Below are 57,671 nucleotides of genomic sequence, written 5' to 3'. Positions count from 1 at the left end.
CACCATCACGGCCCGCGTGTTCTCGCGCCAGAAATCATCGGCAAGTTCGGCGGTCAGCTGCCAGCCACTCTCGGCATTGACGGGCACCACATCCAGCTGGGCATCCACCAGGCCCATGAAGTGGCGATTGCAGGGGTAGGTCGGGTCGGCCATCAACACGCTGTCGCCACGTTCGGCGCACAGCAATGTGGCCAGCAGCAAGGCACCGGAGGCGCCGGGCGTGATGATGATACGGGAGGGAGACACCGTGACGCCGTGGCGGCGCTGATAGTCTGCCGCGATGGCCTCGCGCAGGGCCGGCAGGCCGCAGGCAGGGGTGTAGCGCGTCTGACCGGCCGCCAGCGCCGCCTGCCCGGCGGCGATCACCGGCGCGGGGGTCGGGAAGTCGGGCTCGCCCACTTCCAGATGAATGACGTCATGGCCCGCGGCCTCGCGCGCCTGGGCGGCTTCCAGCAGCGTCATCACGCGAAAGGCAGCGACGGATTCAAGACGGCGGGCAAACGGCATGACAACACTCCTCAGGATGGGAGCTTCATTCTAGGCGCCTGCCAAGGCCCATTCCCAGCCCCTTCGTGCAGGAAAATCGGTGTTTTCCGGTACATGCGGGACCACTGCTCGCTACAAACTATCGTCGGAGATCGGTTGCAAACTTGTCATTTTTACGCTAAATAAGCTGATCTTCTCGCGAGGGCAGCAGTCAGGACAGCCCCCTCGCCGTGGCCAAGGAGGCAGTGCAACAGACTGTCGACGGCCCAAGTCACCTTGCGGAATGAGGCGGTCCCATGCCCTTAGCTGAAACCAAGCCGGAAGCGCTTAAGAAATTCACCCCGTATGAGCCGGCAGCGGGTGAAGAGTACATGAACGAGAAGCAGCTAGCGCACTTCCGTCAGATCCTGCTGGACTGGAAACAGGAGCTGATGGAAGAGGTCGATCGCACCGTGCGTCACTTGCAGGAAGATGCCAACAACTACGCGGACCCTGCAGACCGTGCCACTCAGGAAGAAGGCTTCAGCCTCGAACTGAGAACACGTGATCGCGAGCGCAAGCTGCTGAAGAAGATCAACGAGACCATCGAGAACATCGATGAAGACGACTACGGCTTCTGCGAAGCCTGCGGCGTCGAGATCGGCATTCGCCGTCTGGAAGCACGTCCGACCGCTACCCAGTGTGTCGACTGCAAGACGCTGGCCGAGTTGAAGGAAAAGCAGCTGGGCCGCTAAGCCCTGCTGTCGATGAAGCGACGTCAGGCCGTCGCCCTCATCCCCCATACGGGCACCCTCCTCGGAGCGGTGCCCGTATGCGTTCAGGCCCTGCTGCCTGCGAATTCCCCACCACGAAGGATGACGGAGCCCACATGCCTACCGCCTACCGTGGCCGCTTTGCCCCTACCCCTTCCGGTCCGCTGCATGCGGGCTCGCTGCTGGCCGCTGTCGCCAGCTATCTCGATGCCCGCCATCACGGCGGCGAGTGGCTGGTGCGTATCGAGGATATCGACCCACCACGCTGCCCCACCGGGAGCGCCGATACCATCCTGCGCCAGCTGGATGCCTTCGGCCTGCAGCGCGATGGCGAGCTCCGCTATCAGAGCCAGCGTCACGCCGCCTACGCCGAGGCGCTGGAGCAACTGAAGGCCAGTGGTATCGCCTACCCGTGTGACTGCTCGCGCAAGCAGTGGCGCGAGCACGCCATCTACCCCGGCTGGTGCCGTGAGCGAGCCGAACCGCCCGAGGGCGAGCATGCCTGGCGGCTGGATGTGCGTGCGGTAGAGCGCTTCGGCGGCGCCTGGGCCATCGCTGGCTGGCAGGACCGCCTGCAAGGCGCGGTCCAGCTGGATCTCGCCACGCTCGGCGATGTGGTGCTCAAGCGACGCGATGGCCTGTGGGCCTATCAGCTGGCCGTGGTGGTGGATGATGCCGAGCAGGGCATCACCGATGTCGTGCGCGGGCTCGATCTGCTCGACAACAGCCCCTGGCAACGTTTGCTGCAGGCCGCGCTCGACCTGCCGATGCCCCGCTTGACGCACCTGCCGCTGATCACGGCCGCCAATGGCCAGAAGCTCTCCAAGCAGAATCTGGCGCCGGCCCTGCCGGAAGACACTAGCGCGATTCGAACACTGCTGCACCATACCCTGACGCTGCTCGGTCAGGCGCCGCCGCCCGAACTGGCGACCGCCAGCCCCGCTGAGCAACTCGCCCACGCCACTCCTCGCTGGTCACTCGCGGCGGTCGGCACCGCGCCGTCACTCAGTGCGGCCACTGCTCCAATGGCAAGGACCGCTGAGGGCAGTTGAGGGAAGCTGAGACCAGACACGCCATGCACTCGGGACGCCTGACAACAGCCACGATTGTCGGATTGCCTCCCCTGTGGGAACAGGACAGACTCGAACGACAGTCATTCCCTCATGCACACCCTCAGGCGAGCGACATCACCCCATGGCCCGGATTCTGATCGTCGAAAAGGAAGGTGCTTCGCGCAACACGCTGCAGCATCTGCTGGAGCGCGAGGGTCACGACGTGGTGCAGGCCAGCGGCCTGGAGGATGCCCGTCTGCAGCACCCCGCCGACTTCGCGCTGGTGATCTGTGACAGCGAACTGGCCGGAGAGCATGCCGACCCGATCCTGAGCGCCAGCCGGCCAACTCCGGTGCTGCTGCTGGCCGACAACCCCAGCCTGCACGCCGCCATCGGCTGCCTGAAGGCGGGGGCAGCCGACTATCTGCCCAAGCCGTTCGATCAGCAGGCCTTCGCGCGCAGCGTGCGCGATGCGCTGTCGCTGCCACGCCAGGGGGCGCCGAGCGCCGCGCCCCCTCCGCCCCAGGCGCATGCTGGCACGGCCAACAAGCCGGTGGAGATGATTGGCCACTGTCGCGCCATGCAACAGGTCTATACCCGCATCCGCAAGGTTGCGCCTGCCGATGTCACCGTGCTGGTGCTCGGTGAGTCCGGCACCGGCAAGGAGCTGGTCGCGCGCGCCATTCACCGCCAGAGCGAACGCCATCAGGCGCCGCTGATCTGCGTCAACTGCGCCGCCATTCCCGAGACATTGATCGAGTCCGAGCTGTTCGGCCATGAAAAAGGCGCCTTCACCGGTGCCACCAGCTCACGCACCGGTCTGATCGAAGCCGCCGACGGCGGCACGCTGTTCCTGGATGAGATCGGCGAACTGCCGCTGGATGCTCAGGCGCGCCTGCTGCGAGTGCTGCAGGAGGGCGAGATTCGCCGCGTAGGGGCGATCGAGACCCGCTACGTCGACATCCGCCTCATCGCCGCGACCCACCGCAACCTGCATCAGCTCTCGGCCAGCGGCGAGTTCCGCCTTGATCTCTACTACCGCTTGAATGTGATGGAGATCGACCTGCCGCCCCTGCGTGAGCGTGGCGATGACGTGCTGGAACTGGCCGAGTACCTGCTGGCCGGCATCGCCCGCAAGCATGGTCGAGACGGCATGCGACTCTCTCAGCGGGCGCGTCAGGAAATCCATCACTACGCCTGGCCCGGCAATGTCCGTGAGCTGGAAAACGCCCTCGAGCGTGGCGTCATCCTGGCGGAGCGCCGCATCATCGCCCCGGAAGACCTCGGCCTGCGCACGCCCTCAGGGCAGCCGCTTCAGGCAACGCCCGCCGCAACGGCCGACCCGGCGGCACCCTCCACTGCTCAGACGCCGAAGACAGCGGGCAAAGGGGCGGCGAAAGGAGCGATGAAAGGCACAGTGAAAAGCGCCGCCAGGGACGCAAGTCCCGAGACGGCCTCAGCGCCTGCCACAGGTCAGCCCGCGACCAGCCAACAGGACAAGGGCCAGCCACCGCCTGCGGACACCCCACGCAGCGGCCTCTCGGTGGTCGGCGATGCCGGTGAAGAGGAAGACCTCTCGCTGGAGGACTACTTCCAGCACTTCGTACTCGAGCATCAGGACCACATGAGCGAGACCGAGCTCGCACGCCGCCTCGGCATCAGCCGCAAGAACCTCTGGGAGCGACGTCAGCGCCTGGGCATTCCACGTCGCAAGGGCCGCCGCAGCTCTCCCGCAAACTGACGTCGGCGCAATGAAGCTGGAGCGACGCCGGAGCACTGACACTGGCGCACAGAAGTCACTGCGCTGAAGTCACTGCGCTCAAGTCACTGCGCTCAAGTCACTGCACCATGCAGGTGCCCTCCCGAGCGAGCAACCCGCCTGCGGCGCCACCTTGCCTGCCACAGATCCCCGCATCATCGAGGGCATCGCTAGACTTTAGTGTCGAAAGACTCGCAAAAAACCCAGCTCAATCATTAGCTTGCAAGGCACTTCGTTAGACCTTCGCACCAATTGTTACCATCGACCCCAAATCATGACCCCATCCAGCGCACCAATGGGCACGTCAGGTAACACCTCGCACCTCTCTACACCTCACGTCTCAGCGACCTATGTCTAAATGACTGAATTGCTGGTTTTTTTTAAGCTGTGGCACATCCGATGCAATAACACGGTCAAGAAAAAGAACAACCGGAAATACGAAGCGCGCCCAACAACAACAAGAACGCGCAATGCTTCGAAAACCCTCGACACCAACAAGAACAATACCCGTCGAGCGCGTGACATTGATGATGAACCGCATGCCTCACTACATGAGTGGTGACAGGCAAGAGCCAAAACAAGAACAAACGGCCGCAGTTCATCATCCGCCGATCCAACAACAACAAGATATCGGCAGTCCGGAATCTACTGACCAGGACGCGACGAATCCGGCCTCGAGCACCAACAAGAACAACAGGCTCGACCCCGGATCACCCCCGAAACAACAACAACTCGCGGGGGGAGGCTACTCAGCCGTCGGTGAATGGAAGATTGTTTTGAATACGAGATGGTCACCGAACAGACAGCCAGACAACAACAACATGATCTGCAACACGAAGGATCTGTCTGCATTGATTTGTGACTGTGGTGCGTATTCAGGGCGATGCGCCATCACGAAAAAGAACATCCGCTCAAGGATGCGTGTACCCTACCTGCAAGGGAGACCGAGTGATCGGTCTCCCTTTTTCCTTGTCTGAGAGGTGAATTTCGCCTCGTCAGACGCCTTGAAGTGCAGAGTCGGCCCCTGGATGGCAGACCGGCGCTTTGCCAAGGTATCTGCCCTCGGCTACACTGGGCGGCCTGCCACGCACGAGTCGAATCGCTGCATGCTCAAAGGATTTACCCGCTTTCTACAACGCCCCGGTGACCGCTTGAAGACGCTTTTCAATGCAACTGACGCGCCCGCGGCCCCATTGCCCAGCCTGCGTGTGATACCGCGGGATGAGCATCCCGTGTCCCGCCGCCAGCTCAGCGAGAATGCGCTGAAGGTACTCTATCGCCTGCAAAGCGGTGGATATCAGGCCTATCTGGTCGGTGGCTGTATCCGTGATGCCCTGCTCGGACAACGCCCCAAGGACTTCGACGTGGCCACCAACGCCACGCCGGAACAGGTCCGCGAGCTGTTCCGCAATGCCCGCATCATTGGCCGTCGTTTCCGTATCGTGCACGTGCGCTTCGGTCGTGAGGTGATCGAGGTCACCACCTTCCGCGGCAAGCCGGCCGATAGCACGCCCAGCCAGCATACCCAGCAGTCGGAAGACGGCATGCTGCTGCGTGACAACGTCTTCGGCTCCATCGAGGAGGACGCGCTGCGCCGCGACTTCACGATCAATGCCCTCTATTACGACGTGTCCGACTTCACGATCCATGACTGGGCCAATGGTGTACGCGATATCGAAGCGCGCATGATTCGCCTGATCGGTGACCCGGAAACACGCTATCGCGAAGACCCGGTGCGCATGCTGCGTGCCGTCCGCTTCGCCGGCAAGCTGGACTTCGACATCGAGGAGGCCACGGCCGAACCGATGTACGAACTGGCCCCGCTGCTGCTGCAGATTCCGCCGGCGCGCATGTTCGAGGAAGTGCTCAAGCTGTTCATGTCCGGCTATGCACTGGAAACCTTCCATCTCCTGCGTGAGTTTGGTCTGTTCCAGATGCTGTTCCCCGAGACGGAAGAGAGCTTCGCGCATTATCACTGGTCCATGCCGCTGATCGAGAAGGCGCTGGCCAGCACGGACGACCGCATCCGCGAAGACAAGCCGGTCACGCCGGCCTTCCTGTATGCCGCCCTGCTGTGGCCGGGCGTCAAGGCGCGTACCGACCAGCTGATCGCCAGTGGCATGCCCGATATTCCGGCAGCCCACCAGGCGGCCCAGCAGGCGATCGCTCGCCAGCTCAACCACACCTCGATCCCGAAGCGCTTCAGCATTCCGATGCGCGAGATCTGGGACATGCAGGCCAAGTTGCCGCGCCGTCGTGGCAAGCGCGCCTTCCAGACCCGCGAGCATCCGCGCTTCCGCGCCGCCTACGACTTCCTGCTGCTGCGCGAATTCGCCGGCGAAGTGAAGCCGGGGCTGGGCAAGTGGTGGACCGACTTCCAGGAAGTCGATGCTCGCACCCAGGTCACGATGATCGAAGGTGTCTCCGATGAAGGCCCCGCCGGCAGCAAGCCGGTCGGCACCAAGCGTCGCGGCAAGCGTCGGCGCAATGGTCGCGGCCAGGGCTGAGCAGTGGCTCGTCTGAGCCACTGCCGTCTCCACGCAGGAACTCCGCATGATTTCGACAGCCTTGATTGGCCTCGGTGCCAATCTTGACGATCCGCGCGCTCAACTGGAGCGCGCGCTTGAGGCTCTCGACCGGCTGCCGCTGACCCGCTGCACGCGACATTCTCGCCTGTATGCCAGCAAGCCGGTCGGCCCGCAGGACCAGCCCGACTTCGTCAATGCCGTCGCCGAGCTATCGACCCGCCTGTCTCCCCTCGCCCTGCTCGATCAACTGCAAGCACTGGAACAGCAGCATCGCCGCGTGCGGCTGCGTCACTGGGGCCCCCGCACGCTGGATCTGGACCTGCTGCTCTTCAATGACAGCAGGATCTCGACGCCGCGTCTCGTCGTGCCCCATCGCGAAATGCTCAAACGAGGTTTCGTGATGCGTCCGTTGGCTGACCTGCTGGGCCCGCAGCGCCTCAGCGTGCTGGGCGAGGAGAATCTCGAAATACTGGCGTCTCGAGTTGAGGGCGATGACTTGCTCCCCCTCGGACCTCAGGAGTAGAGTTTCGCCATCTTGTTACCGTCGTGCCCACTTTGGCCTGTGCGGTAACACTTTCTGGTAACACCGGCCCGTGTCGCCCGCAGTCCGCCCTCGGCGGCCTTCTCGCGATCGCGGCTGCTCGACGCCACGGGCAGCCGCGTCATACGCGCCGCAACGAGTAAGCGTCCCGATGAAAAACGTCACCCTGAGCACCCTGCGCCGCCTCAAGGCCGATGGTGAGACGTTCAGTTGCCTCACCGCCTACGATGCCACCTTTGCTCATCTTGCCAGCGATGCCGGCATTGAAGTGCTGCTGGTCGGCGACTCTCTCGGCATGGTCCTGCAGGGCCATACCAGCACCCTGCCCGTCACCATCGATGACATCTGCTACCACACCGCCGCCGTGGCACGTGGCAAGCAAGGCAGCCTGCTGATGGCCGACCTGCCCTTCATGAGCAATGCCAGCACCGACATCCTGCTCGATCATGCGGCGCGCCTGATGCGTGCCGGTGCCGAGATGGTCAAGGTCGAAGGCGAAGCCTGGCTGGCCGATGCCGTCACCGCGCTCGTCCAGCGTGGCGTGCCGGTCTGCGTGCACATGGGCCTGACGCCACAGCACGTGCATGCCTTCGGCGGCTACAAGGTGCAGGGTCGCGACGAGGCACGCGCCGAGCAGATCATCGCCGATGCGCGCACGCTGGAAGCCGCAGGCGCCGCGATCATCCTGCTCGAATGCGTGCCATCCGAGCTGGCCGCGCGCATTCGTGATGCCGTCGAGGTGCCGGTGATCGGCATCGGTGCCGGCGTGGACGTCGATGGCCAGATTCTGGTCATGCACGACATGCTCGACCTGACGCCCGGCCGCAAGCCGCGCTTCGTCAAGAATTTCATGAGCGATGCCGGCAGCGTGCAGGAGGCCTTCGCCGCCTACCACCAGGCGGTCAAGACGCGCAGCTTCCCGGCGCCGGAGCACGGCTTCTGATGAAAACCGTCTCCCAGATCAACGCCCTGCGCGAGCAACTCGCCCAGGCGCGCCGCGATGGCCTGCGTATCGCGCTGGTGCCGACCATGGGCAACCTGCATGCCGGCCACCTGTCGCTGGTCCGTGAAGCGCGCCGCCATGCCGACATGGTCGTCGCGAGCATCTTCGTCAACCCGCTGCAGTTCGGCCCCGGCGAAGACCTCGACAGCTATCCGCGCACCCTCGAGGCCGACCAGAATGCGCTGGCCGCAGAAGGATGTGACCTGTTGTTCGCCCCCTCGACGGCGGAACTCTACCCCACGGGCCGCGACGGACTGTGCAACGTGCAGGTGCCGGGCGTTTCCGAAGGCCTGTGCGGCGGCAACCGTCCGGGTCACTTCGATGGCGTCGCCACCGTCGTCAGCATCCTGTTCAATTTGGTGCGCCCTGAAGTCGCCTGTTTCGGCGAGAAGGACTTCCAGCAGCTGGCCGTGATCCGCAAGCTCAACCGCGACCTGCACTTCGGCATCGAGATCATCGGTGTGCCCATCGTGCGTGCCGAGGATGGGCTGGCGCTGTCATCACGCAACGGCTACCTGAGTGAGCAGGAGCGCGTCATCGCGCCGCGTCTCAAGCAGTGCCTCGACGCCCTGAAGGCTCGCCTTGAGCAGGGCGTGGCGCGTGATGTGGCGCTGCGCGAGGCACTGGCCGCCATCAGCGAGAGCGGCTTCAAGCCGGACTACCTCGAGCTGCGCCGCGCGGCTGACCTGGGGCCGGTCGAGGATGACACGCGCGAGGCGGTGATTCTGGTCGCCGCACACCTGGGCCGTACGCGCCTGCTCGATAACCTGAAGGTCGCCTTGCCGGTGGCCTGATGCCTGATTAGACTGCGCCGCCTTGCACCCTGGCGTGGCACTGTCCGCCACGTCAGACGCGCCATGGCCCTGGTCCCAGGGCCTTGATCTGCGCCCGGTGGCGCTCAACCGGAGACATCCTGATGCAAGCCATCATGCTCAAGGCCAAGCTGCACATGGCCCGCGTGACTCACGCCGTCCTCAACTACGAGGGCTCCTGCGCCATCGATGGCGACCTGCTCGACATGGCAGGCATTCGTGAGTACGAACAGATCCAGATCTACAACGTGGACAACGGCAAGCGCTTCACCACCTATGCCATTCGCGGCGAAGAAGGCTCGAAGATCATCTCGGTGAACGGCGCCGCAGCCCACCAGGCCGATGTCGGCGACCGCGTGATCATCTGCGCCTTCGCCCACTACGCCGAGAGCGAACTGGACGCGCACAAGCCCTCCATGGTCTATCTGATGGAAGGCAACGAGGTCAGCCATACGGCCAACGCCATCCCGGTCCAGATGGCCTGAGAACCCCTTGCTGCCTGCCGCTCCACGCCCTGAGGGCTGATGCTTTCAGGCCTCGAGCCTGCCGCGAGCGCTCCAACACGACGCCAGCCCTGCCTGCCAGAGCGCTGGCGTCGTGCCGTCTGGAGAGGCGATACGTATGGCTAAAGGCTGACACTGGAGATGCCCTTTGGCGATTGCCGCACCGCACAAAACTGCCTTATGCTGGAATCTCACCTCAGCAGGACTGCGCCTCGCCCGCTTGATGGCATGGCCATAGTCGCAGCCAATTGACTCAGACAGTCTCGCAAGAGAACAGGAGCGTTCAGATGCAGGATGTGGTGATCGTAGCAGCCCGTCGTACCGCCGTAGGCGCCTTCGGTGGCAGCTTGGCTGGCATTTCCGCCGCGGATCTCGGCGCACATGTCATCAAGGATATCCTCGCCAGCACGGGTGTCAGTGGCGATCAGGTCGATGAAGTGCTTCTGGGCCAGGTACTGACAGCAGGATGCGGTCAGAACCCGGCACGTCAGGCGGTCATCAAGGCAGGCTTGCCGGAAGGCGTGCCCGCCATGACCATCAACAAGGTCTGCGGGTCTGGCCTCAAGGCGCTGCACCTGGCCACCCAGGCCATCCGTTGCGGCGATGCCGAGCTGATTCTGGCCGGCGGTCAGGAAAACATGTCCCTGTCTCCGCACGTGCTGCCCAACTCGCGTGACGGCAAGCGCATGGGCGACTGGAAGGCGATCGACTCCATGGTCCACGACGGGCTGTGGGATGCCTTCAATGACATCCACATGGGCATCACCGCCGAGAATCTGGCCGAGAAATACGAGATCACCCGTGAAGCCCAGGACGCCTTCGCGGCCGCCTCTCAGCAGAAGGCCTGCGCAGCCATCGAAGCTGGCCGCTTCAAGGGCCAGATCGTCCCGGTCGAGATCCCGCAGCGCAAGGGCGACCCGATCGTCTTCGATACCGACGAGAACCCGCGCGCCGGCACCACGGCCGAGAAGCTCGGCGGCATGCGCCCGGCCTTCAAGAAGGATGGCACCGTCACCGCCGGCAATGCCTCGGCGCTCAACGATGGCGCTGCCGTGGTCATGCTGTGCTCCGCCGACAAGGCCCGCGAGCTGGGCCTGACGCCGCTAGCGACTATCAAGGCCTACTCCAACGCGGGTGTTGATCCGAAGATCATGGGCATCGGCCCGGCGCCGGCGACTCGCCTGTGCCTCAAGAAGGCCGGCTGGAGCCTGGAAGACCTCGACCTGATCGAAGCCAACGAAGCCTTCGCCGCCCAGGCCCTGTCGGTCAACAAGGAGCTGGGCTGGGATGTCGACAAGGTCAACGTCAATGGCGGCGCCATTGCCCTCGGCCACCCGATCGGTGCCTCCGGCTGCCGTGTGCTGGTCTCGCTGGTACACGAGATGATCGAGCGTGATGCCAAGAAGGGTCTGGCTACCCTGTGCATCGGTGGCGGTCAGGGTGTCGCGCTGGCCATCGAGCGCAGCTGATCACCCACACCTGCCGACCGCATGAGCTCCCGCCGCTCGCGCAATCTCGAGCAGGGAGACACGCAAAAGCCCCCGCCAGGTTACTGGCGGGGGCTTTTTCTTGCCCGGAGGGCTCACCTCTCATGCAGAGCAGGCAAGACCGAGGCGGGGGCGATCCGCGACGATCGGTCAGTCCTGAGCGGTGGCCTCTTCAGCCTGAGCAGCGGCAAAGGCCGCCTTCTCTTCTTCGCTGATCTCTTTCAGCGACAGCTTGACGCGATTGCGGTTGTCGATGTCGAGCACCTTGACCACCACCTCATCGCCTTCGTTGAGGTAGTCACGTACGTCATTGACCCGCTCCTCGACGATCTGCGAGATGTGCAGCAGACCATCAGTGCCCGGCATGAAGGTGATGAAGGCACCGAAGTCGGCGATGCGCGCCACCTTGCCGGCATAGAGCTTGCCGATCTCGGCCTCGGCAATGATGCCCTCGACGTACTTGGCAGCCGCCTGAGCCTGCGCCTTGTGCTCAGCATAGATGCGCACGCTGCCATCATCGTCGAGATCGACATTGGCGCCGGTCTCTTCACAGATCTTGCGGATGGTGGAGCCGCCCTTGCCGATCACGTCACGCACCTTGTTGGGGGCGATCTTGAGGGACAGCATCGCCGGGGCATTGTCCGAGACTTCCTGGCGACTGGCGGCCAGTACCTCATTCATCTGCGCGAGGATGGTCAGGCGTGCCTCGAGGGCCTGTTCCAGTGCCTGCTCAAGAATCTCCTCGTCGATCCCCTCGATCTTGATGTCCATCTGCAGCGCGGTAACACCTTCCGCGGTACCCGCGACCTTGAAGTCCATGTCGCCGAGGTGATCCTCATCGCCGAGGATATCGGTCAGTATCGCGACGCCATTGGCGTCCTTGACCAGCCCCATGGCGATACCCGCGACCGGTGCCTTGAGCGGCACACCGGCGTCCATCAGCGCAAGCGAGGCGCCACACACGGATGCCATCGAGCTCGAGCCGTTGGATTCGGTGATCTCGGAGACGACACGGATCGCGTAGGGGAAGGCCTGCAGCGACGGCAGCATGGATTCGATGCCCCGACGCGCCAGACGCCCATGGCCGATCTCACGCCGCTTGGGCGCGCCGATGAAGCCTGTCTCGCCGACGCAGTAGGGCGGGAAGTTGTAGTGCAGCATGAAGCGGTCCTGCTTCTCGCCGGACAGCCCTTCGATCAGCTGTGAGTCGCGCGTGGTCCCCAGGGTGGCAGTGGCGATCGCCTGGGTCTCGCCGCGGGTGAACAGCGCCGAACCATGCGCCTTGGGCAACACGCCCACCGCCATGTCCAGCGGTCGCACGGTGCGGGTATCACGACCATCGATGCGCGGCTCGCCGGCGATCACGCGCTGACGCACGATACGCTTCTCGAGCGCCGCGAAGGCCGTGGCGACAGCCTCGACACTGAAGCGCGCATCATCCTCGGCGCCCAGCAGGTCGATGGCCTGCGCCTTGAGCGCCGACAGGCTGTCCTGACGCGCCATCTTGTCACTCAGGCGATAGGCATCACCGATCCGGGTGGCGAAGCTCTGCTCCAGCGCCTCGACCAGCACGCGGTCGAGCTTCTGCGGCACCCACGCCCACTTGGGGCGATTGACCTTGGCGGCGAACGTCTCGATCCCCGTGATGGCCTTCTGCATCTCGTGATGGCCATAGAGCACGGCGCCAAGCATCTCGTCTTCCAGCAGCTCTTGGGCTTCGGACTCGACCATCAACACGGCCTTCTCGGTGCCCGCCACCACCATGTCCAGCTCGGAATGCGCCAGTTCGCTGTAGCCGGGATTCAGGAAGTAGCCGCGCTGCTCGCTGAAGCCGACGCGCGCCGCGCCCACGGGGCCAGCGAAGGGCACACCAGAGATGCAAAGCGCTGCAGAGGTGCCGAGCAGTGCCGCGATGTCCGGGTCGACATTGCGCTCCGCCGACATCACCGTGCAGACCACCTGCACCTCATTCATGAAGCCTTCGGGAAACAGCGGGCGCATCGGACGGTCGATCAAGCGCGAGGTCAGGGTTTCCTTCTCGGTGGGACGCCCTTCGCGCTTGAGGAAGCCGCCGGGGATACGCCCCGCCGCGTAGGCCTTCTCCTGATAATGGACCGACAACGGGAAGAAGGACTGGCCGGGTTTCGGCGACGCCTTGGCCACCACGGTGCACAACACCGAGGTATTGCCCATGGTCACCATCACGCTACCGGTCGCCTGACGCGCGATGCGGCCGGTCTCGAGGGTGATGGTGTCATTACCGTACTGGAAGCTGTGCGTTACCGGGTTCACGGCGCATGTCCTTTAATCTGATAGTCATCGATGCCAGGCGCTCATGGTAAAGCGCGCCACAGGCAATGAAAAGCGGGTTGATCCCACGCGACAAGCGGGCTGCAGCGCGGGTCGAGCCTCTGATCTGAAGCCCGGATCACCTCGGTATCAGGCACAAAAAAACCGACACCGCCCGCAGGCAGTGTCGGTTTTCCTGTGCCCACCGGGGGCCCGCCATGCACCGAAGTGCATGGCGGCAACATCGCTGATTAGCGACGCAGACCCAGACGCTGGATCAGAGCGGTGTAACGCTCGAAGTCCTTGCGCTTGAGGTAGTCAAGCAGCTTGCGGCGCTGGTTGACCATGCGGATCAGACCACGACGGGAGTGGTGATCCTGCTTGTTGGCCTTGAAGTGACCCTGCAGGCCATCAATGTTGGCGCTCAGCAGAGCAACCTGAACTTCCGGGGAACCGGTGTCGTTCTCGCCACGGCCGAATTCGGTAACGATCTCAGCCTTCTTCTCAGCGGTAAGTGCCATCTGTCTCTCCAGTAAGCAATATGCTTGATAGATTAGAAATGTCGAAGACCACGCATATTTGCAGTCTTCATGCGGCTTGCGGCGAGGCCGCAATCAGCTCACCCAGCCGCCGCCTCGACGGCAGAACTGAGCAGTCGGCGAGGAGCGATGACGCCCTCCGCCGCAATCCGGACCAGCCCGAGCAACTGCTGGTCCTGATACACACGAGCCAGGGAGTCCACTTCCAGCGACCCTGTCGTCGTTTCAGCCTGTTGACCACGCAATATCATCCGCGCCATCTCGGCAGTGATGTCGAGACGCGGGAGATGATCGAGCAGGATGTCGACAGGTAACAGAACGCCTTCACGTGCCTGCTGGTCAGCCAGCGCCTCGAGGCGCTCGAAATCCAGCATGGCATCACCCGTGAACGGGCCCGTCTTGAGACGACGCAGTGCCGTGAGGTGGGCTCCACAGCCCAGCGCCTCGCCGATATCCTCGGCCAGACTGCGTATGTAGGTACCCTTGCTGACCGCCACTTCGATCTCGATGCCATCGGAGTGCCGCGCAAGAAGCGCCATATTGTAGATGGTAACGCGACGGACTGCACGCTCGATTTCAATCCCCTGGCGCGCCAGCTCGTAGAGCGGACGTCCCTGGTGCTTGAGCGCGGAGTACATCGGCGGTACCTGATCTATCTCGCCACGGAACCTGTCCAGCACCGCGTCCAGCTCGGCCTGCGCAATCTCGGGAATCTCCCGCTCGCGAATCACCGTGCCTTCCGCATCACCGGTATCGGTGACCTGGCCAAACTTGATCCGTGCCCGATAGACCTTGTCTGCCTCGAGAAGATGCGAGGAGAACTTGGTCGCTTCCCCGAAGCAGACCGGCAACAAGCCGGTCGCCATCGGGTCGAGCGTGCCGGTATGACCGGCCTTCTGCGCCTGGTAGAGGCGACGAGCCTTCTGAAGCGCATAGTTGCTGGACATGCCCTTGGGCTTGTCCAGCAACAGAACGCCATCGATCGGCAAGCCGCGACGACGACGCGCCATCAGGCGTCCGGCGTGGTGCCCGAGGCACCATCTTCGCTATCGTCATCACCGCGTTCAGCACTGCGCTTGCGATCGTCGGCGACCGCATCGTTGATCAGTGAGGACAGGTGATGGCCACGAACGACGCTTTCATCGTAATGAAAACGCAGTTCCGGCACGTGGCGCAGCTGAATGGTGCGCGCCAGCTGGGAGCGCAGGAAACCTGCCGCGCGCTTGAGCACGGCGAGGTTTTCCTTGATGCGTTCCGGGCTGTCGTCACCCAGCAGGGTCACGTAGACATCGGAGTAGGACAGGTCGCGGCTGACCTTGGCGGCGCTGACCGTCAGCATGCCAAGGCGCGGGTCCTTGACCTCGCGCTGGATCAACAGCGCGAGCTCTTGCTGGATCTGGTCCGCCACGCGGTCAGTACGGCTGTATTCACGCATCCGTGATCTCTCCTTGCAGGGGCGCTATCAGAGCGTGCGCTCGACCTGGATCTGGTCGAACACCTCGATCTTGTCGCCAACCTGCACGTCGTTGTAGTTCTTGACGCCGATACCACATTCCATGCCGTTGCGGACTTCGTTGACGTCATCCTTGAAGCGACGCAGGGATTCCAGCTCGCCTTCATAGATGACCACGTTGTCACGCAGCACGCGGATGCGCTTGGAGCGGTACATGTTGCCTTCGACGACCATACAACCGGCGATCGCGCCGATCTTCGGTGCCTTGAAGACATCGCGCACTTCGGCAACACCGACGATCTGCTCGCGGAATTCCGGTGCCAGCATGCCAGTCATGGCCAGCTTGACCTCGTCGATCAGCTGGTAGATGACGCTGTAGTAGCGCAGATCCAGACCTTCACGTTCGACGATCTCACGCGCGGAGGCGTCAGCACGGACGTTGAAGCCGACCAGGATCGCTTCGGAAGCGAGTGCCAGGTTGGCATCGGTACCGGTGATACCACCGACACCGGAAGAGACCACGGCCACCTTGACTTCTTCGGTGGAGAGTTCTTCCAGCGCGCCACGGATGGCTTCCAGAGACCCCTGCACGTCGGCCTTGAGGACGACGTTGACCTTGGCGACTTCGTCCTGGCCCATCTGGGAGAACATGTTCTCCAGCTTGGCCTTCTGCTGACGTGCCAGGCGCACTTCGCGGTACTTGCCCTGACGGAAGTTGGCGACTTCACGTGCCTTCTTCTCGTCCGGGACCACGGTGAACTCTTCACCGGCGTCCGGCGTGCCACCCAGGCCCTGAATCTCGACCGGCATGGCCGGACCCACGGAATCGACCTGCTTGCCGAGTTCGTTGATCAGCGCACGCACACGGCCGTAATGCAGGCCGGCGAGGACGATGTCACCCTTCTTCAGCGTACCGTTCTGGACCAGCACGGTCGCGACCGGACCACGGCCCTTGTCGAGACGGGACTCGACCACGACGCCTTTACCCGGCGCGGACGGCACGGCCTGAAGTTCGAGAACTTCGGAGACCAGCAGGACACCTTCGAGCAGCGCGTCGATGTTTTCGCCGGTCTTGGCGGAAACGTGGACGAACTGGGTATCACCACCCCATTCCTCGGAGATGACACCGTGCTGGGACAGTTCATTCTTGACGCGGTCCGGATCAGCACCCGGCTTGTCGATCTTGTTCACCGCCACGACCATCGGGACACCCGCGGCCTTGGAGTGCTCGACAGCCTCGATGGTCTGCGGCATCACGCCATCATCGGCAGCCACCACCAGGATGACGACGTCGGTCGCCTTGGCACCACGAGCACGCATGGCGGTGAACGCCGCGTGGCCCGGGGTATCCAGGAAGGTGATGTCACCGTTGTCGTGTTCGACGTGGTAGGCACCGATGTGCTGGGTGATACCACCCGCTTCACCTGTGGCGACCTTGGTGCGGCGGATGTAATCCAGCAGCGAGGTCTTGCCGTGGTCGACGTGACCCATGACGGTAACGACCGGCGCGCGGGTGATCTGCTCACCTTCGTAGGAGATGCCTTCGAGAACGGCTGTCTCGAGTGCGTCATCCTTGATCAGCTTGGGCGTGTGGCCCATTTCCTCGACCACGATGGTCGCGGTTTCCTGATCGATCGTCTGGTTGATGGTGACCGCAGCGCCCATGTTGAACATGGTCTTGATCACTTCAGACGCCTTGACGGCCATCTTGTCGGCGAGGTCTGCCACTGAGATGGACTCAGGGATGGAGACTTCACGGACGAAGGTCTGGACCGGCTTCGGCGGCTGACGGTTGGCATCACGGCCACCACGACGACCACCGCGACGCTCGGCGCGCTTGACCTTCTTGGCCCCGCCACGCTTGCGTTCGCTACGGTCTTCACGGGCTTCGCGACGATCACGTGATTCATCACGCGGCGCAGCCTTGGCGCGACGCGGTGCATCACCACGCGGCTCCTTCGGCGGCGCATTGACTTCCGGCGCAGCGTCGGCGGCCGGTGCAGCGGCAGCAGCCGGTGCACTCTGACGCGGACGCTCTTCGCGACGGTTGTCATTGCCACGACGCTCTTCGCGCTGCGGTGCCGCAGCCGGCTTGTCCGCAACGGCAGCTGCCGGTGCAGCAGCAGCCGGCGCTTCTGCAGCCTGCTCTTCGCCCTCTTTGACGTAGGTACGCTTCTTGCGCACCTGCACCTCGATGGACTTGCCGCGACCGCTACCCGTGTTGATGCGAGACTTGGTCTTGCGGGTCAGGGTAATGCGGTTCTTGGGCGCTGCCGGAGCGGCGCCACCACCGTGGCTCTTGGTGAGGTGATCAAGCAGCTTCTGCTTGTCGACCTCAGAGACGGCGTCGTTCTCTGACTTGTGCTTCAGACCCGCTTCATGCATCTGTTCCAGTAGGCGGGCTGACTCGCGGCCCACCTTCTTGGCGAATTCTTTGACTGTCATTTCTGACATGTACGACCCTCCTGAGCCCGTGACCTAGTTACTGTTCGCTTGCGAACCAGGGCGCGCGGGCGGTCATGATCAACGCCGCTGCTCGCTCTTCGTCGACGCCTTCGATGTCTTTCAGATCATCGATGGCCTGCTCAGCAAGGTCTTCCATGGTGACGATACCCTTGCTGGCCAGGATGTATGCCAGATGACTCTCCATGCCTTCCATGTTGAGCAGGTCTTCGGCCGGCTGTGCGCCGTCCAGTTGCTCTTCAGTGGCGATGGCGAGATTCAGCAGTTCATCCTTGGCCCGAGCGCGCAGCTCCTCGACCAGATCCTGGTCAAAGCCCTCGACCTCGAGCATTTCCTCGAGCGGGACATAGGCGATTTCCTCGAGTGAGGTGAAGCCCTCGTCCACCAGGACACGGGCTAGATCCTCTTCAATCTCGAGATGAGTGATGAAATATTCGACGAAACTGTCGATTTCCTGCTCGCGCTTGCCCTCGGCTTCCGCCTCGGTCATGACGTTGAGCTGCCAACCGGTCAGCTCACTGGCCAGACGAACGTTCTGACCGCTGCGACCGATGGCCTGAGCCAGGTTGTCCGCAGCGACAGCGACATCCATGGAATGGGTGTCTTCGTCGACCAGAATGGAACCGACATCTGCCGGCGCCATGGCGTTGATGACGAGCTGGGCAGGATTGTCATCCCACAGGATGATATCCACGCGTTCGTTACGTAGTTCATTGGACACGGCCTGCACGCGTGAACCACGCATGCCGACACAGGCACCGATCGGATCGATACGCTTGTCGTTGCTCTTGACCGCGATCTTGGCGCGCGAGCCCGGATCGCGGGCAGCACCCTTGATCTCGATCAGCTGCTCGGCGATTTCCGGGACTTCGATCTTGAACAGCTCGATGATCAGCTCAGGACGCGTACGCGACAGAATCAGCTGAGAACCACGAGCATCCGCGTCGACTTTCCACAGCAGGGCACGAACCCGCTCGTTCAAGCGGTAGCGCTCGCCGTGAATCATCTCACCGCGCGGCAGGAAGCCTTCGGCGTTGTCGCCCAGATCGATGATGAGGCCATCACGTGTCGTCTTCTTGACGATACCCGCGACCAGCTCACCTTCACGCTCGGCGTAAAGGCGCACCACTTCCGCACGCTCGGCCTCGCGCACCTTCTGCACGATGACCTGCTTGGCGGTCTGTGCAGCGATGCGACCGAACGCTTCGGATTCGATCTGCTTCTCGACCACGGCACCAAGCGCCAGCGGCTCTTCGCGCTGTTCGGCGATGCTGGCCTTGATCTCGTAGTCCGGCGTCTCGAACTCGTCGTCTTCGACGACGGTCCAGCGACGGTAGGTCGCGTAATCACCGGTGACACGATCGATCTTGACGCGGATATCCGCCTCTTCCTGATCGAAACGCTTGCGTGACGCCGAAGCCAATGCCGCTTCGACGGCTTCGAAAATCACATCCCGCGGCACGCCTTTCTCGTTGGAGATGGCGTCAACGACCAGCAGAATCTCTTTGCTCATGACTTTGCCTCGCCAGAAACCTGTCCTTGCGCATCGACCCGGGCTCGCAACGCGAGCGGTGTGCCGACAACGTCAGTTATTTGAACTGCGGCACAATGCGTGCCTGGTCGATGCTTTCAATGGGAAAGCAGTATTCTTCTTCATCGACCCGGATCACGACATCACCGTCTTCGGTGCCAGTCACCAGCCCCTGGAACTTGCGCTGGCCATCGAAGGCCTGGCGAAGTCGCAGTGCCACCACGTGACCGATGTAGCGCTCGTACTGGTCAAGCGTGAACAACGGACGATCCATGCCTGGAGACGAGACTTCAAGCTGGAACTGACCGGTAATGGGGTCTTCGACATCCAGTACGGCACCCACCTGACGACTGACGTTTGCGCAGTTGTCCACGGTAATGCCATCGGGATGGTCGATATAGATCACCAGACGGGACTGCTTGCCTTGGGAGAGATAGTCGATACCCCAGAGCTCGAAGCCCAGAGCAGAGACGACTGGATCGATAAGCGCGTTAAGCGCAGCGTCCTTGGTTGACACAGACGAGGCTCCTACAGCAGTTGCATCAGGCACCTGACCGGGAGTAGAGAAGAGAGCTAGGTGGCTGATTGGCACTGGTGCTAACAAAAAGCCCCTTCATAGGAAGGGGCCTTTCAAGAAACTTGGTAGCGGGGACCGGATTTGAACCGATGACCTTCGGGTTATGAGCCCGACGAGCTACCAGACTGCTCCACCCCGCAACAATAGTCGGACGATGGTAATGTCACCGAAAAAGGAGGTCAAGGAATGACGTCTTTCCAAGGTGGCAGAGTTGCGTCCAGACTGCCAATCGATCTAACAAGATGGTGCCGAAGGGGGGACTTGAACCCCCACGACCATAAGGTCACTACCCCCTCAAGATAGCGTGTCTACCAATTCCACCACTTCGGCACGGGGGCGGGTATCGCCTGAGACGTTACCCGGAAGAATTCAAAGTTAACGCCTTGAATTCCTTAGAGTGCTGGTTGGTCTGCGTTGCCGCTTTCCTCAAGCACTGGCGACGTATTCTCCACACTTTCCTCGGAGTCGTCAAGTGATGGCAGTGAATTTTTCTGCTGCTCGATCACGCTGGCATTCGGAATGCCCGCTTCGACTGACGGCTGGTTGGCGTTGGACGCGAACCAGGCCAGTGTCAGAGAGGTCGCGAAGAAGCCCGCGGCCAGAACACCCGTGAAGCGCGCGAGGAAGTTGCCGCTACCGCTGGACCCGAAAACGGTCTGGGAAGCTCCACCGCCACCAAAGGCAGCGCCAGCTTCGGCACCCTTGCCCTGCTGGAGAAGGACGAGCACGATCAGCGCGACCGCGAGTACCACATGGACCATCAGAACGGCTACTTGCATGAGATTCAACCTGCAGACTGGCAAATGGCTAGGAATTCGTCGATCTGGAGCGAGGCACCGCCCACGAGACCGCCGTCGATATCCGGCTGCGCAAGCAGCTCGGCGGCATTGGCAGCTTTCATGCTGCCGCCGTACAACAATTGCATTGCCTCGGCGAGCGAGGCAGACCACTCGGCCAGGCGCGCGCGAATGGCCGCATGGACCTCCTGCGCCTGCTGGGGCGAGGCGGTGCGCCCGGTACCGATGGCCCAGACGGGCTCATAGGCGACGACCAGACGTGTGCGCGCATCAGCGGAGAGCGCGGAGAACACCGCCTCCAGCTGTCCCAGCACGACACGCTCCGTGTCACCGGCTTCACGCTCCTCGAGCGTCTCACCGACGCACAGCACCGGTGTGAGGCCAGCGGCAAGCGCCGCCTCGACACGCGCCAGTACCGCCGCATCGTCTTCAGCATACAGGCTTCGACGCTCCGAGTGACCGACCAGCACCATCGCGGCACCGACATCCTTGAGCATCTGACCCGCCACTTCGCCGGTAAAGGCACCCTCGCTCGCCGGGTTCAGCGTCTGCCCCGCCAGCGCCACGCTCACAGGCATGCTCGCGCGAGCGGCGCTCAGATAAGGGAAAGGCACTGCCAGCGCCACCTGAATGCCCTGCGGCAGCTCAGCCGCCTGCAGACCCCGGGCAAACTCATCGACCAGGGCAAGATCACCATTCATCTTCCAGTTTCCGGCAATCAGCGGTGTACGCATGTGCTTCTCCCTTGTGAGCAGTGCGAGGATGGTAATGGAGCCGCCCTTGACTGACAACCTTCGCGACCCCTGTCAAGCCCCGTGATCCGGCACGATCAGGCTCGGGGCAACTGCCAGAAACGACAACAGGCGCACTCGGCGCCTGTTGTCGTGCTGTGCAACCCGACCGCTCAGCGACGTGAACCGTCGCCCCGGCGAGCTGCATTGTCAGCGCATCACGCCGACATGCTGGATTCGACCGTCGCGGCGATCTGACCCGCCAGCGCATCGACATCGAAGTGCGGACGCCCTTCGACCATGACGCGAATTAGCGGTTCCGTGCCGCTGGGACGCAGCAGCACGCGCCCTTCGTTGCCCAGCGTCTGTTCCACTTCGACCACCGCGGCCTGCACGGCGTCCGCCGCCATCAGCGCCTTGTTGTCGCAACCCGGCGCCAGACGCACATTGATCAGCGCCTGCGGGGCCTTTTCGAAGCCGACCAGCAACTCGCTGAGCGAGCACTCTTCACGCGCCATGATCGCCAGCACCTGCAGCGCCGAGACGATGCCATCACCGGTGCTCTGGATATGACTGCAGACGATGTGGCCGGAGGATTCGCCACCCAGCTGCCAGCCATTGGCTTCCAGACGCTCGATGACGTAGCGGTCACCGACCTTGGCACGCTCGAAGGGAATTCCCAGGCCTTCCAGTGCTGCCGCCAGGCCGAAGTTGGACATCAGGGTGCCGACGACACCACCGCCCAGCACGCCGCGCTCGTGACGGTCACGCGCGATCATGTAGAGGATGTCGTCGCCATCGATGACACGGCCATCGGCATCGACCAGGATCAGGCGGTCACCATCCCCATCGAAGGCCACGCCCAGATCGGCGCCCTGCTCGATGACGGCCGCACGCAACGCCTGCGGGTGCGTGGAGCCGACGCCCTGATTGATGTTAAGGCCATCCGGCTCACCGCCGATGACGCTGACCTTGGCACCCAGCTCACGGAAGACGTTCGGCGCGATGTGATAGGTCGCGCCATGCGCGCAATCCAGCACCACCTTCATGCCGTGCAGGCCCAGACGACCCGGCAGCGTGGACTTGCAGAATTCGATATAGCGGCCGGCCGCATCCTGGATGCGTGACGCCTTGCCCAGGCTGTCCGGGCCGACGATCACGATGTCGCGGTCCAGCTCGGCTTCGATCTCGGCTTCCAGCGCATCATCCAGCTTGGTGCCGGCAGCGGAAAAGAACTTGATGCCGTTGTCCGGATAGGCATTGTGGGAGGCCGAGATGACGATGCCGGCATCGGCGCGGAAGGTGCGCGTCAGATAGGCGATCCCCGGTGTCGGCATCGGGCCGAGCAGGGACACATCGACGCCCGCTGCCGAAAGGCCGGACTCGAGCGCGGATTCGAACATGTAGCCCGAGATGCGCGTGTCCTTGCCGATCAATACCTTGCCGCGGCCGTGACGAGCGAATACACGGCCTGCCGCCCAGCCCAGCTTGAGCATGAAGTCTGGCGTGATGGGGAATTCCCCGACCGTGCCGCGAATACCATCCGTACCAAAATAACGTCGACTCATCGTATCGTGCCTTCCTGTAGCACGGCCCATGCCATGTCGACAGCGTCGACAGTCGGGGCCACGTCGTGAACGCGAAACAGTCTGGCCCCGTCACGAACGGCCAATGCCGTCAGTGCCAGGTTACCAGCCAAGCGATCCTCTACCGCGCGCCCGAGGGCATTGCCGATCATGCTCTTGCGTGACGTGCCGATCAGCAGCGGGAGGTTGAATTCGTGCAACTGCGCCATGCGGTGATAGAGGCGCAGATTGTCTTGCAGTGACTTGCCGAAGCCGAAGCCGGGGTCCAGCAGCAGTCGCTCACGCGCGATGCCCGCCGCCTCACAGGCCGCGATACGCGCCGCCAGGAACGTCCGGACTTCCTGCTCGATGGACTGAGCATAATGCGTATCCTGCTGCATGGTGTCCGGCTCGCCGCGCATGTGCATCAGACAGACGGGCAGCCCACTGTCAGCGGCGGCCTCGAGCGCGCCGTCTCGATTCAGCGCACGCACGTCATTGATCATGCCGGCCCCCAGCCGTGCGGTTTCGCGCATGACTTGCGGGTTGCTGGTATCGATGCTCACCAAGGCGCCCAGCTCGCTCACCAGCCGCTCCACCACCGGGCAGACCCGCTCAAGCTCTTCCTCGGTGCTGACCGGCGTCGCCCCGGGTCGTGTCGACTCACCGCCGACATCGATCATCGCGGCGCCATCGGCCAGCATCTGCTCGGCATTGCGCAGCGCGGCGTCCAGGGTCGCGCTGCGACCGCCATCCGAGAAAGAGTCCGGCGTCACGTTGAGAATCCCCATCACCCGCGGACGCGAAAGATCGAGAAGGTGTCCAGCGCACTCCAATGACATCAGATGGCCCACTCGAGGCTCGAGAGGCGTACTCAAGGCAGAATTCGTCATGGCATTCCATGCAGGCGAGAGGGGCACGAAGGTGGCTTCGCAGCCCGGTCAGAAATGATTGGGCACCACTTTAAAGAGCCAGCCCATGGCGCGCAAGGCGTGGAACGGCCGCCACACGGGGCGTCAGCAGATGGCAACGCCATTGGCTCAGACCTTTCACCCCACGCTCATCATGGTGCTGACAATGCCCGTGCAGAGACATGAGTCGACGCCATCACGCCATGGCGTAGGCCACTGATCAGCAGCACCTTAACTTCACCAGCATCATTGCTGCAGCGGTACAGGCCAGCATTGCTGCAGACAAGAAAACGCCCGACTGGCAAGCCAGTCGGGCGTTTTTCCTTTCAGAGGCTCGGACATCGCATGCGATATCAGGCGCCCCTTATGCCTACATCAGGCCTGCATCAGGCGTACATCAATGACCGCTCGGACCACCCAGCGGATCAGACGGGCGACGGCGGTTGCTGTCGTCATCTTCACTGCCATCAGCGTCATCATCCGCCTTGGGAGCTTCCGGCGCTTCCGCCTTCGGAGTGTCGGCTACCGGGGCCACCAGGCCACCGTCACCGCCGCTCGCCGGGCCACCCCAGTCCTTCGGCGGACGCGGAGCACGACCTGCCATGATGTCCGCCAGCTGCTCGGCATCGATGGTCTCGTAGGTCATCAGCGCTTCGGTCATCGCATCCAGCTTGTCGCGATTCTCTTCCAGGATCTGCTGCGCCTTGGCGTAGCACTCGTCGATGATTCGACGCACTTCCTTGTCGAGACGCGAGGTGGTGTCGCCAGACTTCAGCTTGCCGCCACCCTGACCCGGGCCACCGAGGAACTGATGGGACTCGTCCTCGTCGTACATGATCGGGCCCATCTCGCTGGAGAGACCCCACTTGGCGACCATGTTGTGGGCAAGCTCGGTAGCACGCTTGATGTCGTTGGACGCGCCGGTGGTGACACCGTTCGGGCCCAGCGTCATCTCTTCGGCGATACGACCACCGAACAGCGAGCAGATCTGACTGATGATCTGCTGGCGCGAGTAGCTGTAGCGATCCTCTTCCGGCAGGAACATCGTCACACCCAGCGCACGACCGCGCGGAATGATCGACACCTTGTAGACCGGGTCATGCTCGGGCATCACCAGGCCGATGATGGCGTGGCCAGACTCGTGATAGGCCGTGTTGCGCTTCTCCTTTTCGGACATGACCATCGATTTGCGCTCGGCGCCCATCATGATCTTGTCCTTGGCCAGTTCCAGCTCTTCCATACCGACCAGACGCTTGTTGCGACGCGCGGCGAACAGGGCGGCTTCATTGACCAGGTTGGCCAGGTCCGCACCGGAGAAGCCCGGCGTACCACGTGCAATGTTGACCGGTACGACGTCATCGCCCATCGGCACCTTGCGCAGGTGAACGCCGAGGATGTGCTCGCGACCACGGATGTCCGGCAGCGCGACGGTCACCTGACGGTCGAAGCGGCCCGGGCGCAGCAGCGCGGGGTCAAGCACGTCAGGACGGTTGGTCGCGGCGATGACGATGATGCCGTCGTTCGCCTCGAAGCCATCCATCTCGACCAGCAGCTGGTTCAGCGTCTGCTCACGCTCATCGTGACCACCGCCCATGCCGGAACCACGGTGACGGCCGACGGCGTCGATCTCATCGATGAAGATGATGCACGGCGCCTGCTTCTTGGCCTGCTCGAACATGTCACGCACACGGGAGGCACCGACACCGACGAACATCTCGACGAAGTCAGAACCGGAGATGCTGAAGAACGGCACCTTGGCTTCACCGGCGATCGCCTTGGCGAGCAGGGTCTTGCCGGTACCCGGCGGCCCTACCATCAGAACGCCACGCGGAATCTGACCGCCAAGACGCTGGAACTTGCTGGGGTCCTTGAGGAAGTCGACCAGCTCCTCGACCTCTTCCTTCGCTTCGTCACAGCCTGCGACGTCGCTGAAGGTGGTCTTGATCTGGTCCTGGCTCAGCAGCTTGGCCTTGGACTTGCCGAAGCTCATCGGGCCACCCTTGCCGGCGCCGCCACCCTGCATCTGGCGCATGAAGAACATGAAGATGGCCAGAATGATCAGAATCGGGAAGCTGGCAATCAACAGGCGTGTCCACAGCGACTGCTGCTCAGGCTTCTTGCCGATGACCTCCACCTTGTTGGCAAGCAGGTCATCCATCAGCTTGGGATCGGACGCCGCCGGCCGGATGGTGGTGAAGCTGGAGCCATCGGCCCGCTCACCCTCAATGGTGTAACCATCGATGGTCACACTCTTGATCCGGTCGTTCTGCACCTGCTGGACGAACTGTGAATAGTTCATCGCCTGCGGCGAGGTATCGACGCTGAAGTTGTTGAACACCGTCAGCAGCACTGCTGCGATGATCAACCAGAGAATCAGGTTCTTCGCCATGTCGTTCAAGGGGACACCCTCATTGCATGAATCTGTCTTGGCATGCCGTGAATACTCCGACTGCCGTCTTGTGGTGGCCTGCCATGCTATCTGATCGTGCCTGCGGGGTATCAAGTCAGCGCAACGCGCCACTTCGCCTACCGAGTCACTCAAAGCTTGCCGTGCATTGTGCTACTTGCCTGCCAGCATCGGTAAGGCATTGAAACCCACCGAACTGTCACTGGCCCATCGTACTCAAGACCCAATGATATCGACACTACACCAGATGGGGGCTGGCAACCATTGCTTAAAGCCCGACAATGGACTATTGCGCCGATAGACAGCCTGCATCAGCCAGCGCTGCGACTCGCCCGGACACATTGGCGCCAGTCTGGACGAGCATCGCATGGCTCGCCTTAACCCGCGATGAAGCATGCGACCAGCAACGTGGAAATCTCGCCACCGCGAGCCGATGCCTGCCGCGTGCAGCGGCATGCAAGGACACTGACCGTCTCGTCAGCCCTTGAAGCCCTGCCCCAGCAGATAGACTTCGCGTGAGCGTGCACGCGACGCTTCCGGCTTGCGGGTCACGACCTTCTTGAAGCTGCCACGCATGTCTTTCAGATAGGCATCGAATCCCTCGCCCTGGAAGACCTTGACCAGGAAATTGCCGCCCGGCTTGAGGGTCTGGCGCGCCAGATCCAGCGCCAGCTCGACCAGATACATGCCGGCAGGCTGATCGATCGCGCTCATGCCGCTCATGTTGGGCGCCATGTCGGAGATCACGAGGTCCACCGGGCGGTCACCCAGGGTGGCCAGAATCTGGTTCAGCACGGCCTCTTCGGTGAAGTCGCCCTGAATGAAGTCGACACCGGCCAGGGCGTCCATCTCGAGAATGTCGGAGGCGATGACCACGCCTTCCATGCCGACGCGGTCCGCAGCGATCTGGCTCCAGCCACCGGGGGCTGCGCCAAGGTCGATGACGGTGGCGCCCGGCTTGAGCAGGCGGTCCTTGTCATCGATTTCAATCAGTTTGTAGCTGGCACGGGAACGATAACCGTCGGCCCAGCTGCGCTGGACATAGGCGTCATCAAAGTGTTCCTTCATCCAGCCAGCACTGCTCTTGCTGGGGTGAGCCACGTTGTCACCTGGAATGTCGGGGAAAATCGAATACTGGCGGGAGATAGCGCGGGGGATAACGACGACACGAAAGGCGTGGCAAGCATGCGCACGGGTCGTGTCATGAGCGTCGTCATGGAGTAGAATGGCGGGTCCTGCGCGCGGTTCCGCCCGTGGGCACAGACATTGCCTGCGCAACAGACGGGTTCACACCCCTGGATTTCAAGCCCTGGAGTCGACCCTGTCTTTCGCTACGCTCCCCGCTCCCATCGGACGCCAACAGGGAAACTTTACGATACCATGAGCTTGTCACAGTCACAAAAGAAAGCATTTCGCAGCATCGGGCACCATCTTGACCCGATCGTCACCGTCTCGGAAAACGGCCTTTCCGAAGGCGTCGTGACCGAACTGGAGCGCGCACTGCACGATCACGAACTGATCAAGCTGAAGCTGGCGATCAACGATCGCGAAGCGCGCGGCGAGGTGGCTCGCCACCTGTGCAGCGAAACCGGCGCGACCCTGATCCAGAGCATCGGCAAGATCGCTCTGCTGTATCGCCGCAACCCGCAGGCCAAGCCGAAGCTGTCGAACGTACAGCGCTTCAGCGAGAAGTAAGCCGCCGGGCCCAGGCCTGACGAGGCTCACCTCGCACGCCACGCCTGCCGCAGACAGAAACGCCGCCCTCATCGAGAGCGGCGTTTCTGTTTTCTGTTGCTGACAATCACGACCTGATGACGATGGGAGCCGCCTGCCTAAAGGATTTCGTGCCCGCGGGCCAAAAAAACAGCCCTGCCGGGGTTACCGGCAGGGCTGTCACGACATCAGGATCTGACAAATCAGAGGCGATGCTCTTCAGATGTAACGTACTTCAGATGTGACGTGCTTCAGATGTGATGCACTTCGGAGATTTCATACTCCACATCGCCACCCGGGGTACGCACGACCACGACATCCCCTTCTTCCTTGCCGATCAGCGCACGCGCGATCGGAGAGGTGACGGAGATCTTGCCGTCCTTGATGCTGGCTTCATCTTCGCCAACGATGCGATAGCGCACTTCGCTATCGTCATCGAGGTTCATCAGGTCGACCGTGGTACCGAAGATCACCTTGCCTGTCTTCGGCAACTTGGTGACGTCGATCACCTGGGACATGGAGAGCTTGGACTCGATCTCCTGGATACGACCCTCGATGAAACCCTGCTGTTCACGCGCGGCGTGGTACTCGGCATTCTCCTTGAGATCGCCGTGCTCACGGGCTTCCGCGATGTCAGCGATGACCCGGGGACGCTCAGTGCCCTTTAGGTGCTCGAGCTCCTTGCGAAGGCGGTCTTCGCCTTCGACGGTCATCGGACTTCTACTCATATCATGACTCCTGCATGCATATCCTGGAGACGACGGACCTTGACGTCGTTGCCGTAGGCAAGCGCCATGCACACGGCATTGGCACCCGCCAGCGTCGTGGCGTAGGGCACCTTGTGCGCCAGCGCCGTGCGACGGATCACGGACGAGTCATTGATGGCCTGACGTCCCTCTGTGGTGTTGACGATATAGGCGATCTCGCCGTTCTTGATCATGTCGACGATATGCGGCCGCCCTTCGAACACCTTGTTGACGGGTTCAACCTCGAGGCCGGCAGCGGCGATCACCTCTGCCGTGCCACGGGTAGCACAAAGCGTAAAGCCTAATGTTACCAGAGAGCGGGCCACCTCGATAACGCCCGCCTTGTCGAACTCACGCACGGACAGGAAGGCCTTGCGATCGCCAGTCAGGGTCGGGATGGCTTCACCGGCACCCAGCTGCGCCTTGTAGAAGGCTTCCGCGAAGGTATCGCCGGAGCCCATCACTTCGCCGGTGGACTTCATTTCCGGCGACAGGATCGGGTCGACCCCCGGGAACTTGGCGAACGGCAGCACCGCTTCCTTCACACTGTAGAAGGTCGGCACGATTTCCTGGGTGAAACCGATCTCTTCCAGGGTCTGGCCGGCCATGCAGCGTGCGGCGATCTGCGCCAGCGACTGGCCGATGCACTTGGAGACGAACGGCACGGTACGTGAAGCGCGCGGGTTGACCTCGATGACGTAGATCACGCCATCCTGCCAGGCCAGCTGCACGTTCATCAGGCCGACGACGTTGAGCTCCAGCGCCATGCGCTTGACCTGCTCACGCATCTCTTCCTGGACGTCTGCCGGCAGCGAGTACGGCGGCAGAGCGCACGCGGAGTCACCGGAGTGGATACCGGCCTGCTCGATGTGCTGCATGATGGCGCCAATCACGACCTGCTTGCCGTCGGACACCGCATCGATGTCGACCTCGATGGCCGCGTTCAGGAAGTGGTCCAGCAGCACCGGCGAGTCATTGGAGACCTTGACCGCGTGGGTCATGTAGTTCTCGAGCTCGGCGGCGGAGTAGACGATTTCCATCGCGCGGCCGCCCAGCACGTAGCTCGGGCGCACCACCAGCGGATAACCGATGACCTCGGCCTTGACGAAGGCTTCCTCGAAGCTGCGCGCGGTGGTGTTTTCCGGCTGGATCAGACCGAGCTTCTCGATCATCTGCTGGAAACGCTCGCGGTCTTCGGCGCGGTCGATGGCGTCCGGCGTGGTGCCGATGATCGGCACACCGGCGGCTTCGAGCTCACGCGCCAGCTTCAGCGGCGTCTGGCCACCGAACTGGACGATGACACCGACCGGCTGTTCCTTGTCGGCGATCTCCAGCACGTCTTCCAGGGTGACCGGCTCGAAGTAGAGGCGATCGGAAGTGTCGTAGTCGGTGGACACGGTTTCCGGGTTGCAGTTGACCATGATGGTCTCGTAGCCGTCCGCGCGCATGGCGAGGGAGGCGTGGACACAGCAGTAGTCGAACTCGATGCCCTGACCGATACGGTTCGGACCGCCACCCAGCACCATGATCTTCTTCTTGTCGCTGACTTCCGCCTCGCACTCTTCCTCATAGGTGGAGTACATGTAGGCGGTGTCGGACGCGAATTCGGCGGCACAGGTGTCGACGCGCTTGTAGACCGGACGGATGCCCTGCTTCTGACGGTGCTTGCGGAAGGCCTTCTCGGACACGCCCATCAGACGCGCCAGACGCGCATCGCTGAAGCCCTTGCGCTTGAGACGGAACAGACGATCAGCGTCCATCTCGCCCAGCGAGCTTGCGGCCACTGCGCCTTCCTGAGCGATCAGGTCGGCCAGCTGCACCAGGTACCAGCGGTCGATGTTGGTGAGGCGGAAGATCTCTTCGATATCGAGACCGGCACGCATGGCATCGGCGATGTAGAAGATACGCTCGGCACCGGCGGCCTGCAGCTCGCCCTTGATACGCGCCATGTTCTCGTCGCTGAAGTTCTCGACGATCGGATCGAGACCATCAACGCCGGTCTCCATGCCACGCAGCGCCTTCTGCAGGGATTCCTGGAAGGTACGGCCGATGGCCATGACTTCGCCGACCGACTTCATCTGCGTGGTCAGGCGGTCATTGGCCTGCGGGAACTTCTCGAAGGTGAAGCGCGGAATCTTGGTGACGACGTAATCGATGGACGGCTCGAAGGACGCCGGCGTCTTGCCACCGGTGATGTCGTTCTGCAGCTCGTCCAGGGTGTAGCCGACGGCCAGCTTGGCGGCGATCTTGGCGATCGGGAAGCCGGTCGCCTTGGAAGCCAGCGCCGAGGAACGCGACACGCGCGGGTTCATCTCGATCACGACCATGCGGCCAGTGTCCGGGCAGATGCCGAACTGGACGTTGGAGCCGCCGGTCTCGACGCCGATCTCACGCAGAACGGCCAGCGATGCATCACGCATCAGCTGGTATTCCTTGTCGGTCAGGGTCTGGGCCGGGGCGACGGTGATGGAGTCGCCGGTGTGCACGCCCATCGGGTCGAAGTTCTCGATGGCGCAGACGATGATGCAGTTGTCGTTCTTGTCACGAACGACTTCCATCTCGTATTCCTTCCAGCCCAGCAGCGATTCGTCGATCAACAGCTCGCGGGTCGGCGACAGCTCGAAGCCGCGATGGCAGATCTCTTCGAATTCTTCACGGTTGTACGCCACGCCGCCGCCGGAACCGCCCATGGTGAAGCTGGGACGGATGATGGACGGGAAGCCCAGCTCGGCCTGGATTTCCCAGGCTTCTTCCATGGAGTGCGCGACCTTGGCCTTCGGGCACGCCAGACCGATCTTCTTCATCGCCTTGTCGAAGCGATCACGGTCTTCGGCCTTGTCGATGGTGTCGGCGTTGGCACCGATCATCTCGACACCGTACTGCTCGAGCACGCCTTCGCGCTCCAGCGCCAGCGCACAGTTCAGCGCGGTCTGGCCGCCCATGGTCGGCAGGATGGCGTCCGGGCGCTCCTTCTCGATGATGCGCGCCACGGTTTCCCAGGTGATCGGCTCGATGTAGGTCGCATCGGCCATCACCGGGTCGGTCATGATGGTTGCCGGGTTGGAGTTGACCAGGATGACCCGGTAACCCTCTTCACGCAGGGCCTTGCAGGCCTGTGCGCCGGAATAGTCGAACTCGCACGCCTGGCCGATGACGATGGGGCCGGCGCCGATGATCAGGATGCTGTTTAGGTCTGTACGTTTCGGCATGTCTCTTCCCGCAATGATCTGGTGACTGAACTCAACGATGGATCAGGCCCTCGGGCCTGCGCTCGGCTCAGCGTCGCGCGCGCATCATCTCGATGAAACGATCGAACAGCGGGGCGACGTCCTGCGGGCCGGGACTGGCTTCCGGGTGGCCCTGGAAGCTGAAGGCCGGGCGGTCGGTACGCTCGATGCCCTGCAGGCTACCGTCAAACAGCGACTTGTGCGTCGCGCGCAGGCTGCTCGGCATGCCCGCCTCATCCACTGCGAAGCCGTGGTTCTGACTGGTGATCATCACCACACCGCTGTCGAGGTCCTGCACCGGGTGGTTGGCACCATGGTGACCGTGGCCCATCTTGACCGTGCTCGCGCCGGAGGCCAGTGCCAGCAGCTGGTGACCCAGGCAGATGCCGAAGACCGGCGTGTCGGTCTCGAGCACTTCACGAATCGCGGTGATGGCGTAGTCGCAGGGCTCGGGGTCGCCCGGGCCGTTGGACAGGAAGACGCCATCCGGATTGAACGCCAACACCTCGGCGGCAGGCGTCTGCGCCGGCACGACGGTCAGGCGGCAGCCGCGGGAGGCCAGCATGCGCAGGATGTTGTGCTTGACGCCGTAGTCATAGGCGACCACGTGGAAGGGACGCTCGGACTCACGGGTATCGGCGTAGCCTTCGCCCAGTGTCCATTCGCCTTCGTGCCACTCGAACTGCTCGCTGCAGGAGGCTTCCTTGGCCAGGTCCATGCCCTTCAGACCCGGGAAGGCGCGTGCCGCTTCCAGCGCGCGTTCCACGGCGTCCTCACCCTGGGCATCTTCACCGGCGAGGATGGCACCGTTCAGGGAGCCCTTCTCGCGCAGGATGCGCGTCAGGCGACGCGTGTCGATATCAGCGATGCCGACGACATTCTCGTCGCGCAGGTACTGATCGAGGGAGCGAGTGGAACGGAAGTTGCTGGCCAGCAGCGGGAGGTCGCGGATGACCAGGCCGGCGGCTGCGACGCTGTCGGACTCGGTGTCCTCGTCGTTGATGCCGGTATTGCCGATGTGCGGATACGTCAGAGTGACGATCTGTCGGGTGTAGGAGGGATCGGTCAGGATTTCCTGGTAGCCGGTCATGGCAGTGTTGAACACTACCTCGCCGCTGGTCTGCCCATCAGCACCGATGGCGCTGCCGTGAAATACACTGCCGTCTTCCAAGGCCAGTATCGCGGGTTTGATCAACGCAACGTCCTCCCCATAGTGTCCACTTTCCTGCCCGGAATCCGCGGTCGAACACCGGACATGCTGCTTGATTATCGTGCTCGGCATTCGCCGAGCCTGTGTCCCGCTGCCGACTTCTGCCAGATGCCTGTCACTGGACAGACGCGCGCCAGAAGCGGCAAATTCAGGTTGCAAAAAAGCGGGACGAAACCGAAAAATCAGGTTTCATCCCGCTTGTTATCATTCTTCGGAATGCTGCTGGCCCGAGCGCTGCCAAAACGGCAACCAATAGGGCGGCCAAGAACGTGGCCAAATTGGGTAGAGATTACCGGAATCCTTGAGTGCTGACCACCCCGCGCATGCCCCGCCAGCAGGCGACAAGGCCCACGATACGGTCGTTTCGTCGCCGCGGTCAGCTTGACGAAACCCTTGGCCGAGCCGGGACACTGCACAGCGCTTGTAAAGCGACGCAGTCCAGCGGCGCAAGGCGGCCAGAATGGCTCACGCGTGCGCCGCATCCTGCCCACCGAGACAGCTTTCAAGAAATTCTCCTGAATGTCGCCAGACTGTCATCTCAGCGCTTGGCTCTCCATTCCGCTCACCACTTTGCTCTCTACTTCGCTCACTTGAGCCCCAGCACATCCTGCATGTCATAGCGGCCGACTTCGCGCCCTGACAGCCATTCAGCCGCGCGTGCCGCGCCCTTGGCGAAGGTCATGCGGCTCGACGCCTTGTGGGTGATCTCGATGCGCTCGCCTTCGGTGGCGAACATCACGGTGTGCTCACCGACGATGTCACCGGCACGCACGGTGGCGAAGCCGATTTCCTTGTCGGTACGCGGGCCGCACTGACCTTCACGAGCGAAGACACCATGGGTGGCGAGATCACGCCCGATGGAGTGTGCCACGGCTTCGCCCATCGCCAGCGCCGTGCCGGAGGGGGCATCGACCTTGTGGCGGTGGTGCGCCTCGATGATCTCGATGTCGTAGCCAGCATCGCCCAGGGCACGCGCAGCGGTTTCCAGTAGCTTGAGGGTCAGGTTGACGCCGGAGCTCATGTTGGCCGCGAACACGAAGGGCACGCTGTCACGGTAGCCATCCAGCTGCTCGAGCTGCTCCGGCGTGAAACCGGTCGTGCCGATCACCATGCGCTTGCCGTGCTCGGCGCACAGCGCCAGGTTGGCCAGCGTCACCTGCGGTGCGGTGAAATCGATCACCACATCGAAGTCATCCACCACGGCAGCCAGACTGTCGCTGGCGACCACGCCCAGACGACCCTGACCGGCCAGCTCACCGATGTCGACGCCCGCCAGGGAGCTGCCGGATTCGACGATGCCCGCCGCCAGCGTCAGACCTTCCACTGCACCGACGGCCTCGACCAACGTGCGTCCCATGCGTCCGGCGACGCCCATGATTGCGATACGGGTCATGCTGACTCCTGCCTGTTGTGGGTCTTGAGGGTGACCGCCCGCGAGCATGCCCCGAGCGTGCCACCTATGCTGTGCCACGAGTATATCAGCCGCCTGCAGCGTTGGCTGACGTCATGTATTTGTGCCGGTTACGCGCTAGAGTAGCCTCGTACCAGGTTGTCTCCTGTTGATCGTCATTTTTCTCATCACCGCTCAGTCTCCGGAGTCAGCATGCCTGCACGCCAATCCCCCGCCTCGCGCCGCTGGCGCATGCTCCAGACCCTCGCTGTCACCACGGCGCTCGCCGGCCTGTTGAGCGCCTGCGGCGTTCACCCGCGCCCCTACACGCTGGCATCGCCGGAACAGAAGAGCGAGTTCCCGGAAATCCAGTGGTGCGGCACGCTCAGGCTGCCGGGCAAATGGCTGGATGACACCCCCGTCGGTGGCCTGTCGGACATCGGCTGGGACCAGGACGAGTCACTGCTGTATGCCGTGTCGGACCGCGGCTGGCTGCATCGTCTGCGGCTCGCCTTCCGCCACGGTGAGCTGGTCGGGGCCAAGGCGCTCAATACCTACACCCTGCGCGACGAGACCGATGTCTCGCTGCGCGGCGCCCTCAGTGATGCCGAGGGCCTGCAGCTGCTGCGCGCGAACAATGAGCGCCGCGGCGATTCCCGCCTGGTGATCAGCTTCGAGCAGCAGCCACGCGTCGAGCACTTCCTGCCCAGCGGCCTGGCCGTCAGCGAGCCTTTCACCCCGATGGGTGCGCGTGGCGCGGCGCCCAACAACGGCATGGAAGCCCTGACCCTGCACCCGGAATACGGCATGCTCGCCGGGCTGGAAGCCACACCCGAAGGCATGAGCGACGGCATGACGCGCATCTTCAGCCTCGACGACAAGCACGAGTGGAGCTACCCGCTGGCCAGCGACACCGGCTCGAGCCTGACCGCGATGGAGATGCTGCCCGATGGTGACATGCTGATGCTGGAGCGCGCCTTCTCGCCGCCCTTCCCGCTGGTGATCAGTCTGCGCCGCGCGCATCTCGGCGAGCCCGGCACCCAGGCCGAGGTGCGCACCCTGGCACGCCTGTCGAGCGGCGATGGCTGGTCGCTGGACAACTTCGAAGGGCTGACGCACCTGGAAGGCAATCGCTTCCTGATGATCTCGGATGACAACTTCAGCAGCTTCCAGACCACGCTGCTGAGCTGCTTTGCCGTCATCGAGCCCGAGGCCTTCACGGCTGAATCAGCGCCGGAGTAGCCATGCCCCCGGGCTGTGTTACTGGGCTGAATTGCTGGACTGAGCCACTGGTCCGAGTTACCAGAATGAGCCACCGAGCCTGAAACGCGAGAGCCCCGCACTCGACAAGTCGAATGCGGGGCTCTCTGGCATGAAGGCCATCCACGGGCTGGCCCGCGGACGGCAAGGCGAATGCCTAGGGCTTCATGTCTTCGAAGAACTTCTTCACGCCATCGAAGAAGCTGTTCTCCTTCGGTGAATGGCTCTTGCCGGTATCACCGAGGCTCTGCTGGAACTGACGCAACAGCTCCTTCTGCTCTTCATTCAAGCTGACCGGGGTCTCGATGACCACCTTGCACAGCAGGTCCCCGGCGGGGCCGCCGCGCACCGGCTTGACGCCCTTGCCGCGCAGACGGAACAGCTTGCCGGTCTGGGTCTCGGCCGGAATCTTCAGCACGACACGTCCGTCGAGGGTCGGCACGTTGAGCTCACCGCCCAGCGCCGCATCGACGAAGCTGATCGGCACTTCACACTGCAGGTGACGACCATCGCGCTTGAAGATCTCGTGCTCGCGCAGGTTGACCTGCACATACAGATCACCTGACGGCCCGCCGTTGACACCGCCCTCGCCTTCGCCGTTCAGGCGGATGCGGTCGCCGGTGTCGACGCCCGGCGGAATCTTGACCGAGAGGGTCTTGGATTCCTGGACGCGGCCTTCGCCGTGACACTTGCGGCACGGCACGCTGATCTTCTCGCCACGACCGTGGCAGGTCGGACACGCCTGCTCGACCGCGAAGAAGCCCTGCTGCATGCGCACCTTGCCCATGCCATTGCAGGTCGGGCAGGTTTCCTTGCTGGAACCCGGCTCGGCACCATCGCCATCGCAGTGGCCACAGGCCGCCAGACGCGGCACGCGGATATCGACCGTGGTACCGGCAACCGCCGATTCCAGATCGAGGTCCAGGTTGTAACGCAGGTCGCTGCCGCGCTGCGGAGCGTTCGGGTTGCGACGACCACCGCCGCCACCGAAGATGTCACCGAAGACATCGCCGAACACATCGCCGAAGCCGCCGGCACCACCACCGCCAAAGCCGCCGCCACCGAAGCCACCGCCGCCCTGACCATCGACACCGGCATGACCGAACTGGTCATAGGCGGCGCGCTTGTCAGCATCGGACAGCACTTCGTAGGCTTCAGAGACTTCACGGAACTTCTCGGCCGAAGTTTCATCATCCGGGTTGCGGTCCGGGTGATGCTTCTGGGCCAGGCGTCGGTACGCCTTCTTGATGTCCTTGGTGTCGGCGCCACGCTCGACACCAAGCACTTCGTAATAATCACGCTTGGACATGGATCAGGTCCGCCTGGATTGCTGGCAGCCTGAGGCTGCCGGTCTGTTCTGGAATGCCGGTTGTCACCGGTGGCTCGCGGCTAGCGCAAGGCGCCACCGATGCAAACGACAACGCGGGACACCTTCACAAGGCTCCCGCGCTGTCATCAGACGTCGTTCAAGAAATCCCTCAGGACTTCTTGTCGTCGTTGACTTCCTCGTACTCGGCGTCAACCACGTCGTCGTCCTGCTTCTTGCCAGCCTGACCTTCGGCAGCCTGCTCACCCTGGGCGCCCTGTTCGGCGTAGAGCTTCTGCGCCAGGTTGCCGGACGCTTCGGTCAGTGCATCCAGCTTGGCCTGGATCGCATCCTTGTCGTCGCCTTTCAGGGCTTCTTCCAGCTCGGAGATCGCCGTCTCGATGGCTTCCTTCTCGCTGGCTTCGGCCTTGTCACCGGCTTCGGTCAGGGTCTTCTTGGTCGCGTGAATCATGCCGTCGGCCTGATTGCGCAGCTGGACCATTTCCTCGAACTTCTTGTCTTCGTCGGCGTTGGCTTCCGCGTCACGCACCATCTGTTCGATCTCGTCGTCGGACAGGCCGCCGGAAGACTTGATGACGATGGACTGCTCCTTGCCGGTCGCCTTGTCCTTGGCGGACACGTTCAGGATACCGTTGGCATCCAGGTCGAAGGCGACTTCGATCTGCGGCACACCGCGCGGTGCCGGCGGAATGTCGGCCAGGTCGAAGCGACCCAGAGACTTGTTCTGCGCAGCCTGCTTGCGCTCACCCTGCAGGACGTGGATGGTCACCGCGCCCTGGTTGTCGTCAGCGGTGGAGAACACCTGAGACTTCTTGGTCGGGATGGTGGTGTTCTTCTCGATCAGCGGCGTCAGCACGCCACCCATGGTCTCGATACCGAGGGTCAGCGGGGTCACGTCCAGCAGCAGCACGTCCTTGACGTCGCCGCCCAGCACGCCGCCCTGGATACCGGCGCCGACGGCGACCGCTTCATCCGGGTTGACGTCCTTGCGAGCTTCCTTGCCGAAGAACTCGGCCACCTTGGACTGCACCAGCGGCATGCGGGTCTGACCACCGACCAGGATGACGTCGTCGATCTCGGAGGCGGACAGGCCGGCGTCGGACAGCGCGGTCTGGCACGGCTTCAGGGAGCGTGCGACCAGGTCGTCGACCAGAGACTCGAGCTTGGAACGGGTCACCTTGACGTTCAGGTGCTTCGGACCGGTGTTGTCAGCCGTGATGTACGGCAGGTTCACGTCGGTCTGCTGAGCGCTGGACAGCTCGATCTTGGCCTTCTCGGCGGCTTCCTTCAGACGCTGCATGGCGAGGTTGTCGCCGGACAGATCGATACCGCTGTCTGCCTTGAACTGGTCAACCAGGTAGTTGATCAGGTGCATGTCGAAATCTTCACCACCCAGGAAGGTGTCGCCGTTGGTGGCGAGCACTTCGAACTGGGTCTCACCGTCGACGTCGGCGACTTCGATGATGGAGATATCGAAGGTACCGCCGCCCAGGTCGTAGACCGCGATGGTCTTGTCACCACGAGACTTGTCCATGCCGTAGGCGAGGGCTGCGGCAGTCGGCTCGTTGATGATGCGCTTGACGTCAAGACCCGCGATGCGGCCGGCGTCCTTGGTCGCCTGACGCTGGGAATCGTTGAAGTAGGCCGGCACGGTAATGACGGCTTCGGTGACTTCTTCACCGAGGTAGTCTTCCGCGGTCTTCTTCATCTTCTTGAGGATTTCCGCACTGATCTGCGGCGGTGCCATCTTCTTGTCTTTCACCTGCACCCAGGCGTCGCCGTTGTCGGCTTCGACAATCTTGTACGGCACCATCTTGATGTCTTTCTGAACCACATCATCCTTGAACTTGCGACCGATCAGGCGCTTGACCGCGAAGAGAGTGTTCTCCGGGTTGGTCACTGCCTGACGCTTGGCCGACTGGCCGACCAGAATCTCGTTGTCGTCGGTGTAAGCGATGATGGACGGTGTGGTGCGACCGCCTTCAGCGTTTTCGATGACCTTGGTTTTCTCGCCGTCGAGCACTGCCACACAGGAGTTGGTAGTACCCAAGTCAATACCGATGATGCGTCCCATAATCGTATACCTCGAATCTGTTGCTAGCCTGAAAGATAAGTCTGGATGTCGGCACCTTGTGTCGGTGCCTGAACTTGTTTCTCTAGATGGGGTCGCGTGTCAGGGTTTCAAGACCCGGCCGGGCAAATTTTCCCGGGCCGGATCGCCCTGAGCCCCCACAGGGCGCGATCCAACGCCTATCGGGCGTCGGGAGCGCGCAGGCCTCAGGAGGCCTTGCTGACTGCCACCATCGCCGGGCGCACCAGGCGGCCATTGAGGGTGTAACCCTTCTGCATCACGTCGATGACGCTGTTCGGCTCCGCGTCCGGGGACGGCACCATGGCGACAGCCTGATGGTATTCCGGATCGAAGGGCTCGCCATGCGGATCCAGCTGCTCGACGCCTGACTTGTTCAGGGCATCCAGCTGCATTTTCAAGGTCATCTCGATGCCTTCGACGTGGGTCTTGGCCGCTTCGTCACCCGACATGGATTCCAGTGCCTTCTCGAGGGAATCCACCACCGGCAGCATTTCCTTGACGAACTTCTCCAGCGCGAACTTGCGCGCCTTCTCGGCGTCCTGCTCGGCACGACGGCGCGCGTTCTGCGCATCGGCAGCCGCACGCAGTGCCTGGTCCTTGGCTTCCTTGACGGCCTGCTCAAGCTCTTCGACCTGGGCGGCCAGCATCTCGGCTTCCGGGTTGTCCACCAGAGAGCCTTCGGCGCCGGTATCGTCGGCATCCAGTACGTTGTCGATCACTTCACCTTCCGGCGTTTCCGGCTGCGGCTCGGCATCGCGAGCGGCACGCTGAAGCTCTTCATCCATCGGGGTCTGCGGGTCCTGAGCCATGCTGATCTCCTGCGGGCCGGCGTCTATGCGCCATTGCCCTGATTCGTGGCCTGCTGAGCTTGTCGCGAAGCATCACGCGTACTGGCTGACAGACAGGCCATGAGTTGCCTTGAGAGGCAGCAAGGCCAGGCCATTGCTGCCGACTGAAAGTGTCAGTGCCTCTATATGGGGACAGCACATCGCTTCTCAAGCCTTGCCGCAGGCTTTTCTCCCCACTGAGTCCGGCATGGATTGAAGGCCACCCGAACGTGCTGTATAAAAAGCCATGTTCACTGTATAAACATACTGTATGGCGACACCGTAGCCCGCCCATCGAGTCCGGGTCCGCTGATGTTCCCCCAGCACGGCGTACGTCAAAGCCCCCCTCGGAGGTAGTCATGCTGCTGCAACTCGCCATCCAAGATTTTGCCATCGTCGAAACGCTGGAACTCGATTTCCGCCGCGGCATGACCGCCATCACCGGCGAGACCGGTGCCGGCAAGTCCATCCTGCTCGGCGCCCTCGGCCTGTGCCTGGGCGAGCGTGCCGATGCCGGCAGCGTGCGGCATGGCGCCGACCGCGCCGACCTCATCGCGCGTTTCGATATCAGTGAGCTTGGCGACGCCCGTCAGTGGCTGGATGAGCGCGAACTGGGCAGCGACGACTGCCTGCTGCGTCGCGTCATCACCGCCAGCGGCCGCTCCAAGGCCTGGATCAACGGCACGCCCTGCACCATCGCCGACCTGCGCGAGCTGGGCGAGCACCTGATCGACATCCACTCCCAGCACGCCCATCACTCCCTGCTCAAGGAAGAGACGCATCTGCGTCAGCTCGACGAATATGCGGGCCTGGAGACTCAGGCTGCCCAGTTGCGCGAGGACTTCCGTCACTGGCAGGAGGCGCATCGTCGCCTCAAACGCATGAGCAATGATGGCGATGAGGTGCGTGCACGTCGCCAGCTGCTGCGCTATCAGGTCGAGGAGCTCGATGAACTGGCGCTGTGCGAAGGGGAGCTGGAAGCCCTGGAGCAGGAGCAGGAAACGCTGGCCAATGCCGAGCAGATTCTGGCCGAGGCGCAGTCCGCCGCCGAATGCTGTGATCACGACGAAGAAGGTGCGCTGTCACGCCTCAACCAGGCCCTGGCACGTCTGGCGCATCTGCCGGGCAACGAGCATGGCTCACTGGCCAGTGCACTGGGTATGCTCGAGGAAGCGCGCATCCAGATAGAAGAAGCGGCGCGCGAGCTGCACCGCTTCGTGGAAGTCACCGAACTCGACCCCGAGCGCCTCGCCTTCGTCGATGAGCGCCTGAGCCGCATTCACCAGATCGCGCGCAAGCATCATGTGATGCCGGACGAGCTGCATGGCCTTCATCAGCGCCTGAGCGAAGAACTCGACGGCCTGGGTGGCGATGAGGAGGCCATCGAAGCCTTGCGCGAAGAAGTGGCTCAGCGTCGCGAGGCCTGGAAGGGGCTGGCGAGTGAGGTGAGCGCCAAACGCGCCACCGCCGCCCCGCAACTGGCCAGCGACATCCAGGACCAGCTGGCCTTCCTCGGCATGGGCAAGGCCACCTTCGAGGTCGCCATCGAGGCGCGGGAGCGCCCGCAGCCCGAAGGCATGGAGCGTATCCACTTCCGCATCAGCGCCAACCCGGGCCAGCCGCCACGTGCGCTGGCCAAGGTCGCCTCCGGCGGTGAGCTCTCGCGTGTATCACTGGCGATCCAGGTCGTGGCCGCCAGTCGCTCGACCATCCCCAGCCTGGTCTTCGATGAAGTCGATGTCGGCATCTCCGGCGCTACCGCCGAGATCGTCGGCCAGCTGCTGCGTCGCCTGGGCGACAAGGGCCAGGTGCTGACCGTCACTCACCTGCCGCAGGTCGCCGCACAGGCGCATCAGCACCTGCATATAGAGAAGCAGGCCGAGAAGGACACGACCCGCACCCATATGGCGCTGCTGAATGAAAGCGGCCGTGTGCGCGAGCTGGCACGCATGCTGGGCGGCATTCATCTCTCCGAGCAGACCCTCGCCCACGCCCGCGAGATGCTCGGCGCTGCCGACAGCCGCCACTGAGCACTGTCGTCAAAGTCGCCGTCGCCGTCGCCGTCGCCGTCGCCGTCGCCGTTCATGCACTGCCAGCGACGTCCATTCGTCCAATGATGCTCCTCAACAAGACGAACGCCAGAGTCATGGATTGAGGAAACATGAACGCCAGATACACGAACGGCCGCCCTCAGGGGCGGCCGTTCGTGTATCTGGCCGGAGAAGGCTCTCCAGCCACGTCATCCCTGACGCAACCCGCGTCAGCTATCGCTCTTGTCGCCCTTGGGACGCACGTAGAGCACTAGCGCATGCTCGACCAGCTCATAGCCGTGCTCCTCGACGATCTCGCGCTGACGGCGCTCGATCTCGGGATCACAGAACTCTATGATCTCGCCGCTGTCCAGACATACCATGTGGTCATGGTGTTCTTCCTGGGACAGTTCGAAGACGGCGTGACCGCCATCGAAGTTGTGACGCATCACCAGTCCCGCTGTTTCAAACTGGGTGAGCACACGATAAACCGTCGCCAGACCGACATCTTCGCCAGCCTCAAGCAACGCCTTGTACACGTCCTCGGCACTCAGGTGTCGATCCGTCGATTTCTCGAGGATCTGCAGGATCTTGACTCGCGGTAGGGTTACCTTGAGTCCCGCCTTGCGCAGTTCATGGTTCTGATCGGCCATGCTGGGGTACTCTTCGCAGTCGCTTGATGTATCAGGTATGATCGGCCAAGGCAAAACGATAGGGAATCTTCAGGGCAAATGCAAAACTTGATCAAAACAGTCGCCTTTTGCAGCGCCCTGTCGCTGCTCACCGGGTGCAGCTACTTCAGCGTCTACAAGCGCGACCTTCCTCAGGGCAACCTGATCAAGCCGGAAATGGTCGAGCAATTGAAGCCGGGCATGAGCCGAGAACAGGTCATCTACGTGATGGGCTCACCGCTGCTGACCGCCCCCTTCAGTGAGGATAGCTGGGACTACGTCTATCGCCTCAAGAAAGCGGATGGCGAAATCATCAACAAGCGCGTGACGTTGACCTTCGCAGGCGATTCACTCTCCAACATCGACAAGAGCGGCGACATAGACCAGGAAACCGTCATCGTGCCGGACCTGGACATCGACCCTCGCGCGGCACAGCCTAACCGTGCTGAACCCAAGGCAGGCGCAGCCGACCTGCCTGAAGAGCGCTGATCACTGTCCTCTTCACTCAGTGACAAGCCAGAACAACAGCGGGGCACCTTGAAAGGTGCCCCGCTGTTTTTGATTCTCGCCTGCGTCTCGTCTTACTGAGCGGCGCGAGCGGCCTTGTCGGCGCGCCGCTTGCGCGCAAGCTTGGGGTCGGTGATCAAGGCGCGATAGACCTCGACCCGGTCCCCGGCGTCCAGCACATGCTCATCGGGCTTGCGCAGCGCCTTGCCGAAGATGCCCAGGTCCGCCTCGAGAAACACCTCGGCGGCAATCGTCGGAAAGTGCTGCTCCAGACGTGCCATGCGCACGGCCTCGCGCGCCGTGGTGCCGGGGGCGACCGCCAGCGAGACGATCTTCTGCTTGTCGGGCAGCGCATAGGCCACCTCGACCGTGATTCTGTCTGCCATGTCTGCTCCTTTGCTCTCGCCACCTTTATATACCACCTGTGCGATATATCACCTGCGCGGCGTTCCACCTTGGCCAACGGCCAGGTGTCAGCGCTGGGTATAGATCTGGTCAGCGCGACGCGTGAAGGCCTCGACCATCTGAGCGGCGACCTGACTGAACAGCTTGCCGAACGCCATGCCCAGCAGGCGATTGCTGAACTCGAAGTCCATCTCGAGCGAGACCTTGCAGGCATCTTCGCCCAGCGGCGTGAACAGCCAGGTCCCCTGCAGACGCTTGAAGGGGCCATCGACCAGATTCAGCTCTATCCGCTCGGGGGCATACAGGTCATTGCGCGTGACGAAGCTCTGCTGCATGCCTGCCTTGGACAGGGTGAGCCTGCCCTTGAGATGGTCCTCATCACGTTCCAGCAATTCCGCGTTGCTGCAGCCGGACAGGAATTCGGGATAACGCTCGAAATCATTGACCAGATCGAACATTGCCCGGGCCGAATGCCGCACCAGGGCAGACCGGTTGACCGTAGGCATCTAGCTCTCCGCTGACTTGGATACGCAGCATGCGTATCATGAACAATGGGCCGGCGCATGAAGTGCCGTCTGGCCTTGAATGGTAACACGCCTCCCCCCATCCAGAAGGATGTGCCATATCCACACTGGATGACGGCAGGCGCACACGACAAATGAGGCAACATGGGCAAGAAAAAGAAACCCGAACAGGGCGGCAATCTGATCGCCCAGAACAAGAAGGCACGCCACGAGTACCACATCGAGGAAACCTTCGAAGCGGGTCTGGTACTGGCAGGCTGGGAAGTGAAGGCGCTGCGCGCAGGCAAGGGCCAGCTGACCGATACCTATATCGTGATCAAGAATGCCGAAGCCTGGCTGCTGGGCTGCCACATCCACCCGCTGGAAACCGCCAACACCCACGCGGTGGCGGACCCGCAGCGCACGCGCAAGCTGCTGTTGCACAAGAAGCAGATCGCACGCATCTTCTCGCGCACCCAGGACAAGGGCCACACCTGTGTGCCGGTCAAGCTGTACTGGAAGAATGCGATCGTGAAGTGCGAGATCGCGCTGGTGGAAGGCAAGAAGCTGCACGACAAGCGCGCCACCGAGAAAGACCGTGACTGGAACCGTCAGAAGGCCCGTATCCTGCGCGACCGCTGAGGGCAGCGTGAGGCAGCTCACGCCAGCAAGCTACTGTCAGGTCAGAAATTTTCCTGAACGCTTGAACTGGCGTAGCACAGTCCCCACCTGTTATGATGAAGACGTAGCAACGCAGTAAAGTGGTAACACTGTTATGGGGGCGTTCTGGCATTCGACGCTGGTGGCAAACCCTGAGGTGCATGCCGAGATCGTAACGTATCTCGTAAATAAAACGTTGCAAATATATAGTCGCAAACGACGACAACTACGCTCTAGCTGCATAAGCTGCTCATGATACCGTTGCGCCTGTTCAAGGTGGATTGAGAACGAGCCCGTATAAACAGGATCGTCTTGGCCGACGTCTCTAAGGTCGAGATTAAAACTCAGAGAATCGCATTGCTGTAGCCTGTTCATTGGCGGCAGTAGTGTTAAATCAAATAATGAAACTAAGCATGTAGAGCCGAAGGCGGAGTGCCGGCGGACACGGGTTCGACTCCCGTCGCCTCCACCATATCCGTGACAGAAAGGCCTCCCTTCGGGGAGGCCTTTCTGTTTGTGGGCGATCAATTCTGGCTGGCCTTTTCCTGTCAGTGGCAGACCGCCCTAACGCCCCCCCCCCTCTCAAGTCACCCTCTCAGGCCTTCTCAAGCCCCTCCCTCAGGCCCGCTCAAGGCCCGGCAGCGGCCACGCAGGCGCCACAGCGCCCGCGATAGCCACCGCCTCGGCCTCAGGTCGCGCTGCCGCTCAGGCGCTCGCTGGTGCGGCGCACGCCGATCAGCAGCGGTGTTCCGGTGTCGGGATCGGGGATCAGGCGGCACTCGACCCCATAGAGCTTGCGCACCAGCTCCGGCGTCACCACCTCGGCGGGCGCACCCTCGGCGATCACGCGACCTGCGTGCATGGCCACGATGTGGTCGGCATAGCGGCAGGCACTGGCCAGATCATGCACCACCATCACGATGGTCTTGCCCTCTTCATGGGCCAGACGCTGGATCAGCTCGAAGACCTCGATCTGGTGGCCGAGATCCAGCGCCGAGGTCGGCTCATCCAGCAGCAGCAAGGGTGTCTGCTGTGCCAGCGCCATGGCGATCCAGGCACGCTGACGCTGCCCGCCGGACATCGAGGCCAGCTCACGGTCCGCCAGGCTCTCGATGTCGGCGGCGGCCATCGCCTCGGCCACCAGCCGCTGATCCTCCTCAGACCACTGACTCAGCGCGCCCTGATAGGGCTGACGACCGAAACGCACCAGCTCATGTACCGTCACCCCCTCGGGCGAATGCGTCTCCTGAGGCAGCAGCGCGATGCGCTGGGCCACTTCGCGCCGCTTATAGGCGTGAATATCCTTGCCTTCCAGCAGCACCGCACCTGACTCAGGCAACTGCAGGCGAGCCAGCCCTGCCAGCAGTGTCGACTTGCCACAGCCATTGGGCCCGACGATCGCCGTCACCTTGCCGTCGGGCAGCCCCAGGGTCAGCGAATCGATCACGGTGACATGGCGCTGGCGCGCGCCATAGCCCAGCGACAGCTCGTTCGCTCGCAGGGTATCGGTGGTGGCCGCGGCGTGGCGATCGGCCGGGGAATTCATCGCTCGCGGATCAAGCATCGTCTCAGCGCTCATGGCGCACTCTCCTGAAACATCATCGGCCGCTGGAACATCATCAGCCGCTGAAACATGTCGTGCGACGCTGAGCGACAAGGGCTGGCCCTGGGCCGCTCAGCAGGAAAATAGGGGCAACGGCTAGCGCGGACTGCGCAGCAGTATCCACAGCAGATAAGGGCTGCCGACCACGGCCATCACGATACCTACCGGGATTTCCAGTGGCGACAGCAGGGTGCGACCGGCAAGGTCTGCCAGCACCATCACCAGCGCGCCGGCCAGCGCCGAGGCCAGCAGCGGCACGCCCTTGTGGCGCGACAGGTAGCGTGCGATCTCGGGCCCCACCAGCGCCACCATGCCTACCGGCCCGGCCACCGCGACGGCCGCCGCCGTCAGCACGACCGACAACCACAGCGTGATCAGGCGTACACGCGACACCGGCTGTCCCAGCCCGGTCGCGACGCGGTCGGTGAAGCGCAGCGTATTCAGACCGCGCCCCAGCCAGAGTGCGATCGGCACGCCGATCAGCAGGGCCAGCCCGAGCCAGGTGAGCGAATCGGCATCACGCGCATTGAGGCTGCCGACCGTCCACGGGTAGGCGCTGTTGGCGGCATCGATGGAGACTCTTGCCAGCATCAGCTGCGTTCCGGCACCGAACAGCGCCCCGACCCCGATACCGGCGACCAGGAAGCGATAGCCGCGTGTGCCGATACCGCCGGAGAGCCCGAAGGCCAGCGCAGTGGCGATCACGGCACCGCTCAACGCCATCACCGGCGGCGCCAGCGAGATGCCCATCCCGACCACGGAGGCCACCGCGAAGGCGGTCGCGCCATTGTCGATGCCGATGATGCCGGGTGTCGCCAGACGATTGCCGGCCAGGGTCTGCATCAGACAGCCCGCCAGCGAGAAGGCAGCACCCGTGGCGATACCGGCCAGCAGACGCGGCAGGCGCAATTCCTGCACCACGAAGACGGTGGCGAACTCGCCGTGCCCGAAGGCCGCCTTGAAGGCATCCCACGGCCCAAGGCCGGCACTGCCCAGCATCAGCGAGGCGACACTGGCCATCAGCAGCGCCAGCAGCAGTATGCCGGCCGCCAGCAATGGCGCACGCAACAGCAGCAGGGACAGCTTGCCATGTCGCCACCAGAGCGTGCCGGTAGGGGCCGAGCGAAGGGGATCAAGCGGTGAAGGTCTAGACATCATCGATTCCAAACAAGGCCCTGTCAGGACAACGCCTGACAGGGCCGGTCGATTCAAGCAATGAGGCGATGGCGCCGGCATGCGCGCCAGCCTGGCCTCCATCATCGTTCACGCCGCAAGCGCCAGAGGCACCAGTCGCTACAGGGTGGGCAGACGGCGGGCACGCACCACGGCAATCAGCACGGGCGCGCCCATCAGGGTCGTCAGCACCCCCAGCGGCAGCTCCGAGGGCGGCACGACCAGCCGCGACACCACATCGGCGCTCAGCAGCATGGTCACGCCCAGCGGCAGGCACAGCCACAGCGTGCGCCGCACATCAGCGCCGCACAGCGCTCGCGCCACATAGGGCACGGCGAGGCCGACTAAGGCCACCGGCCCTGCCAGTGCCGTCGCGGCACCGACCAGCAGCGCCACCACCAGGATCGCGACCTTGCGCACGCGCTTGGGATGGTGGCCCAGGCCACTGGCGACCTGCTCACCCAGCACCATCGCGGAGAGCGGCCGCGCCAGCCACAGCGTCAGCAGCACCGCGAGCAGGATACTGGGCAGGCTGCTGTAAAGCGCCTCCAGCGAGCGTCCGGCCAGACTGCCGATCACCCAGAAGCGGATCTCGTCGGCCGCGCGCTGGTCGATCAGCAAGGCCAGAGACGTCAGCGCCACCAGCAGGCTCGACAGCGCCGCGCCGGCCAGCACCAGGCGCACCGGGTCCTGACGTGCGCCGCTCATCCGCACGGTGCTCATCACGAACAGACAGCCCAGCAGCGCACCACTCTGCGCCACCATCACGTGCATGCCGGTCGCTTCCATCCCCAGCAACAAGGCCACGGCCACGGCAAAGGAGGCCCCGGCACTCACGCCCAGCAAGCCCGGCTCCGCCAGTGGGTTGCGTGCCACCACCTGCATCAGGGCGCCGCCACAGGCGAGCATCATGCCGACCACCATGCCGATCAGGGTACGCGGCGCGCGCAGCTCGAGCACCACGAAGCGCGCCTGATCACTGCCCTGTCCGGCCAGCACCTGCAGCGCCTGCCAGGGGCCGACATCGCCAGCCCCCCACAGCAGGCTGGCCAGACAGGTCAGCAGGGCGCTCAGGCAGGCCAGCGGCATCACCTGACGCAACGCAAGACGCCCGGAGACCTTGTGGGTCATCCGGGCGGCATGTGCGCGTGGCCTGCGGACCTGTGGAGAGGTCTCTTCAGCCTGCATACCACCTCCCGCGTCGCGGTTGCGGGAGGTCCCCTGCCTGAGCAGGGGTCAAACGTGGTGCACCGACATGACTGCGACTAGCCATCATCGCGCGCCCGGTCGATATCCTTCAGCAGTGCTTCCGCGGCCAACGGGCCACTGGCGCTGGTCCACAGCTGGCCATTCACGCCGACCAGGCTGTCGCGGTCCGCTGTCTCGAGGCGCTGGAAGGCCGGTTCTGCCGCCAGGGCGTCGACCGCGGCATCAGAGGAGTCGTCCATGGTGGCGAGGAAGATGGTCTGCGCATCGATGCGCGCCATGTTCTCGTCGCTGAGCGGATCGGAATGCGGGCGACCCGGCTTGACCAGATCACCGCCGACCAGCTCATAGCCGCTGGCCGCCATCAGGCCGGTCGCGAACAGCTGGTCGGACATCGCCATCAGACCACCCGGCATGCGACGCACCAGGCTGGCGGTTTCCGGGGTGGTCATCTCGGCCTTCAGACGCGCGGCGTGCGCGTCGATGGCGGCCAGACGTGTCTCGAGTTCCGCTTCGGCCGTCTCGCCCAGCGCCTCGGCATAGACACGACTCTGCTCCTTCCAGCCCTGCTGGCTCAGCGCCGAAGCGCTCGGCACGACGGTCGGCGCCAGACGCGACATCAGCTGGTACTGGGTCTTGTCGAGGCCCGGCGGCGCCAGAATCAGGTCCGGCTTGAGCGCGACGATCGCCTCGAGATTGAACTCACGCGGCGTGCCGATGATCTTGATGTCCGGCACCTGCGACTGGATATAGCTCGCCACGCCATCACCGCCACGCGTGGTCACGGTGCCCAGCGGCGTCACCTGACTGGCGACGGCCACATCCAGCGCGCCTTCGTACAGGGTGACGACACGCTGCGGCGTGCCCTCGATGTCCAGCTCACCGTAGGCCGTCTCGACACTGCGTGCCTCGGCAGACAGGGAAGCCCCCATCAGCGCTACCGCCAAGGTCGCCATCAGGCCCTGTTTGAACCATGCAGGCCGGGTCATGCCACGAGCAGTAAAAGCAGTCGACGAGACGGTCATGCAGTACTCCGAAATGAAGGAAATGATCTCGCACTCAAGCGAAGGCAGGCGTGATCCTGCGCAGGACGATACCGCAAGGCGGCCCCTGTGCGCATGACTATCACACCTGAACAACGAATAATAATCAATCGCAACAATACCGACTCATCCTGTGACTCACCACACCAGTTCATGCAACGCGACATTGCAACATCCTGCGTGGCAGCAGGTCACGCCTCTCCCCCGAGCAGCGCCTGAAGACCTTGAAGGTTGGCGACGCCTGCCGCAGGCTGTGCGCAAGAATGTCTCTGGCGGAGTCCCCGCAGGGGTTGGGATAGCCCCAAGTGCCCCGATAACTGAGGGATGGACTCTCGCTCGGCGTGCGCACAGGACGCGCGTGACGCCCCTTCAACATCTACCTGACAGATCCTCGCGTTATTGATGGGACGCTTGCGAGCCTCTGATGCACCTGCGGAGCCTGCTCTCACTCTCTACCCCGACGCCTCACACACTCACCGACATGGAGAAGCCATCTGTGGCGATTCCGACACCCCCGCACTCCCCTCCCGCCCTTGCTGCCTCGCGCCAACCGGACTCATGGCGACCTGCCTGGCTGATGTCCGCCCTGATGATGCTGTTGATGGTGTTGAGCCTCGGGTTCAGCAGCCTGTCCCATGCCGCCGAGGACGGCAGCGTCGATGGCGCGACATCCTCCTACGAGAGCCTGGCCACGCTGCTGGAAGACCCCAGTCAGCGCGAGGCCCTGATCGAAGGCCTGCGACAGCTGGACAGCAAGGCGAGTGAACAAGCCGTCGAGGTGGCGGGGGAAGACGTCACCCTGAGCGAGGACTCGCCGTCACTGTCGCGCCAGCTGGCGGCCATCAGCCAGGACCTGGTCGCGGATCTCTCCGCCACGCTGGACCGCATGCTGGGCACCCTCGATGGCCTGGCCAACGAGGACGCCGACGAGATCGACTGGAGTCGCTTCACCAGCGAGGCCGTAAGCCTCGGGCTGGTCGTCGTCTCGACCATTGCGCTGTTCCTCGTGCTGCGCAGACTCGCCAAGCCGCTGTTCTCGCGCGTCAGCCAGTGGTCACTGGATGGCCAGCACCGCAGCCCGCTGCTGCGCACCCTGCTGGCAGTGCTGGTCGCGGCGGTGGTGGACATCGCGGTCATCGGTCTCGCCTTCCTCGGCGGCTATCTGCTCGCCATCTTCGCCTATGGCGAACAGGGCGTGATCGGTCAGCGCGAGTCGATGTTCCTGAACGCCTATCTGGTGATCGAGCTGTTCAAGGCCTTGATGCGCATGCTGTTCTCCTCCGGTTACAAGGGGCTGCGTCTGCTGCCGATGCCGGATGAGGTGGCGCGTTACTGGAACCGCTCCCTGGCCATGCTGGCCGGCTTCATCGGCTACGGCATCCTGGTCGTGGTGCCGATGATCAACAACAACCTGGCGCCGGCCGTCGGCAGCTTCGTCAATCTGCTGATCATGGCCATCACCCTCGTCTGGGCCATCGTGGTGATCTCGCGCAATCGCATCATTCTGCGTGACCGCCTGCTCACTCAAGCCCGCGAGGCGAACAACGCGATCATCGCCGTGTGTCTGCGCATTCTGGCGCGCACCTGGCATCTGATCGCGCTGGCCTACTTCGCCACCCTATTCATCATCTCGCAGACGACGCCTGAAGAGGCGCTGCCGTTCATGATGGGGGCGACGCTCAAGACGCTGCTCGCCATCGGCGGCGGTGCTCTGCTGTCGCGCGTGGTGACGCAGCTGATCGGCAAGCGCATCCAGATCTCCGACAAGCTGCGTGGTCAGCTGCCGCTGCTGGAGAAGCGCCTCAACTCCTACATTCCCACCGCGCTGCGCATCATGCGCGCCATCATCCTGATCGTGGTGGTCGGCATGGTGCTGAATGCCTGGCACATCGTGGCGCTCGGCGAGTGGCTGGCAACCGATGCCGGTGCCCTGCTGCTGTCGCGCATCTTCCATGTGCTGTTCATTCTCGCCTTCGCCATCGCGGTCTGGGTCGGTATCGCCAGCCTGATCGAGCACAAGCTCAATCCGGACACCGGCAAGGGCAAGCCGTCCTCGCGGGTGGAGACCCTGCTGGCACTGTTCCGCAATGCCATCGCCATCGCGATGATCGTCTTCACCGCGATGATCGTGCTGTCCGAGATCGGCATCGACATCGCGCCGCTGCTGGCCGGTGCCGGGGTACTGGGTCTGGCGATCGGTTTCGGCGCCCAGAAGATGGTGCAGGACATCATCACCGGGGTGTTCATCCAGCTGGAGAACGCCATCAACACCGGCGATGTGGTCTCTGCCGGTGGCGTGACCGGTACCGCGGAACGCCTGACCATCCGCTCGGTGGGCATCCGCGACCTGTCCGGCACCTTCCATATCGTGCCGTTCTCGTCGGTGGATACCGTCTCCAACTACATGCGTGACTTCGCCTACCATGTCGGCGAATACGGCATCTCCTATCGCGAGAATGTCGACCACGCCATCGTGCACCTGCGTGCGGCCTTCGATGAGCTCGAGGCAGGCAGCTATGGTCCGGAGATTCTCGAGCCGGTCACCATCGCCGGCGTCTCGGCCCTGGCCGACAGCTCGGTCAACATCCGCGTGATGATCAAGACCAGCCCGGGCAACCAGTGGGCCATCGGCCGCGAGTACAACAAGCTCGTGAAGCAGCACTTCGACGCCGCTGGCATCGAGATCCCGTTCCCGCACATGACCATGTACTTCGGTCAGGACAAGGACGGTGGCGCGCCGCCGGCCAACGTGCGCACCATGCAGGCGCCGTTCGTGATCGATGGCTCGGCCGCCGGTCAGCCGAAGACTCCCGAGCAGCGCGAGGCAGCCGCCAAGGTCGCCAAACGTCGCGAGGAGAATCCGCTGACGCGTCATGCCACCGAAGACGGGGAAGTCGTGGATGCCGAGGAACAGCGCATCCGTCAGACCACCCAACCGGATGCCGACGGCGACTGATCAAGCGCCTGCACTATCCCGACACGGCTGCCTGCGCAGGCAGCCGTCCTGAAACGAAAACGCCCCCGAGCCACTGGCTCGGGGGCGTTTTCATGTGCGGGCTTAAAACGCTGCCTCACACCTCATGCAAGGGGCTGGCTCAGGAGCCGGTGCCCCACATGCTGGACAGCGAGCTCAGCAGCGTCGAGCTGACGCCTTCGCCGCCCATGTAGCTGAGCAGCACCGGCGCGAACTGGGAGACCATGCTGCTGTCCATGCCCAGCGCGGAGAAGGCGCTGTCCAGAGACGCGCTGTCATCGACATTGCCAACGGTGCTGGCCAATGCCGTGGCATTGTCGTTGCCGCTCAGGCTCGCCAGGCTGGAGAGCGTGGACAGCGAGCTGCTGCTGGTCAGGCTGGACAGCTGCGGCACGTCAGTGGACAGCTCGGAGGTCGCGCTGGTGCCAAGCTGGGACTGGGCCAGCGCCAGCATGGCAGCAGAGCCACCCAGCGCCTGAGTGGAGGACACACCCAGCTGGGAAGTCAGGCTGGACATCAGGTCAGCTGCCGGCAGGGACTGGCCTGTCTGGCTGCTCAGCATGCTGCTGGCGAGGCTCATCATGGAGCTGGACGAGCTGGACGAGCTGGAGGAGCTGGCGGCGTTGCTGGAAGAGCTGTTACCGGTAGCGGCACAACCGGCCAGTGACACGGCCAGTACAGAGGCGCCCATCAGGGCCAGGGACTTATGCAACATGCAGACTCCATCATCGCTTGGGGAAACGGACCGGACTCGGCCCGAAGATGCACCACATGCATGGGCACATCCGACACGCAGAATCATCGCACGGAGGAATCGCTTCCAGCCAGCGCCACACGATCACGCTCTGGCCGTGCAGGCCCGGACGCATCGTTGCCGGATCAGCAACGAGAAGTCCGGCACCGGGCATGCCCACGCCAGCATGCACCCGCCGACACCTCACGGCGGCGTGCTGACAGGGCGATAGCCTGGGCGAGAATGCCCTCAGCGCCCGTCATACGGGCAAAAAGAAGGGCATCCCGTCACACAGCGTGTGAACGTGGATACCCCGGAGAGAAACCTGCACCACCGGCCGACAGCGCGACCGGTGCAATTGGGCAATACCTTTCATCAAACAAGGAAACATCGTGCAAGCCGCCGAGTGCCTTGTCCGCCAGCCTTCATGACGCCTGTCGTGCCTTAGTTGGCACTCAGCGGCTGGCGCTCGACGGTTGACTGACACTCGGCGGCCACCCCTCAGGCGTTGTCCTTGCTCGGCTGCGGCAGGGCCGGCAGTGAGCGGTCCAGCAGCTCGACGCTCTGACGGTAGTAGAGCTGACTCTTGTTGTGCTCGCCCAGGTTGGCGAACAGACGCGCGAGTTCAGCACACACCGTACCGCTCGGACGCTGGCGCTGGCTAGCCTCGAAGTACTCCTGAGCCTTGCCCCAGCTGGCGTTGCGCAGTGCCAGACGGCCCAGCGACAGCAGCAGGTCCGGATCATTCGGACGCTCCTGCAGCCACTTCTCGGCATACACCAGCTGACGCGGTGCATCCACGTCCAGCAGGCCGTAACGCAGCACCAGACGCGAATCCCAGCACTCCTTGAGGGAGTGACGCAGCAGACGCTCGGCCAGACCTTCCTGACCACCGGCGATCAGCGCCTCGGCGTAGAGCGCGACCAGATTCACGTCGGTGCGCAGGTGGTCCGGCATGTCGGCCCACAGGTTGCGCACGCGCTCGATATCTTCCGGATTGCGCGCGGCCTGCTGGATCAGCGCCACATAGGCCCGCTGTTCCAGCTCCTTCTTCTCCTCGGGGGAGATGAGGTCCTGCTTGTCGAGACGCGGCATCAGACGACGCAGACCATCCCAGTCATTGACCGCCAGATAGGCCTGCTTGAGCAGCTTGAGCACCTGCGGGTGCTCGCCCAGCTGCTTGTCGAGACGCGTCAGGGTCGCCAGCGCCTGTTCATGCTGCTGGCGGTCCAGCATCAGCTGCGCCTGCACCAGACCCACGGCGCTCTCGGAGCCCTGGGTGGACTCGTGCGCCCGCTTGAGCAGCGTGTCCGCCTGCTCGAAACGTCCCTGATAGTGCGCGGCCAGGGCGGCGGACAGGTAGTTGACCAGCGGCGTGCTGGAATCTTCCGCCGAGTGGGTCAGCGACTTCTCGGCCCGCTTCCAGCGGCCTTCGGCCAGCGCCACCAGACCCCGTACGGTCTTGCGCGTGGCATTGCGATGACGGGTACGGCTGTTCCACACCTTGAGGCGGGAGAACGGATGCGCGAAGCGCGACAGCAAGCGCAGACCGAAGTGCAACACCACGAAGCCCGCGAACAGCAGGATCAAGCCGAACCAGAAGGAGGTCTGGACCGAGGTATCGCCGACGCGAATCAGCCAGTAGCCCGGGAAGGCCTGCATCAGTTGCCCGAACAGGGCACCGATGGCCAGCCCGATGATGATCAGCAGTATCAGGACTCTCATGCGTTGCCACCCCCTTGCTGGGCGCGACGCTCGATCAGCTCACGCAGCTTGCTCAGAGAGGCGGAGATGTCAGGCAGCTCCGGACGAATGGTCTTGCTCTTGAGCTCTTCCAGCTTGGCGACGGCATTCTGCACGCCATCGGTCTTGGTGTCGTAGTAGCCATTGACCAGCGTGATGGCCTTGTCGATGGCGGCCTGGTAGAGCTTCGGCTCTTCCTTGAGCAGCGCCAGTTGCGCCTGTTCCAGCACCAGACGCACGTTCTGACGCAGGTAGGATTCCTGCTCCGGCGTGATCAGGGCTTCCAGTGCCTCGTCATGACGACGCACGGTGACCAGGTCCTTCAGCTCGTTGCCGAAGCGGGCCAGCTGCTGCTGCCAACCGCCTGTCGGCACTGCGTCGTTCTCGACCTTGGCGGCGATCTCGGCCACGTCCTGCTTGAGTGGCAGACGCGCCAGCTGTTCCTGCTCGGCGAGCAGCGCCAGATAGATACCGCTGCGATCGACGCGCGGCACGCTGTCCAGACTGGCCAGCTCGGACTGGATGGCCTTGCGCACCGGCAGCAGCGCCGGGTTGTTGGCCGCCGCGATGCGCGCATCCGCGTTCTCGAGCAGCGCATCGGCACCGTTCACGTCACGCTCCAGCTGCAGACGCTGGTTGGCGAGGCGCAGCAAGTACTCGGCTTCCGCATAGTGCCAGTCACGCGCGTCGGTCTGCTGGGACTTGCTGAGCTCCTCGAGCACCTTGTTGAGGGCCTGCTCGGTGTCCTGGCTTTCGCTGGACAGTCGCTTGTCGAGCTCGCTGACACGGGATTCGTTCTTCTCGAGCGTGCTCGACAGGCCATCGACCTTGCTGGAGACCTGGCCGACCTGCTGGGTCACGCTCTCGCTGACCTGCTTGTCGAGGCCCTGCGCATCCGGCAGCGCATTCAGACGCTGCCAGCCGAACCACGCCAGCACCGCGACCACGATGGCCAGCACGATGACGAGAATCAGCGCGATACTGCCGGCCTTGCTCTTCTTGCCCTGCGGCTCGCCGGGCGGCGGCGTGCCGGGTGCCGTCGTGCCACCCAGGCCTGCACCACCCGCGCTGGCCGTCTTGCCAGCCGGCGTGGAGGGCTTGCCGGGAGTCACCTTGCTGGAAGAGGCCTTGCCAGCACTCGGCTTGGCGGCAGACGCCTCCTTGGCGGGTTCGCTACGCTCCGGAAGCGGCGATTTTGCGCCGGAAGGCGTCGATGCGTTGTCGTCTGAAGTCTGGCTCACGGGCGTGGACTCACTGGCAGTGGAGGATGAGGTTGAAGAGGAGGAGCTGCCCTGCCCCTTGCCACGCCCACGACGATTGCGCCCACCTCGCGAGCGGCGCTCGCGCGGGGCATCAGCCGTGTCGGATGACGAGGAAGAGGACGAACGGGAGGCCTCGGCGCCAGGGCGGCCAGAGGCAGTGTCATCGGCGGAAACGCCGGAAGCGGAAGAAGCATCTGATGCGCGAGCGGCAGCATCCTTGTCGCCCGACTTGCCGGGCGTCATGCCGGCAGAGCCGTTATCTTCCTGATCGTGTTCTCGGTTGCTCATCTACGCTTGCCCTTTTCCGGATTCTTGGGAATCGATGGCCTCACGCGGACCAGGCGCAGTGGCGCCGGTCACTGCATGGCGAGTCTTGCTGATGGGGGCGCAGGCGCGAAGTACTGCCTGCGTCAGGGCCCCGGGTGAAGCGTCCTTGGCGACCGTCACGCGCTCGAAACCATGAGCGTGTGCCAGTGTAGCCAAACGGTGGCTCGACACGATTAGCGGTTGGTGCAAGGCCTGCGGCGTCACCGATGCCATCACCGTCTCGAGCAGTTCATTGCTGGTCACCACCATTGCATCATACGCGCCCGCCGCCAGACGGCCAGCCTGTTGCGGCGACAAAGCCAACGGAAGGCGTCGATAAAGTGCCAGACGCGTGACCAGAGCACCCCGTGCCACCAGCGTCTCTTCCAGCAGCGGACGCCCGCCTTCACCGGCCACCAGCAACCAGCGCTGACCCGCAAGCGCCCTGAGCGACGGCAGCGACAGCAAGGCTTCGCTGGTGGTGCCGACTGGCGCATCGCGCTCGGCATGCTCACCGCGCGTGGCGCGCGGCGGAACACGCACCGGCACCCCCAGCCGCGAATGCAGCACTTCGGCCGTGGCCGCGCCGACGGCATAGAAGCTGACGCCTTCAGGCAGCTGTGGCCACCACTCCTCCAGCCAATCGGCCAGATAGCCGGCGGCCTGGGGCGAGATCACGATCACGCCGCGATACAGATCGACATCGATGATCGCCTGGCGTGCGACGGGTTCCAGCGGCAATGCCTCGAGCGCCATCAGCTTGAGGCACTCCACCTCGCAGCCGGCCTCGCTCAGCATCGCATCGAGAACCGCTCCGCGCGAGCCCGGCCGCGTCGTCAACACCTCAAGACGCGACGCCTTTGCCATCGCTGAC

At 63.3% G+C, this 57,671-nt stretch carries 48 protein-coding genes, 2 tRNA genes and 1 other RNA gene (1 of these 51 cut by a window edge); 17 read left to right on the top strand and 34 right to left on the bottom strand.

Annotated elements, in window-relative coordinates; translation table 11 throughout:
- Window positions 1–507: the start of an aminotransferase class I/II-fold pyridoxal phosphate-dependent enzyme gene (locus tag AOG28_RS11270; protein WP_054556453.1), read on the bottom strand. It extends 678 nt beyond the left edge of the window; the window shows 507 of its 1,185 coding nt (coding positions 1–507); the start codon lies at window positions 505–507; its stop codon lies off the left edge, out of view.
- 275 nt (window positions 508–782) lie between these two features.
- On the opposite strand from AOG28_RS11270, the gene dksA reads away from it, so the two are divergent.
- The 10 genes from dksA to AOG28_RS11225 all read left to right on the top strand — a co-directional run bounded on the left by dksA (window position 783) and on the right by AOG28_RS11225 (window position 10,905).
- Complete coding sequence (gene dksA, locus AOG28_RS11265) at window positions 783–1,220, top strand: RNA polymerase-binding protein DksA (protein WP_043333424.1); 438 nt, start codon at window positions 783–785, stop codon at window positions 1,218–1,220.
- Between the two features lie 134 nt (window positions 1,221–1,354).
- A complete protein-coding gene (gene gluQRS, locus AOG28_RS11260; protein WP_054556452.1) occupies window positions 1,355–2,290 on the top strand; it encodes a tRNA glutamyl-Q(34) synthetase GluQRS in 936 nt (311 codons plus the stop codon).
- Between the two features lie 142 nt (window positions 2,291–2,432).
- Window positions 2,433–4,031: a sigma-54-dependent transcriptional regulator gene (locus tag AOG28_RS11255; RefSeq protein ID WP_054556451.1), complete on the top strand. Its 1,599-nt coding sequence runs from the start codon at window positions 2,433–2,435 to the stop codon at window positions 4,029–4,031.
- 488 nt (window positions 4,032–4,519) lie between these two features.
- Window positions 4,520–5,026 carry a hypothetical protein gene (locus tag AOG28_RS18235; protein WP_152965404.1) on the top strand — a complete coding sequence of 169 codons (507 nt, stop codon included), beginning with the start codon at window positions 4,520–4,522 and terminating at the stop codon, window positions 5,024–5,026.
- Between the two features lie 129 nt (window positions 5,027–5,155).
- Window positions 5,156–6,556 carry a polynucleotide adenylyltransferase PcnB gene (gene pcnB, locus AOG28_RS11250; RefSeq protein WP_043333418.1) on the top strand — a complete coding sequence of 467 codons (1,401 nt, stop codon included), beginning with the start codon at window positions 5,156–5,158 and terminating at the stop codon, window positions 6,554–6,556.
- Between the two features lie 46 nt (window positions 6,557–6,602).
- A complete protein-coding gene (gene folK, locus AOG28_RS11245) occupies window positions 6,603–7,100 on the top strand; it encodes a 2-amino-4-hydroxy-6-hydroxymethyldihydropteridine diphosphokinase (protein ID WP_054556450.1) in 498 nt (165 codons plus the stop codon).
- A gap of 169 nt (window positions 7,101–7,269) precedes the next feature.
- Window positions 7,270–8,061, top strand: a complete 792-nt coding sequence (gene panB, locus AOG28_RS11240; protein ID WP_054556449.1) for a 3-methyl-2-oxobutanoate hydroxymethyltransferase — start codon at window positions 7,270–7,272, stop codon at window positions 8,059–8,061.
- Window positions 8,061–8,915 (top strand): pantoate--beta-alanine ligase, encoded by an 855-nt coding sequence (gene panC / locus AOG28_RS11235; RefSeq protein ID WP_054556448.1) that lies wholly within the window; start codon window positions 8,061–8,063, stop codon window positions 8,913–8,915. Before panB ends, panC begins: the two co-directional genes overlap by 1 nt.
- Before the next feature lie 122 nt (window positions 8,916–9,037).
- Window positions 9,038–9,418, top strand: a complete 381-nt coding sequence (gene panD, locus AOG28_RS11230; protein WP_043333409.1) for an aspartate 1-decarboxylase — start codon at window positions 9,038–9,040, stop codon at window positions 9,416–9,418.
- A gap of 305 nt (window positions 9,419–9,723) precedes the next feature.
- The gene (locus AOG28_RS11225) at window positions 9,724–10,905 is read left to right on the top strand and encodes an acetyl-CoA C-acetyltransferase (protein ID WP_043333407.1); all 1,182 of its coding nucleotides are present in this window, start codon (window positions 9,724–9,726) and stop codon (window positions 10,903–10,905) included.
- A 168-nt stretch (window positions 10,906–11,073) separates the two neighbouring features.
- Here AOG28_RS11225 and pnp read toward each other — a convergent pair whose 3' ends face one another.
- From pnp to rlmE, 15 genes are all read right to left on the bottom strand, one after another.
- On the bottom strand, window positions 11,074–13,215 hold the full coding sequence (gene pnp, locus AOG28_RS11220) for a polyribonucleotide nucleotidyltransferase (protein ID WP_054556447.1): 2,142 nt from the start codon (window positions 13,213–13,215) through the stop codon (window positions 11,074–11,076).
- Window positions 13,216–13,463: 248 nt separating this feature from the next.
- Window positions 13,464–13,733 carry a 30S ribosomal protein S15 gene (gene rpsO, locus AOG28_RS11215; RefSeq protein WP_024952154.1) on the bottom strand — a complete coding sequence of 90 codons (270 nt, stop codon included), beginning with the start codon at window positions 13,731–13,733 and terminating at the stop codon, window positions 13,464–13,466.
- A 98-nt stretch (window positions 13,734–13,831) separates the two neighbouring features.
- On the bottom strand, window positions 13,832–14,761 hold the full coding sequence (gene truB / locus AOG28_RS11210; RefSeq protein ID WP_054556446.1) for a tRNA pseudouridine(55) synthase TruB: 930 nt from the start codon (window positions 14,759–14,761) through the stop codon (window positions 13,832–13,834).
- Window positions 14,761–15,186 carry a 30S ribosome-binding factor RbfA gene (gene rbfA, locus AOG28_RS11205; protein ID WP_054556445.1) on the bottom strand — a complete coding sequence of 142 codons (426 nt, stop codon included), beginning with the start codon at window positions 15,184–15,186 and terminating at the stop codon, window positions 14,761–14,763. Before rbfA ends, truB begins: the two co-directional genes overlap by 1 nt.
- Window positions 15,187–15,213: 27 nt before the next feature.
- Complete coding sequence (gene infB, locus AOG28_RS11200; protein WP_043333398.1) at window positions 15,214–17,658, bottom strand: translation initiation factor IF-2; 2,445 nt, start codon at window positions 17,656–17,658, stop codon at window positions 15,214–15,216.
- A gap of 28 nt (window positions 17,659–17,686) precedes the next feature.
- On the bottom strand, window positions 17,687–19,180 hold the full coding sequence (nusA, locus tag AOG28_RS11195; protein ID WP_054556444.1) for a transcription termination factor NusA: 1,494 nt from the start codon (window positions 19,178–19,180) through the stop codon (window positions 17,687–17,689).
- 76 nt (window positions 19,181–19,256) lie between these two features.
- Window positions 19,257–19,715, bottom strand: coding sequence for a ribosome maturation factor RimP (gene rimP / locus AOG28_RS11190; protein WP_043333393.1), 459 nt, complete (start codon window positions 19,713–19,715; stop codon window positions 19,257–19,259).
- Between the two features lie 123 nt (window positions 19,716–19,838).
- Window positions 19,839–19,915, bottom strand: a tRNA-Met gene (locus tag AOG28_RS11185).
- Window positions 19,916–20,018: 103 nt separating this feature from the next.
- Window positions 20,019–20,105: transfer RNA gene (locus AOG28_RS11180), tRNA-Leu, on the bottom strand.
- A 62-nt stretch (window positions 20,106–20,167) separates the two neighbouring features.
- Window positions 20,168–20,554, bottom strand: coding sequence for a preprotein translocase subunit SecG (secG, locus tag AOG28_RS11175; protein WP_043333391.1), 387 nt, complete (start codon window positions 20,552–20,554; stop codon window positions 20,168–20,170).
- Window positions 20,555–20,559: 5 nt separating this feature from the next.
- A complete protein-coding gene (gene tpiA, locus AOG28_RS11170; RefSeq protein WP_043333389.1) occupies window positions 20,560–21,306 on the bottom strand; it encodes a triose-phosphate isomerase in 747 nt (248 codons plus the stop codon).
- 215 nt (window positions 21,307–21,521) lie between these two features.
- Window positions 21,522–22,871, bottom strand: coding sequence for a phosphoglucosamine mutase (glmM, locus tag AOG28_RS11165; RefSeq protein WP_043333386.1), 1,350 nt, complete (start codon window positions 22,869–22,871; stop codon window positions 21,522–21,524).
- Window positions 22,868–23,761, bottom strand: a complete 894-nt coding sequence (gene folP, locus AOG28_RS11160) for a dihydropteroate synthase (protein WP_378080094.1) — start codon at window positions 23,759–23,761, stop codon at window positions 22,868–22,870. Before folP ends, glmM begins: the two co-directional genes overlap by 4 nt.
- Before the next feature lie 415 nt (window positions 23,762–24,176).
- Window positions 24,177–26,177 carry an ATP-dependent zinc metalloprotease FtsH gene (gene ftsH / locus AOG28_RS11155; RefSeq protein WP_054556443.1) on the bottom strand — a complete coding sequence of 667 codons (2,001 nt, stop codon included), beginning with the start codon at window positions 26,175–26,177 and terminating at the stop codon, window positions 24,177–24,179.
- A 486-nt stretch (window positions 26,178–26,663) separates the two neighbouring features.
- The gene (rlmE, locus tag AOG28_RS11150) at window positions 26,664–27,287 is read right to left on the bottom strand and encodes a 23S rRNA (uridine(2552)-2'-O)-methyltransferase RlmE (protein ID WP_225347478.1); all 624 of its coding nucleotides are present in this window, start codon (window positions 27,285–27,287) and stop codon (window positions 26,664–26,666) included.
- A 279-nt stretch (window positions 27,288–27,566) separates the two neighbouring features.
- Between rlmE and yhbY the strand changes: the two genes are divergently transcribed.
- Window positions 27,567–27,881: a ribosome assembly RNA-binding protein YhbY gene (gene yhbY, locus AOG28_RS11145; protein WP_043333380.1), complete on the top strand. Its 315-nt coding sequence runs from the start codon at window positions 27,567–27,569 to the stop codon at window positions 27,879–27,881.
- A gap of 269 nt (window positions 27,882–28,150) precedes the next feature.
- Here yhbY and greA read toward each other — a convergent pair whose 3' ends face one another.
- The 4 genes from greA to dapB all read right to left on the bottom strand — a co-directional run bounded on the left by greA (window position 28,151) and on the right by dapB (window position 34,475).
- The gene (greA, locus tag AOG28_RS11140) at window positions 28,151–28,627 is read right to left on the bottom strand and encodes a transcription elongation factor GreA (RefSeq protein ID WP_043333374.1); all 477 of its coding nucleotides are present in this window, start codon (window positions 28,625–28,627) and stop codon (window positions 28,151–28,153) included.
- Window positions 28,624–31,854, bottom strand: a complete 3,231-nt coding sequence (gene carB / locus AOG28_RS11135) for a carbamoyl-phosphate synthase large subunit (protein WP_054556442.1) — start codon at window positions 31,852–31,854, stop codon at window positions 28,624–28,626. The genes greA and carB overlap by 4 nt, the downstream gene beginning before the upstream one ends.
- 67 nt (window positions 31,855–31,921) lie before the next feature.
- Complete coding sequence (gene carA / locus AOG28_RS11130) at window positions 31,922–33,067, bottom strand: glutamine-hydrolyzing carbamoyl-phosphate synthase small subunit (protein WP_054556441.1); 1,146 nt, start codon at window positions 33,065–33,067, stop codon at window positions 31,922–31,924.
- A 601-nt stretch (window positions 33,068–33,668) separates the two neighbouring features.
- Entirely contained in the window at window positions 33,669–34,475 is an 807-nt protein-coding gene (dapB, locus tag AOG28_RS11125; RefSeq protein ID WP_043333367.1) for a 4-hydroxy-tetrahydrodipicolinate reductase, read from the bottom strand.
- A gap of 210 nt (window positions 34,476–34,685) precedes the next feature.
- On the opposite strand from dapB, the gene AOG28_RS11120 reads away from it, so the two are divergent.
- Window positions 34,686–35,714: an esterase-like activity of phytase family protein gene (locus AOG28_RS11120; protein WP_054556440.1), complete on the top strand. Its 1,029-nt coding sequence runs from the start codon at window positions 34,686–34,688 to the stop codon at window positions 35,712–35,714.
- A gap of 175 nt (window positions 35,715–35,889) precedes the next feature.
- Here AOG28_RS11120 and dnaJ read toward each other — a convergent pair whose 3' ends face one another.
- From dnaJ to grpE, 3 genes are all read right to left on the bottom strand, one after another.
- Entirely contained in the window at window positions 35,890–37,041 is a 1,152-nt protein-coding gene (gene dnaJ, locus AOG28_RS11115; RefSeq protein ID WP_043333362.1) for a molecular chaperone DnaJ, read from the bottom strand.
- A 169-nt stretch (window positions 37,042–37,210) separates the two neighbouring features.
- The gene (dnaK, locus tag AOG28_RS11110) at window positions 37,211–39,133 is read right to left on the bottom strand and encodes a molecular chaperone DnaK (protein ID WP_043333360.1); all 1,923 of its coding nucleotides are present in this window, start codon (window positions 39,131–39,133) and stop codon (window positions 37,211–37,213) included.
- 203 nt (window positions 39,134–39,336) lie between these two features.
- Window positions 39,337–39,960 (bottom strand): nucleotide exchange factor GrpE, encoded by a 624-nt coding sequence (grpE, locus tag AOG28_RS11105; protein ID WP_043333357.1) that lies wholly within the window; start codon window positions 39,958–39,960, stop codon window positions 39,337–39,339.
- Window positions 39,961–40,337: 377 nt separating this feature from the next.
- Between grpE and recN the strand changes: the two genes are divergently transcribed.
- A complete protein-coding gene (gene recN / locus AOG28_RS11100; RefSeq protein ID WP_054556439.1) occupies window positions 40,338–42,008 on the top strand; it encodes a DNA repair protein RecN in 1,671 nt (556 codons plus the stop codon).
- Between the two features lie 230 nt (window positions 42,009–42,238).
- On the opposite strand, the gene fur is transcribed toward recN, so the two are convergent.
- Window positions 42,239–42,661, bottom strand: a complete 423-nt coding sequence (fur, locus tag AOG28_RS11095) for a ferric iron uptake transcriptional regulator (protein WP_043333352.1) — start codon at window positions 42,659–42,661, stop codon at window positions 42,239–42,241.
- A gap of 78 nt (window positions 42,662–42,739) precedes the next feature.
- Between fur and AOG28_RS11090 the strand changes: the two genes are divergently transcribed.
- Window positions 42,740–43,168 carry an outer membrane protein assembly factor BamE gene (locus tag AOG28_RS11090; RefSeq protein ID WP_052384519.1) on the top strand — a complete coding sequence of 143 codons (429 nt, stop codon included), beginning with the start codon at window positions 42,740–42,742 and terminating at the stop codon, window positions 43,166–43,168.
- 92 nt (window positions 43,169–43,260) lie between these two features.
- On the opposite strand, the gene AOG28_RS11085 is transcribed toward AOG28_RS11090, so the two are convergent.
- Complete coding sequence (locus AOG28_RS11085; RefSeq protein WP_054556438.1) at window positions 43,261–43,572, bottom strand: RnfH family protein; 312 nt, start codon at window positions 43,570–43,572, stop codon at window positions 43,261–43,263.
- An 87-nt stretch (window positions 43,573–43,659) separates the two neighbouring features.
- Entirely contained in the window at window positions 43,660–44,097 is a 438-nt protein-coding gene (locus AOG28_RS11080; protein ID WP_043333347.1) for a type II toxin-antitoxin system RatA family toxin, read from the bottom strand.
- Between the two features lie 162 nt (window positions 44,098–44,259).
- Between AOG28_RS11080 and smpB the strand changes: the two genes are divergently transcribed.
- Window positions 44,260–44,736, top strand: coding sequence for an SsrA-binding protein SmpB (gene smpB / locus AOG28_RS11075; RefSeq protein WP_043333345.1), 477 nt, complete (start codon window positions 44,260–44,262; stop codon window positions 44,734–44,736).
- A 135-nt stretch (window positions 44,737–44,871) separates the two neighbouring features.
- Window positions 44,872–45,226: a transfer-messenger RNA gene (gene ssrA / locus AOG28_RS17540) on the top strand.
- A 216-nt stretch (window positions 45,227–45,442) separates the two neighbouring features.
- Here ssrA and AOG28_RS11070 read toward each other — a convergent pair.
- The 4 genes from AOG28_RS11070 to AOG28_RS11055 form a co-directional block, all read right to left on the bottom strand.
- Window positions 45,443–46,300, bottom strand: coding sequence for an ABC transporter ATP-binding protein (locus AOG28_RS11070; RefSeq protein ID WP_054556486.1), 858 nt, complete (start codon window positions 46,298–46,300; stop codon window positions 45,443–45,445).
- Window positions 46,301–46,453: 153 nt separating this feature from the next.
- Complete coding sequence (locus AOG28_RS11065; RefSeq protein WP_082388719.1) at window positions 46,454–47,512, bottom strand: FecCD family ABC transporter permease; 1,059 nt, start codon at window positions 47,510–47,512, stop codon at window positions 46,454–46,456.
- Between the two features lie 138 nt (window positions 47,513–47,650).
- Entirely contained in the window at window positions 47,651–48,619 is a 969-nt protein-coding gene (locus AOG28_RS11060) for a FecCD family ABC transporter permease (protein WP_054556485.1), read from the bottom strand.
- A gap of 176 nt (window positions 48,620–48,795) precedes the next feature.
- Window positions 48,796–49,761 carry an ABC transporter substrate-binding protein gene (locus AOG28_RS11055; RefSeq protein WP_234368067.1) on the bottom strand — a complete coding sequence of 322 codons (966 nt, stop codon included), beginning with the start codon at window positions 49,759–49,761 and terminating at the stop codon, window positions 48,796–48,798.
- 595 nt (window positions 49,762–50,356) lie between these two features.
- On the opposite strand from AOG28_RS11055, the gene AOG28_RS11050 reads away from it, so the two are divergent.
- Window positions 50,357–52,735 carry a mechanosensitive ion channel domain-containing protein gene (locus AOG28_RS11050; RefSeq protein ID WP_160317874.1) on the top strand — a complete coding sequence of 793 codons (2,379 nt, stop codon included), beginning with the start codon at window positions 50,357–50,359 and terminating at the stop codon, window positions 52,733–52,735.
- Between the two features lie 139 nt (window positions 52,736–52,874).
- Here the strand turns inward: AOG28_RS11050 and AOG28_RS11045 are convergent, their stop codons facing one another.
- The 4 genes from AOG28_RS11045 to AOG28_RS11030 form a co-directional block, all read right to left on the bottom strand.
- Window positions 52,875–53,468, bottom strand: coding sequence for a DUF2780 domain-containing protein (locus AOG28_RS11045; protein ID WP_054556437.1), 594 nt, complete (start codon window positions 53,466–53,468; stop codon window positions 52,875–52,877).
- Window positions 53,469–53,987: 519 nt separating this feature from the next.
- Window positions 53,988–55,211, bottom strand: coding sequence for a heme biosynthesis HemY N-terminal domain-containing protein (locus AOG28_RS11040; protein ID WP_043333341.1), 1,224 nt, complete (start codon window positions 55,209–55,211; stop codon window positions 53,988–53,990).
- Window positions 55,208–56,779, bottom strand: coding sequence for a uroporphyrinogen-III C-methyltransferase (locus AOG28_RS17800; RefSeq protein WP_235507015.1), 1,572 nt, complete (start codon window positions 56,777–56,779; stop codon window positions 55,208–55,210). The genes AOG28_RS11040 and AOG28_RS17800 overlap by 4 nt, the downstream gene beginning before the upstream one ends.
- Window positions 56,780–57,664: a uroporphyrinogen-III synthase gene (locus AOG28_RS11030; protein WP_082388708.1), complete on the bottom strand. Its 885-nt coding sequence runs from the start codon at window positions 57,662–57,664 to the stop codon at window positions 56,780–56,782.
- Between the last annotated feature and the right edge of the window lie 7 nt (window positions 57,665–57,671).

The sequence above is a fragment of the Cobetia sp. UCD-24C genome (assembly GCF_001306765.1).
Classification (GTDB): domain Bacteria; phylum Pseudomonadota; class Gammaproteobacteria; order Pseudomonadales; family Halomonadaceae; genus Cobetia; species Cobetia amphilecti.
The sequence above is the reverse complement of the archived record's forward strand: the minus strand, read 5'-3'. Positions and strand labels throughout refer to the sequence as shown.

Coding starts and splice junctions, on each gene's coding strand:
- dksA (WP_043333424.1), top strand. CDS start 783: ATGCCCTTAGCTGAAACCAAGCCGGAAGCGCTTAAGAAATTCACCCCG.
- gluQRS (WP_054556452.1), top strand. CDS start 1,355: ATGCCTACCGCCTACCGTGGCCGCTTTGCCCCTACCCCTTCCGGTCCG.
- AOG28_RS11255 (WP_054556451.1), top strand. CDS start 2,433: ATGGCCCGGATTCTGATCGTCGAAAAGGAAGGTGCTTCGCGCAACACG.
- AOG28_RS18235 (WP_152965404.1), top strand. CDS start 4,520: ATGCTTCGAAAACCCTCGACACCAACAAGAACAATACCCGTCGAGCGC.
- pcnB (WP_043333418.1), top strand. CDS start 5,156: ATGCTCAAAGGATTTACCCGCTTTCTACAACGCCCCGGTGACCGCTTG.
- folK (WP_054556450.1), top strand. CDS start 6,603: ATGATTTCGACAGCCTTGATTGGCCTCGGTGCCAATCTTGACGATCCG.
- panB (WP_054556449.1), top strand. CDS start 7,270: ATGAAAAACGTCACCCTGAGCACCCTGCGCCGCCTCAAGGCCGATGGT.
- panC (WP_054556448.1), top strand. CDS start 8,061: ATGAAAACCGTCTCCCAGATCAACGCCCTGCGCGAGCAACTCGCCCAG.
- panD (WP_043333409.1), top strand. CDS start 9,038: ATGCAAGCCATCATGCTCAAGGCCAAGCTGCACATGGCCCGCGTGACT.
- AOG28_RS11225 (WP_043333407.1), top strand. CDS start 9,724: ATGCAGGATGTGGTGATCGTAGCAGCCCGTCGTACCGCCGTAGGCGCC.
- rpsO (WP_024952154.1), bottom strand. CDS start 13,733: ATGGCACTTACCGCTGAGAAGAAGGCTGAGATCGTTACCGAATTCGGC.
- truB (WP_054556446.1), bottom strand. CDS start 14,761: ATGGCGCGTCGTCGTCGCGGCTTGCCGATCGATGGCGTTCTGTTGCTG.
- rbfA (WP_054556445.1), bottom strand. CDS start 15,186: ATGCGTGAATACAGCCGTACTGACCGCGTGGCGGACCAGATCCAGCAA.
- infB (WP_043333398.1), bottom strand. CDS start 17,658: ATGTCAGAAATGACAGTCAAAGAATTCGCCAAGAAGGTGGGCCGCGAG.
- nusA (WP_054556444.1), bottom strand. CDS start 19,180: ATGAGCAAAGAGATTCTGCTGGTCGTTGACGCCATCTCCAACGAGAAA.
- secG (WP_043333391.1), bottom strand. CDS start 20,554: ATGCAAGTAGCCGTTCTGATGGTCCATGTGGTACTCGCGGTCGCGCTG.
- tpiA (WP_043333389.1), bottom strand. CDS start 21,306: ATGCGTACACCGCTGATTGCCGGAAACTGGAAGATGAATGGTGATCTT.
- glmM (WP_043333386.1), bottom strand. CDS start 22,871: ATGAGTCGACGTTATTTTGGTACGGATGGTATTCGCGGCACGGTCGGG.
- folP (WP_378080094.1), bottom strand. CDS start 23,761: ATGACGAATTCTGCCTTGAGTACGCCTCTCGAGCCTCGAGTGGGCCAT.
- yhbY (WP_043333380.1), top strand. CDS start 27,567: ATGAGCTTGTCACAGTCACAAAAGAAAGCATTTCGCAGCATCGGGCAC.
- greA (WP_043333374.1), bottom strand. CDS start 28,627: ATGAGTAGAAGTCCGATGACCGTCGAAGGCGAAGACCGCCTTCGCAAG.
- carB (WP_054556442.1), bottom strand. CDS start 31,854: ATGCCGAAACGTACAGACCTAAACAGCATCCTGATCATCGGCGCCGGC.
- dapB (WP_043333367.1), bottom strand. CDS start 34,475: ATGACCCGTATCGCAATCATGGGCGTCGCCGGACGCATGGGACGCACG.
- AOG28_RS11120 (WP_054556440.1), top strand. CDS start 34,686: ATGCCTGCACGCCAATCCCCCGCCTCGCGCCGCTGGCGCATGCTCCAG.
- dnaJ (WP_043333362.1), bottom strand. CDS start 37,041: ATGTCCAAGCGTGATTATTACGAAGTGCTTGGTGTCGAGCGTGGCGCC.
- dnaK (WP_043333360.1), bottom strand. CDS start 39,133: ATGGGACGCATCATCGGTATTGACTTGGGTACTACCAACTCCTGTGTG.
- grpE (WP_043333357.1), bottom strand. CDS start 39,960: ATGGCTCAGGACCCGCAGACCCCGATGGATGAAGAGCTTCAGCGTGCC.
- recN (WP_054556439.1), top strand. CDS start 40,338: ATGCTGCTGCAACTCGCCATCCAAGATTTTGCCATCGTCGAAACGCTG.
- fur (WP_043333352.1), bottom strand. CDS start 42,661: ATGGCCGATCAGAACCATGAACTGCGCAAGGCGGGACTCAAGGTAACC.
- AOG28_RS11090 (WP_052384519.1), top strand. CDS start 42,740: ATGCAAAACTTGATCAAAACAGTCGCCTTTTGCAGCGCCCTGTCGCTG.
- AOG28_RS11085 (WP_054556438.1), bottom strand. CDS start 43,572: ATGGCAGACAGAATCACGGTCGAGGTGGCCTATGCGCTGCCCGACAAG.
- AOG28_RS11080 (WP_043333347.1), bottom strand. CDS start 44,097: ATGCCTACGGTCAACCGGTCTGCCCTGGTGCGGCATTCGGCCCGGGCA.
- smpB (WP_043333345.1), top strand. CDS start 44,260: ATGGGCAAGAAAAAGAAACCCGAACAGGGCGGCAATCTGATCGCCCAG.
- AOG28_RS11070 (WP_054556486.1), bottom strand. CDS start 46,300: ATGAATTCCCCGGCCGATCGCCACGCCGCGGCCACCACCGATACCCTG.
- AOG28_RS11065 (WP_082388719.1), bottom strand. CDS start 47,512: ATGTCTAGACCTTCACCGCTTGATCCCCTTCGCTCGGCCCCTACCGGC.
- AOG28_RS11060 (WP_054556485.1), bottom strand. CDS start 48,619: ATGCCGCTGGCCTGCCTGAGCGCCCTGCTGACCTGTCTGGCCAGCCTG.
- AOG28_RS11055 (WP_234368067.1), bottom strand. CDS start 49,761: ATGACCGTCTCGTCGACTGCTTTTACTGCTCGTGGCATGACCCGGCCT.
- AOG28_RS11050 (WP_160317874.1), top strand. CDS start 50,357: ATGTCCGCCCTGATGATGCTGTTGATGGTGTTGAGCCTCGGGTTCAGC.
- AOG28_RS11045 (WP_054556437.1), bottom strand. CDS start 53,468: ATGTTGCATAAGTCCCTGGCCCTGATGGGCGCCTCTGTACTGGCCGTG.
- AOG28_RS11040 (WP_043333341.1), bottom strand. CDS start 55,211: ATGAGAGTCCTGATACTGCTGATCATCATCGGGCTGGCCATCGGTGCC.
- AOG28_RS17800 (WP_235507015.1), bottom strand. CDS start 56,779: ATGAGCAACCGAGAACACGATCAGGAAGATAACGGCTCTGCCGGCATG.
- AOG28_RS11030 (WP_082388708.1), bottom strand. CDS start 57,664: ATGGCAAAGGCGTCGCGTCTTGAGGTGTTGACGACGCGGCCGGGCTCG.